50 protein-coding genes (2 of these 50 cut by a window edge) are annotated in these 57,671 nt (G+C 71.7%); 32 read left to right on the plus strand and 18 right to left on the minus strand.

Annotated features, from left to right (window positions below):
• On the minus strand, positions 1-2,530 hold the 5' portion of the coding sequence (locus tag ACFQGU_RS08765) for an ATP-dependent helicase (RefSeq protein ID WP_386768215.1). Its footprint begins 2,066 nt before the window's first position; 2,530 of the gene's 4,596 nt are visible here — the first part of the coding sequence; it begins with the start codon at positions 2,528-2,530; its stop codon lies off the left edge, out of view.
• A gap of 196 nt (positions 2,531-2,726) precedes the next feature.
• Here ACFQGU_RS08765 and ACFQGU_RS08770 point away from each other — a divergent pair, with 196 nt between their 5' ends.
• Positions 2,727-2,915: a hypothetical protein gene (locus ACFQGU_RS08770; RefSeq protein WP_386765749.1), complete on the plus strand. Its 189-nt coding sequence runs from the start codon at positions 2,727-2,729 to the stop codon at positions 2,913-2,915.
• 69 nt (positions 2,916-2,984) lie between these two features.
• Here ACFQGU_RS08770 and ACFQGU_RS08775 read toward each other — a convergent pair whose 3' ends face one another.
• Together ACFQGU_RS08775 and ACFQGU_RS08780 are read right to left on the minus strand one after the other, a co-directional pair.
• The gene (locus ACFQGU_RS08775; protein WP_386765751.1) at positions 2,985-4,571 is read right to left on the minus strand and encodes an MDR family MFS transporter; all 1,587 of its coding nucleotides are present in this window, start codon (positions 4,569-4,571) and stop codon (positions 2,985-2,987) included.
• Positions 4,568-5,029 carry a MarR family winged helix-turn-helix transcriptional regulator gene (locus ACFQGU_RS08780; RefSeq protein WP_386765753.1) on the minus strand — a complete coding sequence of 154 codons (462 nt, stop codon included), beginning with the start codon at positions 5,027-5,029 and terminating at the stop codon, positions 4,568-4,570. The genes ACFQGU_RS08775 and ACFQGU_RS08780 overlap by 4 nt, the downstream gene beginning before the upstream one ends.
• A 97-nt stretch (positions 5,030-5,126) precedes the next feature.
• On the opposite strand from ACFQGU_RS08780, the gene ACFQGU_RS08785 reads away from it, so the two are divergent.
• The 4 genes from ACFQGU_RS08785 (at position 5,127) to ACFQGU_RS08800 (ending at position 7,963) form a co-directional block, all read left to right on the plus strand.
• On the plus strand, positions 5,127-5,795 hold the full coding sequence (locus ACFQGU_RS08785) for a class II aldolase/adducin family protein (protein WP_386765755.1): 669 nt from the start codon (positions 5,127-5,129) through the stop codon (positions 5,793-5,795).
• 33 nt (positions 5,796-5,828) lie between these two features.
• Positions 5,829-6,023 carry a DUF3046 domain-containing protein gene (locus tag ACFQGU_RS08790; protein WP_386765757.1) on the plus strand — a complete coding sequence of 65 codons (195 nt, stop codon included), beginning with the start codon at positions 5,829-5,831 and terminating at the stop codon, positions 6,021-6,023.
• A gap of 242 nt (positions 6,024-6,265) precedes the next feature.
• Positions 6,266-7,345 carry a recombinase RecA gene (gene recA / locus ACFQGU_RS08795; RefSeq protein WP_386765759.1) on the plus strand — a complete coding sequence of 360 codons (1,080 nt, stop codon included), beginning with the start codon at positions 6,266-6,268 and terminating at the stop codon, positions 7,343-7,345.
• A gap of 6 nt (positions 7,346-7,351) precedes the next feature.
• Positions 7,352-7,963 (plus strand): regulatory protein RecX, encoded by a 612-nt coding sequence (locus tag ACFQGU_RS08800; RefSeq protein ID WP_386765761.1) that lies wholly within the window; start codon positions 7,352-7,354, stop codon positions 7,961-7,963.
• A gap of 3 nt (positions 7,964-7,966) precedes the next feature.
• Here ACFQGU_RS08800 and ACFQGU_RS08805 read toward each other — a convergent pair whose 3' ends face one another.
• Entirely contained in the window at positions 7,967-8,656 is a 690-nt protein-coding gene (locus tag ACFQGU_RS08805) for a MarR family winged helix-turn-helix transcriptional regulator (protein ID WP_386765763.1), read from the minus strand.
• A 139-nt stretch (positions 8,657-8,795) separates the two neighbouring features.
• Here ACFQGU_RS08805 and ACFQGU_RS08810 point away from each other — a divergent pair, with 139 nt between their 5' ends.
• Both ACFQGU_RS08810 and ACFQGU_RS08815 read left to right on the plus strand, forming a co-directional pair.
• Positions 8,796-11,366, plus strand: a complete 2,571-nt coding sequence (locus ACFQGU_RS08810) for an MMPL family transporter (protein WP_386765765.1) — start codon at positions 8,796-8,798, stop codon at positions 11,364-11,366.
• A gap of 248 nt (positions 11,367-11,614) precedes the next feature.
• A complete protein-coding gene (locus tag ACFQGU_RS08815; protein ID WP_386765767.1) occupies positions 11,615-12,025 on the plus strand; it encodes a VOC family protein in 411 nt (136 codons plus the stop codon).
• A 93-nt stretch (positions 12,026-12,118) separates the two neighbouring features.
• On the opposite strand, the gene ACFQGU_RS08820 is transcribed toward ACFQGU_RS08815, so the two are convergent.
• Positions 12,119-14,176 carry an acyltransferase family protein gene (locus tag ACFQGU_RS08820; RefSeq protein WP_386765769.1) on the minus strand — a complete coding sequence of 686 codons (2,058 nt, stop codon included), beginning with the start codon at positions 14,174-14,176 and terminating at the stop codon, positions 12,119-12,121.
• A gap of 527 nt (positions 14,177-14,703) precedes the next feature.
• Between ACFQGU_RS08820 and rny the strand changes: the two genes are divergently transcribed.
• Entirely contained in the window at positions 14,704-16,422 is a 1,719-nt protein-coding gene (gene rny, locus ACFQGU_RS08825) for a ribonuclease Y (RefSeq protein ID WP_386765771.1), read from the plus strand.
• Between the two features lie 205 nt (positions 16,423-16,627).
• Entirely contained in the window at positions 16,628-17,341 is a 714-nt protein-coding gene (locus ACFQGU_RS08830; protein ID WP_386765773.1) for a phosphatase PAP2 family protein, read from the plus strand.
• Positions 17,342-17,383: 42 nt separating this feature from the next.
• Here the strand turns inward: ACFQGU_RS08830 and ACFQGU_RS08835 are convergent, their stop codons facing one another.
• Positions 17,384-17,758: a hypothetical protein gene (locus ACFQGU_RS08835; RefSeq protein ID WP_386765775.1), complete on the minus strand. Its 375-nt coding sequence runs from the start codon at positions 17,756-17,758 to the stop codon at positions 17,384-17,386.
• Between ACFQGU_RS08835 and ACFQGU_RS08840 the strand changes: the two genes are divergently transcribed.
• The gene (locus tag ACFQGU_RS08840) at positions 17,751-18,365 is read left to right on the plus strand and encodes a polysaccharide deacetylase family protein (RefSeq protein WP_386765777.1); all 615 of its coding nucleotides are present in this window, start codon (positions 17,751-17,753) and stop codon (positions 18,363-18,365) included. The genes ACFQGU_RS08835 and ACFQGU_RS08840 overlap by 8 nt on opposite strands.
• A gap of 6 nt (positions 18,366-18,371) precedes the next feature.
• Here the strand turns inward: ACFQGU_RS08840 and ACFQGU_RS08845 are convergent, their stop codons facing one another.
• Positions 18,372-18,701, minus strand: a complete 330-nt coding sequence (locus ACFQGU_RS08845; RefSeq protein ID WP_386765779.1) for a hypothetical protein — start codon at positions 18,699-18,701, stop codon at positions 18,372-18,374.
• 220 nt (positions 18,702-18,921) lie between these two features.
• Here ACFQGU_RS08845 and ACFQGU_RS08850 point away from each other — a divergent pair, with 220 nt between their 5' ends.
• From ACFQGU_RS08850 to ACFQGU_RS08865, 4 genes are all read left to right on the plus strand, one after another.
• The gene (locus ACFQGU_RS08850; RefSeq protein WP_386765781.1) at positions 18,922-20,370 is read left to right on the plus strand and encodes an ATP-grasp domain-containing protein; all 1,449 of its coding nucleotides are present in this window, start codon (positions 18,922-18,924) and stop codon (positions 20,368-20,370) included.
• Positions 20,364-21,299, plus strand: a complete 936-nt coding sequence (locus ACFQGU_RS08855) for a proline dehydrogenase family protein (protein ID WP_386765783.1) — start codon at positions 20,364-20,366, stop codon at positions 21,297-21,299. Before ACFQGU_RS08850 ends, ACFQGU_RS08855 begins: the two co-directional genes overlap by 7 nt.
• A gap of 47 nt (positions 21,300-21,346) precedes the next feature.
• Complete coding sequence (miaB, locus tag ACFQGU_RS08860) at positions 21,347-22,813, plus strand: tRNA (N6-isopentenyl adenosine(37)-C2)-methylthiotransferase MiaB (RefSeq protein ID WP_386765785.1); 1,467 nt, start codon at positions 21,347-21,349, stop codon at positions 22,811-22,813.
• Positions 22,814-23,058: 245 nt separating this feature from the next.
• Entirely contained in the window at positions 23,059-23,757 is a 699-nt protein-coding gene (locus ACFQGU_RS08865; protein WP_386765787.1) for a hypothetical protein, read from the plus strand.
• Between the two features lie 27 nt (positions 23,758-23,784).
• Here the strand turns inward: ACFQGU_RS08865 and ACFQGU_RS08870 are convergent, their stop codons facing one another.
• Both ACFQGU_RS08870 and ACFQGU_RS08875 read right to left on the minus strand, forming a co-directional pair.
• Positions 23,785-24,165, minus strand: coding sequence for a nuclear transport factor 2 family protein (locus tag ACFQGU_RS08870; RefSeq protein ID WP_386765789.1), 381 nt, complete (start codon positions 24,163-24,165; stop codon positions 23,785-23,787).
• A gap of 193 nt (positions 24,166-24,358) precedes the next feature.
• Positions 24,359-24,790 (minus strand): hypothetical protein, encoded by a 432-nt coding sequence (locus tag ACFQGU_RS08875; protein ID WP_386765791.1) that lies wholly within the window; start codon positions 24,788-24,790, stop codon positions 24,359-24,361.
• A 62-nt stretch (positions 24,791-24,852) separates the two neighbouring features.
• Here ACFQGU_RS08875 and miaA point away from each other — a divergent pair, with 62 nt between their 5' ends.
• The gene (miaA, locus tag ACFQGU_RS08880) at positions 24,853-25,803 is read left to right on the plus strand and encodes a tRNA (adenosine(37)-N6)-dimethylallyltransferase MiaA (RefSeq protein WP_386765793.1); all 951 of its coding nucleotides are present in this window, start codon (positions 24,853-24,855) and stop codon (positions 25,801-25,803) included.
• A 193-nt stretch (positions 25,804-25,996) separates the two neighbouring features.
• On the opposite strand, the gene ACFQGU_RS08885 is transcribed toward miaA, so the two are convergent.
• Positions 25,997-26,773, minus strand: a complete 777-nt coding sequence (locus ACFQGU_RS08885) for a PIG-L deacetylase family protein (protein WP_386765795.1) — start codon at positions 26,771-26,773, stop codon at positions 25,997-25,999.
• 109 nt (positions 26,774-26,882) lie between these two features.
• Between ACFQGU_RS08885 and ACFQGU_RS08890 the strand changes: the two genes are divergently transcribed.
• The 4 genes from ACFQGU_RS08890 (at position 26,883) to ACFQGU_RS08905 (ending at position 31,241) form a co-directional block, all read left to right on the plus strand.
• Entirely contained in the window at positions 26,883-28,034 is a 1,152-nt protein-coding gene (locus tag ACFQGU_RS08890) for a glycosyltransferase family 4 protein (protein WP_386765797.1), read from the plus strand.
• A gap of 335 nt (positions 28,035-28,369) precedes the next feature.
• The gene (gene dapF / locus ACFQGU_RS08895) at positions 28,370-29,254 is read left to right on the plus strand and encodes a diaminopimelate epimerase (protein WP_386765799.1); all 885 of its coding nucleotides are present in this window, start codon (positions 28,370-28,372) and stop codon (positions 29,252-29,254) included.
• Positions 29,251-30,021 carry an SCO6745 family protein gene (locus ACFQGU_RS08900; RefSeq protein ID WP_386765801.1) on the plus strand — a complete coding sequence of 257 codons (771 nt, stop codon included), beginning with the start codon at positions 29,251-29,253 and terminating at the stop codon, positions 30,019-30,021. The genes dapF and ACFQGU_RS08900 overlap by 4 nt, the downstream gene beginning before the upstream one ends.
• A gap of 2 nt (positions 30,022-30,023) precedes the next feature.
• Positions 30,024-31,241, plus strand: a complete 1,218-nt coding sequence (locus ACFQGU_RS08905) for a heparan-alpha-glucosaminide N-acetyltransferase domain-containing protein (RefSeq protein WP_386765803.1) — start codon at positions 30,024-30,026, stop codon at positions 31,239-31,241.
• Positions 31,242-31,263: 22 nt separating this feature from the next.
• On the opposite strand, the gene ACFQGU_RS08910 is transcribed toward ACFQGU_RS08905, so the two are convergent.
• A complete protein-coding gene (locus ACFQGU_RS08910; protein WP_386765805.1) occupies positions 31,264-31,398 on the minus strand; it encodes a hypothetical protein in 135 nt (44 codons plus the stop codon).
• A 145-nt stretch (positions 31,399-31,543) separates the two neighbouring features.
• On the opposite strand from ACFQGU_RS08910, the gene hflX reads away from it, so the two are divergent.
• Together hflX and ACFQGU_RS08920 are read left to right on the plus strand one after the other, a co-directional pair.
• Positions 31,544-32,947, plus strand: coding sequence for a GTPase HflX (gene hflX, locus ACFQGU_RS08915; protein WP_386765807.1), 1,404 nt, complete (start codon positions 31,544-31,546; stop codon positions 32,945-32,947).
• A gap of 103 nt (positions 32,948-33,050) precedes the next feature.
• Positions 33,051-33,389: an FG-GAP repeat domain-containing protein gene (locus ACFQGU_RS08920; RefSeq protein WP_386765809.1), complete on the plus strand. Its 339-nt coding sequence runs from the start codon at positions 33,051-33,053 to the stop codon at positions 33,387-33,389.
• Between the two features lie 79 nt (positions 33,390-33,468).
• Here the strand turns inward: ACFQGU_RS08920 and ACFQGU_RS08925 are convergent, their stop codons facing one another.
• Positions 33,469-34,494 (minus strand): GGDEF domain-containing protein, encoded by a 1,026-nt coding sequence (locus ACFQGU_RS08925; RefSeq protein ID WP_386765811.1) that lies wholly within the window; start codon positions 34,492-34,494, stop codon positions 33,469-33,471.
• 75 nt (positions 34,495-34,569) lie between these two features.
• Here ACFQGU_RS08925 and ACFQGU_RS08930 point away from each other — a divergent pair, with 75 nt between their 5' ends.
• The gene (locus ACFQGU_RS08930; protein ID WP_386765813.1) at positions 34,570-35,283 is read left to right on the plus strand and encodes an endonuclease/exonuclease/phosphatase family protein; all 714 of its coding nucleotides are present in this window, start codon (positions 34,570-34,572) and stop codon (positions 35,281-35,283) included.
• Position 35,284: 1 nt separating this feature from the next.
• Here ACFQGU_RS08930 and ACFQGU_RS08935 read toward each other — a convergent pair whose 3' ends face one another.
• Entirely contained in the window at positions 35,285-35,737 is a 453-nt protein-coding gene (locus ACFQGU_RS08935; protein ID WP_386765815.1) for a diguanylate cyclase domain-containing protein, read from the minus strand.
• A gap of 403 nt (positions 35,738-36,140) precedes the next feature.
• A complete protein-coding gene (locus ACFQGU_RS08940) occupies positions 36,141-37,139 on the minus strand; it encodes a GGDEF domain-containing protein (protein WP_386765817.1) in 999 nt (332 codons plus the stop codon).
• Positions 37,140-37,248: 109 nt separating this feature from the next.
• On the opposite strand from ACFQGU_RS08940, the gene ACFQGU_RS08945 reads away from it, so the two are divergent.
• Together ACFQGU_RS08945 and ACFQGU_RS08950 are read left to right on the plus strand one after the other, a co-directional pair.
• A complete protein-coding gene (locus tag ACFQGU_RS08945) occupies positions 37,249-39,369 on the plus strand; it encodes an ATP-dependent DNA helicase (protein WP_386765819.1) in 2,121 nt (706 codons plus the stop codon).
• 351 nt (positions 39,370-39,720) lie between these two features.
• Positions 39,721-40,599: a hypothetical protein gene (locus ACFQGU_RS08950; protein ID WP_386765821.1), complete on the plus strand. Its 879-nt coding sequence runs from the start codon at positions 39,721-39,723 to the stop codon at positions 40,597-40,599.
• Between the two features lie 263 nt (positions 40,600-40,862).
• Here ACFQGU_RS08950 and ACFQGU_RS08955 read toward each other — a convergent pair whose 3' ends face one another.
• From ACFQGU_RS08955 to lexA, 4 genes are all read right to left on the minus strand, one after another.
• Complete coding sequence (locus ACFQGU_RS08955; protein ID WP_386765823.1) at positions 40,863-41,612, minus strand: CPBP family intramembrane glutamic endopeptidase; 750 nt, start codon at positions 41,610-41,612, stop codon at positions 40,863-40,865.
• 224 nt (positions 41,613-41,836) lie between these two features.
• Positions 41,837-42,298, minus strand: a complete 462-nt coding sequence (locus tag ACFQGU_RS08960; protein WP_386768217.1) for an Hsp20/alpha crystallin family protein — start codon at positions 42,296-42,298, stop codon at positions 41,837-41,839.
• A 582-nt stretch (positions 42,299-42,880) separates the two neighbouring features.
• Positions 42,881-43,648 carry a hypothetical protein gene (locus ACFQGU_RS08965; RefSeq protein WP_386765825.1) on the minus strand — a complete coding sequence of 256 codons (768 nt, stop codon included), beginning with the start codon at positions 43,646-43,648 and terminating at the stop codon, positions 42,881-42,883.
• A 260-nt stretch (positions 43,649-43,908) separates the two neighbouring features.
• Positions 43,909-44,625, minus strand: coding sequence for a transcriptional repressor LexA (gene lexA / locus ACFQGU_RS08970; protein ID WP_386765827.1), 717 nt, complete (start codon positions 44,623-44,625; stop codon positions 43,909-43,911).
• Positions 44,626-44,925: 300 nt separating this feature from the next.
• On the opposite strand from lexA, the gene ACFQGU_RS08975 reads away from it, so the two are divergent.
• The 8 genes from ACFQGU_RS08975 to ACFQGU_RS09010 form a co-directional block, all read left to right on the plus strand.
• Positions 44,926-45,291: a LysM peptidoglycan-binding domain-containing protein gene (locus tag ACFQGU_RS08975; RefSeq protein ID WP_386765829.1), complete on the plus strand. Its 366-nt coding sequence runs from the start codon at positions 44,926-44,928 to the stop codon at positions 45,289-45,291.
• Between the two features lie 5 nt (positions 45,292-45,296).
• Positions 45,297-45,464, plus strand: coding sequence for a hypothetical protein (locus ACFQGU_RS08980; RefSeq protein ID WP_386765831.1), 168 nt, complete (start codon positions 45,297-45,299; stop codon positions 45,462-45,464).
• Positions 45,465-45,642: 178 nt separating this feature from the next.
• Positions 45,643-46,800 carry a glycosyltransferase family 4 protein gene (locus ACFQGU_RS08985; RefSeq protein ID WP_386765833.1) on the plus strand — a complete coding sequence of 386 codons (1,158 nt, stop codon included), beginning with the start codon at positions 45,643-45,645 and terminating at the stop codon, positions 46,798-46,800.
• Positions 46,797-48,971, plus strand: a complete 2,175-nt coding sequence (locus ACFQGU_RS08990) for an amylo-alpha-1,6-glucosidase (protein WP_386765835.1) — start codon at positions 46,797-46,799, stop codon at positions 48,969-48,971. Before ACFQGU_RS08985 ends, ACFQGU_RS08990 begins: the two co-directional genes overlap by 4 nt.
• Before the next feature lie 475 nt (positions 48,972-49,446).
• Positions 49,447-49,980, plus strand: coding sequence for a transcriptional regulator NrdR (nrdR, locus tag ACFQGU_RS08995; RefSeq protein WP_386765837.1), 534 nt, complete (start codon positions 49,447-49,449; stop codon positions 49,978-49,980).
• A gap of 205 nt (positions 49,981-50,185) precedes the next feature.
• Positions 50,186-53,056, plus strand: a complete 2,871-nt coding sequence (locus ACFQGU_RS09000) for a vitamin B12-dependent ribonucleotide reductase (protein WP_386765839.1) — start codon at positions 50,186-50,188, stop codon at positions 53,054-53,056.
• A 227-nt stretch (positions 53,057-53,283) separates the two neighbouring features.
• Positions 53,284-56,853: a helicase-related protein gene (locus ACFQGU_RS09005; protein WP_386765841.1), complete on the plus strand. Its 3,570-nt coding sequence runs from the start codon at positions 53,284-53,286 to the stop codon at positions 56,851-56,853.
• Positions 56,854-56,869: 16 nt separating this feature from the next.
• Positions 56,870-57,671, plus strand: partial view of a DUF1156 domain-containing protein gene (locus ACFQGU_RS09010; RefSeq protein WP_386765843.1) — the beginning only. Its footprint extends 2,003 nt past the window's final position; only the first 802 of its 2,805 coding nucleotides appear in the window; the start codon lies at positions 56,870-56,872; its stop codon lies off the right edge, out of view.

Genomic DNA, 57,671 nt, shown 5'->3' on the forward strand with positions numbered 1-57,671 from the left:
ACTGCACCGAGCGCATGAGCGAGACGAGGCCGGGCACGTCGTAGACGTCCTGCAGCACCTCGCGCATCGTCTCGAGCACGATCGGGAACGAGCCGTACTGAGACGCGACCGAGAGCAGCTGCGCCGACCGCTGGCGCTGCTGCCAGAGCGGCGAGCGCTTGCCCGGGTTGCGGCGCGGCAGCAGCAGCGCGCGAGCCGCCGACTCGCGGAAGCGCGAGGCGAACAGCGCGGATCCGCCGGCCTCGGCGGTGACGAGCGCCTCGACCTCGTCGGGGTCGAGCAGCGTCGACTCGAGCACGCCGCGCATGACCTCGTCGTCCTCGACGTCGGGCAGGCGCAGCACGATGCCGTCGTCGGCATGCATCACCTGCGCGTCGACTCCGTGCCGTTCGCGCACACGTGCGCCGATGGCGAGCGCCCACGGCGCGTGCACGCGGGCGCCGAACGGCGAGTGCACCACGATCCGCCAGTCGCCGAGCTCGTCGCGCACCTTCTCGACCACGATCGTGCGGTCGTCGGGCAGGTGGACCGTGGCGGCCTTCTGGTCGTCGAGGTAGGCGAGCAGGTTGGTGACGGCGTTGTCGTCGAGACCGCTGTCGGACAGGCGCTTCTCGGCCTTGCCGCGCGCGAGCGCCCCGACCTCGCGGACGTAGGCGCCCATCGCGCGGCCGAGCTCGTAGGGTCGCCCGATCGAGTCGCCGTGCCAGAACGGAAGGCGGCCGGCGAGCCCGGGGGCGGGGGAGACGAGCACGCGGTCGTGGGTGATGTCCTCGATCCGCCAGCTCGACGCGCCGAGCGCGAACACGTCGCCCACGCGCGACTCGTAGACCATCTCCTCGTCGAGCTCGCCGACCCGCGAGACCTTCTCGCCCACGAGGAAGACGCCGAACAGTCCGCGGTCGGGGATCGTGCCGCCGCTGGTGACCGCGAGCCGCTGCGCACCCGGGCGCCCTGTGAGCACGCCGCTCGTCCTGTCCCACACGAGGCGCGGTCGCAGCTCGGCGAACTCGTCGCTCGGGTAGCGGCCGGCGAGCATGTCGAGCACCGCGTCGTACGCCGACTGCGGCAGCGTGGCGAACGGTGCGGCCCGGCGTACGAGCGCGAGGACGTCGTCGACGTGCCACTCGTCGAGCGCGCACATCGCCACGACCTGCTGGGCCAGGACGTCGAGGGGGTTGCGCGGCATGCCCATCTCCTCGATGAGCCCGTCGCGCATGCGTTCGACGACGACCGCCGTCTGCACGAGGTCGCCGCGGTACTTCGGGAACACCACGCCCGTGGACACCGCGCCCACCTGGTGACCGGCACGGCCCACGCGCTGCAGGCCGCTCGCGACCGAGGGCGGCGACTCGACCTGCACGACGAGGTCGACCGCACCCATGTCGATGCCGAGCTCGAGGCTGCTGGTCGCGACGACAGCCGGGAGACGGCCGGACTTCAGGTCGTCCTCGATGAGGGCGCGCTGCTCCTTGCTCACCGAGCCGTGGTGGGCGCGCGCGAGCACCTGCGGCGCGCCGCCCGTCGAGCCGGCCTGGCCCATGGACGCCGCAGGCGCGCCGCCGGTCTCGAGCTCCTCGCCGGTGGTGCGCTCGACCCAGATCTCGTTGAGCCGTGCGGTGAGGCGCTCGGCGAGGCGGCGCGAGTTGGCGAACACGATGGTCGACCGGTGCGACGCGACGAGGTCGACGACGCGCTCCTCGAGGTGCGGCCAGATCGACGTGCGCCGCTCGTCGCCGGCAGCCGAGCCGTCGACCTCGCCGGTCGAGGCCCCGAGCTCGGCCATGTCGTCGACGGGCACGACCACCGAGAGGTCGACCGTCTTCTGCGACGGCGGCTGCACGACCGTGACCGGACGGGAGCCCCCGAGGAACGTCGCGACCTCGTCGACCGGCCGCACCGTGGCCGACAGGCCGATGCGCTGCGCCGGCTGCTCGAGCAGGGCGTCGAGGCGCTCGAGCGAGATGGCGAGGTGCGCACCGCGCTTGGTGCCCGCCATCGCGTGCACCTCGTCGAGGATCACGGTGCGGACGCCGCGCAGCGACTCGCGCGCCTGCGAGGTGAGCAGCAGGAACAGCGACTCGGGCGTGGTGATGAGGACGTCGGGCGGGCGCGTGGTGAACCGGCGCCGCTCGTCCGCCGGGGTGTCGCCGGAGCGCACGCCCACCGTGACGTCGGGCTCGGGCAGCCCCAGCCGCACGGCCTCGCGCCGGATGCCCGTGAGCGGGCTGCGCAGGTTGCGCTCGACGTCGGCCGCGAGCGCCTTCAACGGCGAGACGTAGAGGACCCGGCACCGGGCCTTCGGATCGTCGGGCAGGGGTTCTGCGGCGAGCCCGTCGAGCGCCCAGAGGAACGCCGCGAGGGTCTTGCCCGAGCCGGTCGGCGCGACGACCAGGGCGTGCTGGCCCGAGGAGATCGCGTCCCACGCGCCCACCTGCGCGGGTGTCGCGGCCTCGAAGGCCGAGCCGAACCACGCCTGCGTGGCGGGGGAGAACCGGCCGAGGACGTCGCTCGCCGCGGGCTGCGCTGCCACCCCGTGCGCCGCAGGCGGCGCGGGCACGGCGTCCTTCCTGCGGGTCACCGCCCCATCCTGGCCCCTGCCCCCGACACCCGCGCCCCCCGGTCCCGGACGCGAGTTACTGCCCGAAGTGGGGCGATGGCCGCTGCCAACACCCCGCTTCGGGCAGTAACTCGGAGAACGGCGTGGACGGGTGGGGCAGGATCGGGGCATGACCGCACAGCTCCTCGCCGCCGACGGGCCGGGCGTCCTCGGCTGGGTCGTCGTGATCGTGATCCTGCTCGTGCTGGCCGCGGTGCTCATGGCCGTCGTACGCCGGGGCCGCGCAGGCGGTGCGATCAGCCCGATCGACCAGCCCCGGACGCCGCCGCCCGGCGACGACCCGCCGCCCGCCGCCTGACGCTGCGCTGCCGTACGACGAAGGCCGCCGTCCCTCGCGGGGAGGCGGCCTTCGTCGTACGCGCCAGGATCAGTCGAGCGACATCGGCAGGGGCACGGCTGCGTCGTCGGCGAGCTCGTTCTCGACGTCGCGCTTGGTCTTGAGGCGCACCTCCGGCAGCAGCCACGCGAGCAGGAACGCCACCACCATGAACGGCACCGCGACGAGGAACGTGGTGTCGATCGCGTCGGCGAAGGCCTGGAGCACGGTCGCCTGGATGTCCGGCGGGAGCGCCTGGATGCTGCCGATGGACGACGTGGCGTCGCCGATCTGGCCGCTGCCGCCCGGGAAGGCTGCGTTGAGCTCGGCGGCCAGGCGAGCGGTCCACACCGCGCCGAAGAACGCCGTGCCGAACGAGCCTCCGATGGATCGGAAGAACGTGGATCCGGAGGTGGCCGCGCCCATCTGCTGCGGCGCCACCGTGTTCTGCACCGCGAGCACGAGCGTCTGCATCACGTTGCCGAGGCCGGCACCGAGGATGAACATCGCGAGCGCGTTGTACCAGTACGGCGAGTCGACGCCGAGCTTGCTCATCATGTAGATGCCGACGGCGGCGAGGCCCGTCCCGATGATCGGGAACATCTTGTAGCGGCCCATGCGGGCGATGAGCTGCCCCGACAGGATCGAGGTGATGAGGATGCCGAGCATGAGCGGCAGCAGCATCAGACCTGCCTGCGTCGGCGTCGCTCCGCGCACGACCTGGAAGTAGATGGACAGGTAGACGATCGACCCGAACATCGCGAAGCCCACGATGAAGCCGACCATCGAGCTGACGCGGAACACCCTGTTGGAGAACAGCGACATCGGGACGATCGGCTCCTCGGTGCGCAGCTCGTGCCACACGAAGAGCGCGAGGGCGGCGACGCCGCCGAGAGCCAGGCCGATGATGGTGGGGCTGGTCCAGTCGTACTCCTGACCGCCCCAGACCGTGACGAGCAGAACCATCGTGACGCCCGCGACGAGCAGCGCCGAGCCCAGCCAGTCGATCGGCTTCTTCTCGTGCAGCACCGGCAGGTGCAGGAAGATCGCGAGCGCGGCGAAGGCGGCGATGCCCAGCGGGACGTTGATGTAGAAGATCCAGCGCCACGACAGCTGCTCGGTGAAGAAGCCGCCGAGCAGCGGGCCGATCACCGAGGAGAGGCCGAACACGGCGCCGAACAGACCGGCGTAGCGGCCGCGGTCGCGCGGCGGGATGAGGTCGGCGATGACCGCCATGACCAGCACCATGATGCCGCCGCCGCCGATGCCCTGGAGCGCGCGCGTCCCGATGAGCTGGGCCATGTTCTGCGACAGGCCGGCGAGCATCGAGGCCGCGACGAAGACGGCCACGGCCGACTGCAGCATGACCTTGCGGCCGTAGAGGTCCGAGAGCTTGCCCCAGATGGGGGTGGACGCCGTCGAGGCGAGCAGGTACGCCGTGATCACCCACGACAGCTCCTGCAGGCCGCCGAGGTCGGACGTGATCGTCGGGAGCGCGGTCGAGACGATGGTCTGGTCGAGCGCCGCGAGGAGCATCGTGAGCATGAGCGCGGACAGGATCCAGCGCAGGTGCTTGCGGCTCTCGGCCACCTCGGGGTCGAAGACGAATTCCGCGCGTGCGGAGTCGGGCGTGCTCATGCGGTGGGCTCCAGGTCGTGGGCGAGACGGGTCATGAGGTGCGCGAGCGTGGCGCGGTCCGCGTCGGACCAGCCCGCCGTCGCGGTGGCGATCAGCTCGGTGCGGGCGCGTACGGCGCGGTCGAGCACGTCGCGTCCGGCGTCGGAGAGGTCGAGCAGGGTGGCCCGGCCGTCGGCGGGGTCGGGGGAGCGGGTGACGAGACCCTGCTCCTCGAGGCCGCGCAGGTGCCGGCTGACCGTGGACAGGTCGAGGCAGGCGTACGAGGCGAGGTCGCTCATCCGCACCGGCGCGTGCCGGTCGACATGGCTGAGCAGGAAGGTGCGGGCCGAGGTGTCGGCGTCGCCCGAGCGGCGTCGCAGCTGGGTGATCACCGCGGTGAACGACCGGAAGAACGCATCGTCCGGAGCGTCCGCGTCGGCCCGGGACGCCCGATCGGACTCAGTGGTTGCTTGCACCATGCAAGTAAAGGTAGCCGAGGTCGAAGGATTCGCCAAACGAGCCCGTGCCTCGAGGCTCCGGTGGGACAGTCGCGTCGACGCGAGGTGGGGTGAGGACGTGGACCGCGACCTGGTCGACCAGGTGATCGAGACCGCGAACCGGGTGGCGGGGTCGGGCGCCATCGGGCCGAACATGCACGGCAACGTGAGCGTGCGCGTCCCGGGGGAGGACGAGTTCTACTTCACGGGCGGGCCGTCGATGCGCGATCACCCGCGCGACCTCGTCGTACGCGTGGGCCTCGACGGGACGCTGCGCGAGGGGACGCTGGCGCCGGTCCAGGGCGCGGTCGTGGACATGCACGCCTCGCGGTACCTCGACGAACGGGCAGTCGGGTGCGTGCTCCACACGCACTCGCCGTTCGCCACCGCATACGCCGTGGCGCAGAGGCCCATCGGGTGCTGGATCGAGGCGCTCGCGATGTTCGGCCTCCCGTCCGGGGTGCCGCTGGCCGGCTACGGGCCGCGCGGCTCCGCTGAGGCGATCGCCCACATCCGCGCCGCGGTGGTGCCGGGGGTCCCCGCAGTCCTCCTGGCCAACCACGGCGTGCTCGTGTTCCACCGCACCACCGACCTCGCAGTGCTCGTGGGCGGCGTCGTCGAGGAGGCGGCTGCGGCCGCCTACCGCGCCCAGGCGCTCGGCGGCCCGGTCGAGATCCCGGAGACCCAGCGTGCCGCCGCGCTCCAGCGGGCGATGTCCTTCGCTGCCGAGGGCGACCGGACCGCCTGAGCCGGTCCGAGGGTCAGCAGCCACAATGGTCGCGTGCGGCTGACCGAGCTCTGGCGACGCCTCGACGAGGCGCTCGGGGAGGGCTATGCCCGCTCCTGGGCCGCGGACTTCCACATCAGCGCCCTCGGCGGCCGCACGGTGCTCGAGGCGATCGACGCGGGCATCGAGACCGTCGACATCTGGCGCGCCGTCCACGCCGCGCTCGCCCTGCCGGCCAACCAGCGCTGATCCGCCGTACGCCGCCCCGCGCGCACCGGCTGCCCTGGACAGATGTTCGAACTTCCCGGCGTGTCGCTCTAGGATCGAACAGGCGTTCGACCTAGTCTGGGCGCACGCACTCGAGCTCGTCCCCAGGTCGCCCGGCTCGGCCGGTCGTCCACAGGAACGGGGGAGCAGTGCCGGAGCCGCTGTCGGACCTCGTCCGTAGCGTCACCGCCATCGTCATCCGCAGCACACGAAGGCAGGTCCTCATGGCCCCCTCCAAGACCCCCGGCGGCTCCGGCAGCTCCGACCGCGAGAAGGCGCTCGACACCGCCCTCGCCCAGATCGAGCGCCAGTTCGGCAAGGGCTCGGTCATGCGGCTCGGCCAGGAGGGCCGCGCCCCGATCGAGGTCATCCCCACCGGCTCCGTCGCGCTCGACGTCGCGCTCGGCATCGGCGGCCTCCCGCGCGGCCGTGTGATCGAGATCTACGGCCCCGAGTCCAGCGGGAAGACCACGCTGGCCCTGCACGCGATCGCCAACGCGCAGAAGGCCGGCGGCATCGCCGCGATCATCGACGCCGAGCACGCGCTCGACCCCGAGTACGCCAAGGCCCTCGGCGTCGACATCGACGCGCTGCTCGTGAGCCAGCCCGACAACGGCGAGCAGGCGCTCGAGATCACCGACATGCTCATCCGCTCCGGCGCCGTCAGCATCATCGTCATCGACTCCGTGGCCGCGCTCGTGCCGCGTGCGGAGATCGAGGGCGAGATGGGCGACAGCCACGTCGGCCTGCAGGCCCGCCTCATGAGCCAGGCCCTGCGCAAGCTCGCCGGCGCGCTCTCCAACTCCAACACCACCGCGATCTTCATCAACCAGCTGCGCGAGAAGATCGGCGTGATGTTCGGCTCGCCGGAGACCACCACCGGTGGCAAGGCGCTGAAGTTCTACGCATCGGTCCGCCTCGACGTCCGTCGCATCGAGACGCTGAAGGACGGCACCGAGGCGGTGGGCAACCGCACCCGCGTCAAGGTCGTGAAGAACAAGATGGCCCCGCCCTTCAAGCAGGCCGAGTTCGACATGATCTACGGCGAGGGCATCTCCCGCGAGGGCAGCCTCATCGACATGGGTGTCGAGCACGGCTTCGTCCGCAAGTCCGGTGCCTGGTACACCTACGAGGGCGACCAGCTCGGTCAGGGCAAGGAGAACGCCCGCACGTTCCTCAAGGACAACCCCGACCTCGCCGACGAGCTCGAGCGCAAGATCCTGGCCAAGCTCGGCATCGGCGTCCCGCTCGAGTCCGAGATCGACGACATCGTCATCCCCGACGTCGTCCCGATCGACCTCTAGGACGCCGTGTCCCTCTCACGACGTGCGTCGGCCGACGGCCCCACCGCGGGGTCGTCGGCCGACGACGTCCCGGACGCCGACCCCGTCGACGTCGCCCGCTCGGTCTGCCTGTCCCAGCTCGCGATGGGGCCGCGCACCCGCGGCCAGCTCGCGACGGTGCTGCGACGCCGGGGGATCGAGGACGACGTCGCCGCGCAGGTGCTCGACCGGTTCGAGGAGGTCGCCCTCGTCGACGACGCGGCGTTCTCGGAGAACTACGTGCAGCGCCGGCACGCGTCCTCGGGCCTCGCCCGACGCGCCCTCGGGCACGAGCTGCGGGGCAAGGGCGTCAGCGAGGCCGTGGTGTCCGAGGCGCTCGAGACCCTCGACCCGGACGACGAGCTCGCCACGGCGCGGGCGCTGGTGGCCAAGAAGCTGCCCTCGACCAAGCGGCTCGACGTCGAGTCCCGCACCCGGCGCCTCGTCGGCATGCTGGCCCGCAAGGGCTACTCCGGCGGGATGGCGATGCGGGTGGTGCGCGAGGCGCTCGCGGCGGAGAAGGAGCTCGACGACCTCGAGCGCGCCTTCCTCGAGGGGCTCGACGGCGAGCTCTCGGACGCCGCGCGCGTGGGGGAGTAGGCGCTAGCTCGAGGCACTGGGCGGGGCGTCGTCCGCGCACCCGCCGTGGCCGGCCGCGAACTTCGCTGCCACCAGCTGTGCCATCTCCGGGTTCGCCCGGGCGAACTCCCTGATGGCCAGGCCCGGCAGGTCGTCGAGCCGCTTCTGCACCGTGTCGGCCAGCCGCCGCATGAGCACCGCGAGCTGCTCGACGTCCTCGCGCTCCCACTCCGAGAGCAGGATGCGGGTGAAGAAGCGCGAGATCGCCGTGGTGTCGGCCACCACGGCCCGGCCGAGCTCGGTGAGCTCCACCGTCGTGCGCCGACGGTCGGCCGGGTCCACGCCGCGCAGCACGAGCCCGTCGTGCTCGACGTCGCCGAGCAGGCGGCTCACGGTCGAGTGCTCGAGGTCGAGCTCCTCGGCCACGTCCTTCACCGAGACCACGCCGTTGCGCTCGAAGAGCTCGGACACGGCGTCGCAGGCGAACACCTTGGCCATGTCGACCTGGCGGCCGAGCGCCGGCACCGGCACCTGGCCGGCCGGCGGGCGGATCATCGACTTGCGGAGCTTGCGGAAGGACCGGTCGAGCGCGTCGACGAGGTCGTCCGGCAGGTGCGCCCCGGCCATATCGGGTGACGGCTCGGGCACGCGCGGTAGCGCCTCGAGGGCGGCCGCGGCCGCCTCCTCGGGGGACCTCCCGCGTGCGCTGCTCATGTCCTCACCCTCGTGGAAACTCAGTTTGCGTGTGTCGCACACATACTTTACCGTACGAGATACGTGTGTAGCACATGCTTGTGTGCTGACGCCTCTCGGCCACCGGGCCGTGGGGACCTCGTTCGAAGGAACTGCAGTCATGGGTGGTCTGTCCCGCTGGGCAGTGCGCAAGCCGTGGTGGGCGCTCCTCGCGTTCATCGTGCTGGCCGGAGTCATCGGATTCCTCGGCAGCGTCAAGGGCGGTGAGCTCAAGGACTCCTTCGAGCTCCCCGACACCGAGTCGCTGCAGGCGCAGCAGCTGCTCGAGCAGCTGCCCGCCGGCACCGGCGGCGACGTCAACGCGATCACCGCCACGGTCGTGTGGTCGCCCGACACCGACGGCGCGCCCGCGGTCGACCCGGCCACCGCCGAGGCGATCACCGGGATGCTCACGACCATCTCCAAGGTCGAGGGCGTCTCCTGCGTGACCAACCCGTTCGACCAGACCGGCGCCGGCCTCGGTGTCGACTGCCCGGCCCCGCAGGGTCCGCCGGACCTCTCCCAGGTGCCCGCCGAGCAGCAGGAGGCCTTCAAGGCTGCGCTGCTCGCCTCCCAGCAGGCGCTCTCGCCGATCTCGCCCGACGGTCACGTGGCCAAGGCCACCATCACCTTCGACGGCGGCGAGGCCGGCGACGAGGTCTCCACCGAGACCGCCAAGGCCGTCATCGACGCAGTCAAGGCCGCCAACGCCGAGGACGGCATCACCGTCGGCGCCAGCGGCCAGGTGCTCGCGTTCGCCGGTCAGGAGCCCCCGAGCTCCGAGGCCGTGGGCATGCTCGTGGCGCTGGTGATCCTGCTCATCGCGTTCGGCTCGTTCCTCGCGGCCGGCCTGCCGCTGCTCACCGCCGGCATCGGCGTCGGCCTCGGTGCCAGCCTGCTGCTCTACGTCGCGAACTTCTACGACGTCGCCACCTTCGCCCCCACGCTCGCGGCCATGATCGGTCTCGGCGTCGGCATCGACTACTCGCTGTTCGTCATCAACCGCTACCGCCAGGCGATCCTCGCCGGGCATGAGCCGAAGAAGGCCGCGCTCGAGGCGGTCAACACCTCCGGCCGTGCCGTCGTCTTCGCGGCGTCCACGGTGATCATCGGCCTGCTCGGCCTGCTGTTCATGGGCATCGGCTTCTTCACCGGTCTCGCCTTCGCGGCCACCGGCACGGTGGTGCTCGTCATGCTGTCGGCCGTCTGGCTGCTGCCCGCGATCCTGTCGCTGCTCGGCAACAGGGCGGTCGATCCCGTGTCGCTGCTCATCAGCCGCGGCCTGCGCACCCCCGGTCGTCCGCGCCTGGTCACCCTGGCGACCCTGCTCGTGGTGACCGCCCTGATCTCGCTGGGCGTCCTCGCCAATGCGACGGCCGAGATCGGGCAGAAGGCCGTCGGCGTCGGCGTCGTGGTCGGTGCTGTGGCGCTCGTCGTGCTGCTCTCGCCGTTCTTCTACAAGATCACCCGGCACGCGCGGCACGACGGCGAGCCGTGGCACCCCGAGGGCGGCCGCTGGGCCCACTACGCCCGGCTCATCCAGAAGCGCCCGATCATCCCCGCGATCCTGTCGCTCGCCGCGGTCCTGATGCTCGCCGTCCCGGCGCTCAGCCTGCGGCTCGGCTTCCCCGACGACTCGGGCACGCCCGAGGGCAGCATCAGCCGCATCGCGTACGACCTGCAGACCGAGGGCTTCGGCGCCGGCTCCAACGGCCCGTTCCTCGTCGCGGTGCAGCTGCCGCAGAACGGCGACGTCGCCGGCCTCGGCGCCATCGTCGGGGCCCTCGAGCAGACCGAGGGCGTCGCCGCCGTCGTCCCGAGCACCGCGATGCTGCCGATCATGGGCGCCCAGCTGCAGGACTCGGACGTCACCGCGATCCAGGTCGTGCCCACGACCGGCCCGCAGGACGTCAAGACCGACGAGCTGCTCGACCGCCTGCGCGAGGAGACCCTCCCGCCCGTGCGCGAGTCCACCTCGGCCGAGGCGTACGTCGGCGGGGCCACCGCCATCGTCGCGGACTTCAGCACGGTCCTGACCGACGCCATGCCGCTTTTCCTCAGCGTGGTGGTGGGCCTGGGCTTCATCATGCTGCTGATCCTGTTCCGCTCGGCCGTCGTGTCGCTGACCGCCGTCGTGACGTCGCTGCTCAGCTTCGCGGCGTCCACCGGCATCACCGTCGCGGTGTTCCAGTGGGGCTGGCTCAACGACATCCTCGGGGTCACCGGGACGGGGCCGATCTTCCCGTTCCTGCCCGTCATGGTGTTCGCGATCCTGTTCGGCCTCTCGATGGACTACCACGTCTTCCTCGTGAGCCGCATGCAGGAGGAGTGGTCGCGCACGCACGACAACGCGGTCGCCGTACGCCGTGGCCTCGCCGGATCCGGCAAGGTCGTGCTGATGGCCGCGCTCATCATGTTCAGCGTGTTCGCGGCGTTCATCCCGACCCCGGACAACACGATCAAGCTGTTCGGCGTGGCGCTCGCCTCGGCGGTCCTCGTGGACGCGTTCCTGATCCGCCTGATCTTCGTGCCGGCGTTCATGTCGATGCTCGGCAAGGCCAACTGGTGGCTGCCCGCATGGCTCGCCAACCGGCTGCCTCACTTCGACGTCGAGGGCGGCGCGGACGAGATCGCCGACGACCAGGAGCCCGATTCGGTCGGCGGCGAGAAGGAACCCGCGAACGTGCACTGACGTCATACTGGTGGTGGCCGAGCGAGAGCCCGGCCGCCCGCACGCAGAGACCCGGGGGAAGTGCGACATCGTCGGTCGCACGGCAACGGGGGAGTCGTGCGACAGGCGACATGAAGGCCCGGGACGCACGCATCCGCGAGGGTGGGCGTCCCGGGCCTCCGTGCGTCGTCACCGCGATCGCCTCGCCCCGCCGGTGTGTCCGACCCCGCGTATGCCGCTGGGCGCCGACCTCGGGGGACCATGGGCGCATGAGCCGCCGCGGGACGCTGCACCACCTCGAGATCTGGGTGCCCGACCTGGCGCGGGCCGAGGCCTCGTGGGGCTGGCTGCTCGAGCGGCTCGGCTACACCCTCGACGCCAGCTGGCCCGCGGGGCGCACCTGGCTGCTGGGCACGGCGTACCTCTCGATCGAGGCGGGCCCGGACGTCGTCGAGGGGCCGCACGAGCGCCTGCGGCCCGGCATGAACCATGTGGCGTTCTGGGCCGGCTCCCGTACGGAGGTCGACGCCCTCGTGGTCGAGTCGGGGCATCACGGGTGGACGCTGCTGTTCGCCGAGCGGCATCCGTACGCCGGCGGTCCCGAGCACTATGCGGCGTACCTCGCAGACCCGGACGGCTACGAGGTCGAGCTGGTCGCCGACCCCCTCGGCATCGCCTGAGGCACGACCACCCGCCCCCGTCACCCTGATCGATCCGTCGCTTCCCGGCCCCGGAAACGACGGATCGATCAGTCTGAGCGACAGGGGCGTCGACTAGTTCGAGAGGGCGGCCTTCTTCACGAAGTTGCCGAAGTACGGCTTGCCCTTCTCGGTGAGGTGCAGGCCGTCCTTGAACCAGCCGTCCTTGTCGGTGGAGTAGGTGCGCCAGTCGGCGAGCACGACGTTGTCGTGCCGCGAGGCGACCGCGGCCATCACCTGGTTGCTCGGCTTCACCCACGCGAACCGCGCCGTCGAGGTGACGAGCACGATGCGGGTGCGGTCGCCGAGCTGGGCGATGGTGGCCTCGAGCCGGTCCTCGGACACCGGGCCCGCCGTGCCCATGTGCATCACGACGATCGGGCGCAGGGTGCCGCGGGCCAGGCTCGCGAGCACGGCGTCCTGCATGTTCGCGGGCGACCGGTTGATCGCGGCATCGAGCTTCACGCCCGGCAGGATCGCGCGGAGCGCGTCGGCCGACCACAGGGTGACGGAGTCGCCGTACCAGCTGATGTCGCCGGTACCGAGGCCCTCGGTCGAGCGCTTCTCGCCCGGGGGGAGGACGACCGGGGGCTTCGAGCTCGCGCTCGGCTTCGGCGTGGGCGTGGTCGACGGCTTGCTCGAGGGCGTGGTCGACGGCTTCGTGGACGGCGACATGCTCGGCGCAGCGGTCGGTGAGGCGTCGTCCGAGATGGCCTCGGTGGAGCCGTACTCGCCGTACGCGGCCGCCACGGGATCGGTCTTGGGCAGCGTCGCGAACGACGCCACGAGGGCCGCGGCCACGGCGGTCGTCACGAGCAGCGTGCCGATGGTGGCGCCGCGGCGCGGGACCACGGCGTCCACCGGTCCGACGGTGCGCGCGCGCTCGCGCATCGATGCCACGGCCTTCCCGATCGCGCCGTGGCGGATGGGCACCTCGACGTACCGGTACGACAGCGCGGCGACGCCGAGGGTCAGGGCGACCCGGCCGACGTCGACGAGCGGGCCCTCCCATGGGATGTCCACGCCCGGCCGTGTCACCAGGAGGATCGGCCAGTGCCAGAGGTAGATGCCGTACGACCGCTCGCCGACCCACCGCATCGGGGCGACGTCGAGCAGGCGCCCGATCGGTGCGCCGGGGTGGGTTGCCGAGGCGATGACCAGCGCGAAGACCGCTGCGGCGAGGAGGAACCCGCCGCGGTAGAGCCACGGGGTGTACTCCGTGATGGTGACGAACAGCCACGCCGTCATCGCGAGCCCGACGACGCCGGCGCCGATCATGGCCGTGCGGGCGCCGGCGGGGATGGTGGTGCGGAAATGGGCGGGGCGCCACACCGTGGCCAGCGCCGCCCCGAGCAGCACCGACATCGCGTGCGTGTCGGTGCCGAAGTAGACGCGGGTCGGGTCGGCGTCGAGGGGCATGCCGCGCGAGATCGACAGCCACGACATCCAGAGCGTGGAGGCGACCGCGCCGCCGAGCGCAACGATCAGCACGAGGCGCCGCCGCGACAGCCCGCGCCGGTTGGCGAACCAGCAGAGCCCGCCCAGGATCACCGGCCACAGCAGGTAGAACTGCTCCTCGACCGCGAGCGACCACAGGTGCGCGAGCACGTTTCCGCGCCCGATCAGCTCGAAGTAGGACTGCTCCTGCCCGAGCGCCCACCAGTTGCTGATGTAGAGCGCGGCGCCGGGGAGGTCGCGCAGGAACTGCTCGGCCACGTCGTTCGCGACCGTCGACACGAGGATCGCCGTGCCGACGAGCATGAGCACGAGCGCGGGGAGCAGGCGCCGGGCGCGCCGGAGGTAGAAGCCCGTGAAGTCGATGCGACCGCGGACACCGACCTCGGCGAGCAGCAGGGTCGTGATGAGGAAGCCGCTGATGACGAAGAACAGGTCGACGCCGAGGAAGCCCCCGGGCAGCCACTCGATGCCCAGGTGGTAGATCACGACCGCGGTGACCGCGATCGCGCGCAGGCCGTCGAGGCCGCCGATCCGGCTGCCGGCGCCCGGCACGCCGGCGTGCTTGCGCCTGCGAGGGGCGCGCACGGCGTCGCCCGAGACCCCGCCCGAGGCGAGGCGCGGCTGATCCGCGGAGAACGGCACGGGGGTCCGCGCGGTGGTCGGGGACGACGTCATGCGCGCACCACCGCGGGGGTGGGCGCGGAGCAGGTGCCGGGCCGTGGGTCACGGCGCGGCGCCACACGCTGGGGCATGGGAGTCCCTCCGGGGCAAGCGTAGGCCGCAGGGGCCTCGGTCCCCGCCTCCCGGGGCCGGCCGGGCCTGGGACGTGTCGGCGGCCCGACGGTTCGACCCCGCGCGACCGCATCAGGTTCCCGCCCGAGGGGCTCGGTGCAGGTGTCGCCCGCCACCCCCCGGGCCGGGCGGAGCCCATCGCCCTGTCTCCGGTGTGGACCGGGCGGTCGGGGCGTAGCCTCGGGTCAGCCGCCCCGGGGGACGGCGTACTGCGCGACAGCACGACCCGACTGCTCGACCTGATGCACCACTGACTGCACCACTGACCGCACACCTGACCGCACCACCCGACTCCGCCCTTCCTGCCGGCGCACGCGCGCCTCGTCCGCCGCCCCTGACCGGGTGCTGCGGGCATCCGTGCAGGTCAGGGCGTTGCGGCGGTGTCGGCGTCGGCGTGCTTGGGAGGACCGATGGACCTCGCCCGAGGTGTCGGCCCGGGGGACACCCCCGCGCTCGGCAGCCCGCTCGTGATCACCCTGCTCGTCGCCGTCCTGGCCCTCGTGGGCGTGCTCGTCTGGCTGGTGCTCCGGAGCCGTCGGCACGACGCCGAGGCCCTGCGCGACCGCGACGCCGCCGTCGCGGCGGCCGTGGACGCCGAGCTCGGACGCCGTCAGCGCGACCTCGACGACCGCGCGGAGAAGGTGCGGGCCGACGCCGCGGCCGAGGCCGGCCGCACCCGTGCCCTGGCCGAGCAGGCGCTCGCCTCGGCCGAGCAGGCGCGCGCCGAGGCCGCGGACGACGTCCGACGGGCCGAGGAGCGGCGCACGCAGGCGGAGTCCGACGTGGCCGCCGCCCGGGCCGAGCTGACCGCGCTGCGCGAGGAGGCCCAGCGCCGCGAGGAGCGGCTCGCCGAGCGCGAGTCGCGCCTCGACGCCGAGCTGGCCGACCTCGTCGCCCGGCTCGACGCCGTCACCGCCGCGGAGGCCGCACTGGTCGCCCGCCAGGCGGTCGTGGCGGAGGCGGAGTCCCGGCTCGCCGCCGAGCGCGCCGTCGCGCTCGAGCGCGTGGCCGAGATGACCGCGGCCGACGCCAAGACCGAGCTCGTCGCCACGATCGAGGCGCAGGCCAAGCGCGAGGCAGCCCTCACCGTCCGCGAGATCGAGCGCGAGGCGAAGGAGGAGGGGGAGGACCGCGCCCGGCGCATCGTCACCCTCGCCGCCCAGCGCATCGCGACCGAGCAGACGGCGGAGTCGACGGTGTCGGTGCTGCACCTGCCCGACGACTCGATGAAGGGCCGCATCATCGGCCGCGAGGGCCGCAACATCCGCACCTTCGAGGCCGTGACCGGCGTCAACCTGCTCATCGACGACACCCCCGAGGCCGTGCTGCTGTCGAGCTTCGACCCGGTGCGGCGCGAGGTCGCCCGGGTCACGCTCGAGGCGCTCGTCGCCGACGGCCGCATCCAGCCCAGCCGGATCGAGGACGAGTACGAGCGGGCCCGGCTCGAGGTCGATGCGCGCTGCATCCGCGCCGCCGAGGACGCCCTCGTCGACCTCTCGATCGGCGACATGCACCCGGATCTCATCGCCCTGCTGGGCCGGCTGCGGTTCCGGACGTCGTACGGCCAGAACGTCCTCGGCCACCTCGTCGAGGCCGCGCACCTGGCGGGGATCATGGCCGCCGAGCTCGGCCTGCCCGTCGAGCACTCGAAGCGGTGCGCGCTGCTGCACGACATCGGCAAGGCGCTCACGCACGAGGTCGAGGGCTCGCACGCGCTCATCGGCGCCGAGGTCGCGCGCCGGTACGGCGAGCACGAGGACGTCGTCCACGCGATCGAGGCGCACCACAACGAGGTCGAGGTGCGCACCCTCGAGGCCGTGCTCACCCAGACCGCGGACGGCATGAGCGGCGGACGTCCCGGAGCCCGGCGCGAGTCGCTCGAGCACTACGTCGAGCGGCTCGAACGTCTCGAGTCGATCGCGTCGGGATACGCCGGCGTCGAGAAGGTCTTCGCCATGCAGGCCGGTCGCGAGGTGCGCGTGGTCGTCGTCCCCGAGCAGGTCGACGACATCAGCATGCAGGTGCTCGCCCGCGACATCGCCGCCGAGATCGAGCACGAGCTCACCTATCCCGGCCAGATCCGCGTCACCGTCGTCCGCGAGTCGAGAGCCACCGGCCTCGCCCGCTGACGTGTGCGATGACGTGTGCGATGAAGGGTTGGGCCCCCGCCGGGCGACGATGGCGAAGCCTCGCCCGGTAGGGGACTTCGTTGCTAAGAGGGCAACATCCCCGGCCTTCATGGACACGGCGAGGCCCAGCGGGCGTGGCAGCGTGCGCGGGCTCGGCGCCGCGCCGTAGCCTCGCGCGCATGGCCCGGCGTACGGCGGTGAGCGCGTGAGCACCACCGTGCCCCGCCCCGCGGTGTCGAAGCAGGACCTGCCGCTCGTCACGCGCCGCGGCGGCGCCTGGGGCGCGTTCTGGGCGACGCTCGCGGTCATCGCCCTCGCGGTGCTCGTCGAGCGCGACTGGGCGCCGCTCGTCGACATCGACACCGGGGTGCTCGAGACGGTGCGGCGCTGGGCCCTGCGCAACGACTGGGCCGTCGAGGTGTCGCTGTGGCTGCAGTCGGCGGGCTCGTTCCGCGTCGCCGCCTGGGTGGGTGTGGCCGGTGTCCTGCTGCTGCTCGCGCGACGCCGCTACTGGCAGGCGCTGACCCTCGCCCTGCTCGCCTCGCTCGCGCCTCTCGTCGCCAACCTGATCAAGCCGCTCGTCGCGCGCGAGCGCCCGATCTGGGACGTCTACCTCGCCACCGAGGACTCGTTCTCCTACCCCTCCGGCCACGCCACGTGCGGGATCGCGGTCTACCTCGCGGTCGGCGTCGCGCTCGGCGCGCTGCTGCGCAACCGCGTCGCCGGGGCGTTCGTCGTGCTCGCGTTCTCGCTGGTCGGGATCGCCATCGGCCTCTCGCGCATCGTGCTCGGCGTGCACTACCCGAGCGACGTCGTCGGCGGCTGGTGCGTCGCGATCGCGTTCGCCGGGCTGCTCGGCGCGCTCTTCGTGCTGCCGCCGTACGAGCCGCACCTGAAGGCCGCCCGCCTCCGGCACTGATCGCCCCGTACGCCGCCGGCGCGACTGCGCCACGCCCGCGGACTAGCGTGGAGGCGTCAGGAGGTGCGCCGTGCGAGCCGCCTCGCGGCCCCGGAACACCCGGACCCTCGCCCGGGCGGCTGTCGCGCTCGCCCTGGTGAGCCTCGTCGCTGCGTGCACGACGTCGCCGGCGCCCGAGCCCAGCGTCCCCACGTCGACCACCTCCCCGCCGACGAGCCCAGCACCGACCACCTCCGCGCCGACGAGCCCAGCACCGACCACCTCGGCGCCCACGACGCCGACGCCGACGACCACCACGCCGACCACGCCGGCCCCGACCAGCAGCAAGCCGTCGACGCCTGCACCGACCACGCCGTCACCCACGGCGACTGCCGTGCCTGCCTGGCTCGTGGGCGAGGACGTGCGCCGCGTGCCCACCTCCCGCAAGGTCGTGGTCCTCACCTTCGACGGCGGCGGCAACGCGGCCGGTCTCGCGAGCATCCTCGCCACGCTGGAGGCCGAGAAGGTGCCCGGCACGTTCTTCCTCACCGGGCGCTGGGTGCAGGTGTATCCCCGTGAGGCGCAGGCGATCGCCGACGCCGGCCATGTGATCGGCAACCACACGATGACCCATCTGCACAGCACGGCGGTCCCCGATTCCGTTCTGCTGAAAGAGATCCGGGACGCCGCCCTCACGATCCGCGCGGCGACCGGCGTCGACCCACGTCCATGGTTCCGCTTCCCGTACGGCGAACGCACGGAAGCCGACGTCCGGCTCGTCAACGCGCACGGCTACGTCTGCGTGAGCTGGGGCCTCGACACACTCGGCTGGCTCGGCAGCTCGCGCGGCACGGCCGCGGACGTCACCAGGCGGGTCGTCGCCGCGCTCCAGCCCGGGCTCATCGTGCTCATGCACGTCGGGGCCAACCCGGACGACGGCACCACGTACGACGCCGACTCGCTCGCGGCCACGATCGCGGCGCTGCGGGCGCGCGGCTACACGTTCGCGACGGTGACCGCCCTGCTCGACCGGCCGCAGCGCTGAGCGCGGTCAGCCAGCGGCGGCAGACACCGCGACGCGCGCCCACGGGAGCCAGCGGGCCGACGACTCGACAGGGACGACGACCCAGTCGGGCAGCGCGGCGTTCATGGTGCTCGGCGCCCAGGTGTGCGCGCCCTCGACGGCGAGCGCCTCGGCGTGCTCGGGAGAGGCGACGGGCAGCCGGAACACCATGCTGTCGCCGGCGAGGCAGGCGACGCCGAGCCCCGAGTGCTTGAGCGCGCGGTGCCCGAAGGCCATCCCGATGGAGACCCCGTCGCCGCGCAGCTCGGTCGCCAGGCCGTCGAACAGGAGCCGGGCGGCCGCGCTGGGAGGGGTCATACCTGCAACCGTACGGGGGTACCGGCCGCGCAGCGACACGGGCGCTGACGCTGCGTGATCCGCTGGGACGGCGCGAGTCGGCAGGAGTTCGTCCGATCGGGTGGTCGACGAGCACCGCACGTGCCCGACGCGGAAGACTGGACGCGCGATCGTGCGAGCCATCGGTCCGGCTCGGTCTCGGGGGCCGCGCCTCCGCGCGACGCGGATGGAGGAGCGCGTCATGGCACGGCCGGTCGTCGTCCTGCTGGATCCGCATCACCCGTACGCCGGGAGGTTCTCGGCCATCGCCGACCGGCGCTGGGGCCTCGACACCGTCTGCCTCTGGAGCCGCACGACCGCCTGGGACCGCGCCCTGGCCACCGACTATCTCGACCGGTCCGACGCCGTGGTCGCGCACTACTCGTTGCCTCTCGACTCGATCGAGGCAGCGGCGGTCGCGCTCGGGCGGAGGCACGAGGTCGTCGGCGTCCTGCCGCACTTCGAGGACAGCCTCGAGGCGGCGGTGACCGTCGCCGAGACGCTGGGTGTCGCCTGGGCCGACCCGACCGATCTGCGTCGCTTCCGCAACAAGTCGGGGCTCAAGGCGCACCTGCGTGCGGTGCCCGGGGGCCCGCGCATCAATGCGACGGCGGCTGTGCGCACGCGGCAGGAGATCCGGGCAGCGCGCGAGACCGGGCCGTTCGAGCGCTTCGTGCTCAAGCCCAACGACGGCATGAGCAACAGCCGTATCGGCTTCTTCGACGGCGACGTCACCGACGAGCAGCTCGACACGTACCTCGCGTCGTCGGGCGGGGGCCTGCTCGCGATGGAGGAGTTCCTCGACGGCGCGGAGTACTGCGTCAACGGCCAGGTCGACGAGCACGGCGTCGTCACCACGCTCAGCGTCTACCGCACCCACCACACCGCAGCCAACGGGCGCACGCAGCTCGCCGAGCGGTTCGAGCTGCTGCGTCACGACTCGCCGTTGTTCGACCGGCTCGCGACGTACGCCTCCGACGTGCTCACCGCCGCACGGCTGCGGCGCAGCCCGTTCCACATGGAGGTGATGGTCGACGACGACGGTCCATGCCTCATCGAGGTCGGCGCGCGCCTCGGCGGTGTCTCGATGGCGTTCGACGTCGGCGTCGTGCACGGCGGCGCCGTCGACGCGTTCGAGCTGGCCGTCCAGCACTACCTCGGCCGACCGTCCGAGCGGCCGCTCCAGCCTGACTGGGCCGCGTACGACGCCCGCGCTCTGCGCATCGTCTGCGGGATCAGCGACGAGGACGTGCGCGCGGCGTCCTGGGACGGCATCCGGGAGGTCGAGGCGATGCCGGAGTTCGTGCACTGGGTCAGCAGGCCGCGCGCCGGACAGCGGGTCCGGCCCACGCGCGACCTGGCTACGAGCCCGTGGCAGGTCACCATCGCCGCGGCCTCGACCGAGCAGGCGGACGCCGCGGAGGCGCGCGTGCGCGCGCTCGTCGGGTGGAACCGCGCCACCGTCGACCGGTCGAAGGTCGGGCTGAAGGCGCATGCCACCGTGGTGCGCGCCGGCCACCGGCTGCGGCTCGTGCCCGGTGCCGTCCGCACGCGACCCGTTCCGCTCCCCACCACGGTCCCCGTGGACATGACCGGACGTGCGGCGCGGCTGCCGTCGACGAACGACTCCCGGGGGGCAGGCACATGCTGAAGCGCGTCGTGCGCCGGGTCGGCTATGCCGGGCCGGTCCGTCGCACCATCACGAGCTCATCCGGTCTCGGGCGCGTCACCGGCCGCTTCGTGGGCGGCCTCGACGAGGTGTCCGCCGTCGCCGTGGCGCAGCGTCTGCGCGCGCAGGGGATGCTCACCACTCTGCATGTGCGCCAGGGGAATCCGGTCGACGAGGCCGGTGCTGACGCGCACGTGGAGCTCTATCGCCGCCTGGTGGCCCAGCACGTCGAGGCCGGCTTGCGGGAGGGGTCGGAGATCTCGCTCAAGATGGCGCAGTTCGGCCTGCTCGCCCCGGGTGGTCTCGACGGCGCGGTCGAGCGGATGCGTGCGACCGTGGCCGACGCCTATGCGGCCGGCATCGGCGTCACGGTCGACATGGAGGGCATCGAGGAGGTCGACGTCACCCTCGACGCCGTGTGCCGCCTGCGTGCCGATCAGCCCGACGTGGGCATCGCGATCCAGGCCTACCTGCTCCGCAGCGAGGCCGACTGCCACGCTCTCGCGTCGACGGGTGCACGGGTGAGGCTCGTGAAGGGCGCGTACGGCGCCGGCCCCGACGTCGCGCACACCACGCGGGCCACGGTCGACTCGGCGTACGAGCGCTGCCTCGAGATCCTGTTCGCCGGCGGCGCCTACCCGATGGTCGCGAGCCACGACCTGCGCATGGTCGAGGCCGCCCGCGCGATGGCCCGCGAGGCGGGGAAGGGCCGCGACGCCTACGAGATCCAGATGCTCATGGGGGTGCGCACGCAGGACCAGGTGCGGCTTGCGGCCGCGGGCGAGCGGCTGCGCGTCTACGTGCCGTACGGCCCCGACTGGTACGGCTGGTTCGTCAACCGCATCGTCGAGAAGCCGAGCAACGTGCGGCTGCTGGCGCACGCGCTGGTGAGCCCCGGTCCGCGGGTCTGACCTGCGATTCGGCCGGTGCCGCGGGGTCGCCGTACCCTGTGACCACCATGCGCACGTACGAGGTCCGCACCTACGGGTGCCAGATGAACGTCCACGACTCCGAGCGTCTCTCCGGCTTGCTCGAGGGCGCCGGCTACGTGCGCCCCGGCGAGGGCGAGCAGGCCGACGTCGTCGTGTTCAACACCTGCGCCGTGCGCGAGAACGCCGACAACCGCCTCTACGGCAACCTCGGCCACCTCAAGCCGATCAAGGACGCGCACCCCGGCATGCAGATCGCCGTCGGCGGCTGCATGGCGCAGAAGGACCGCGGCGAGGTCGTGCGCCGTGCTCCGTGGGTCGACGTCGTCTTCGGCACCCACAACATCGGCTCGCTCCCGGTGCTGCTCGAGCGCGCCCGGTCGCTCGAGGAGGCTCAGGTCGAGATCCTCGAGTCGCTCGAGGTGTTCCCGTCGACCCTGCCGACGCGACGCGAGTCGGCGTACGCCGCCTGGGTGTCGATCAGCGTCGGCTGCAACAACACCTGCACGTTCTGCATCGTGCCGTCGCTGCGCGGCAAGGAGAAGGACCGGCGACCGGGCGACATCCTCGCCGAGATCGAGGCGCTCGTGGCCGAGGGCGTGTGCGAGGTGACGCTGCTCGGGCAGAACGTGAACGCGTACGGCGTCGAGTTCGGCGACCGCGCCGCATTCGCCAAGCTGCTGCGCGCGTGCGGCTCGATCGACGGGCTCGACCGCGTGCGGTTCACCTCGCCGCACCCCGCCGACTTCACGGACGACGTGATCGCCGCGATGGCCGAGACGCCGAACGTCATGCCGCAGCTGCACATGCCGCTGCAGAGCGGCAGCGACCGCCTGCTCAAGGCGATGCGCCGGTCGTACCGCAGCGAGAAGTACCTCGGCATCATCGAGCGCGTGCGCGCGGCGATGCCCGACGCCGCGATCACCACCGACATCATCGTCGGCTTCCCCGGCGAGACCGACGAGGACCACGAGGCCACCCTCGAGGTCGCGCGTGCCGCGCGGTTCGCCTCCGCGTTCACGTTCCAGTACTCGCCGCGCCCGGGCACTCCGGCCGCGACGTACGACGACCAGGTGCCGCCCGAGGTCGTGAAGGAGCGCTACGCCTCGCTCGCGGCGCTCGTCGACGAGATCGCGTGGGACGAGAACAAGCAGCTCGTGGGCCGCTCGGTCGAGCTGCTCGTGGCCGAGGGGGAGGGGCGCAAGGACGGCGCGACCCTGCGCCTGTCGGGCCGCGCACCCGACAACCGCCTCGTGCACTTCGTGCCGGGCGCCGACCTGCCGCGCCCGGGCGACATGGTGACCGCGCAGATCACCTACGCCGCGCCGCACCACCTGGTGAGCGACCTGCCCGCCACCGGCCTGCGCCGCACCCGCAGCGGCGACGCCTGGGCCGACCGCCAGAGCGCCGACTCCTGCGCCCCGCCGTCCACCCCCGGCACCCCGGGAGCCGGCGCCCCCGTCCTCCTCGGCCTCCCCACCCTCCCCCCAGCCTGAGTTCTCGGCCCTGAGGGTCGATCACGGCAGTTGAACCGCAGTCGTTGACCCGTGCTCGTGATCGTGACCGAGCGGGGAGGCCGCCTCAGACCCGCGCAGATCGGTACGGCGTGTCGCGGAACCGGGGCGTCGTCGTCGTACGTCGTAGGGGCACGGTCCGCCGGTGGTGCTGGGCGCAGCCCACCGGCGGGACCGGCCAACCTCGTCGCGTCGCCGCTCCGGACGCGTCCGCATAGGGTCGTCCAGTGATCACCGGCGCCGCCTTCGTCCCGAGCGCGCCGATGCTCGTGCCCGTCGTCGCGCAGGGCGCGGCTGCGGACCTCGACGACATCCGCGCTGCCTCGCTCGACGCCGTACGCCGTGCCCTCGCCGCGCCGGCGCAGCGCGTCGTGATCGTCGGCGCGGGCACCGCCACGCGCACCCACTCCGCCGGCACGGCCTCGTTCCGCGGCTTCGGCGTGCCGTACGACGTACCCCTCGACCCGGCCGCGCCCGGCGGTGATCCGCTCCCGCTCGCGCTGTCGGTCGGCGCGTGGCTGCTCGCGCAGGTCGGGTGGCCGGGGGAGCGGCTCGCGCTGGAGGTGGCGGCGACGGCCGACGACGACGAGCTCGACGACGCCGGTATCGCGCTCGCCCAGGGCGGCATCGCGACCGCGCTGCTCGTGGTGGCCGACGGCTCGGCCGCGCGCAGCGAGAGGGCGCCCGCCCACCTGCACCCGGGGGCTGAAGCGTTCGACGCATCCGTGGCCGCGGCGCTCAGCATCGGCGACCCCGGGCTGCTCGCCGCGATCGACCGGGCCGTGGCGCGCGAGGTGGCCGCGGCCGGACGCCCCGCCTGGCGTACGGCGGCCACCGCGCTGCATGGTCTGCGCTGGGATGCCGCGCTCCTCGCCGACACCGCACCGCTCGGCGTCGGCTACGTCGCTGCAGCCTGGACCCGTTGAGCCGTCAGGGTTCTCGCGCTCAGGGCGTCACGGCGTTGGACTGGCGTGGGCGGCGATCACCCGCCAGCCCGAGTCGGGCGAGTGGATCCACGTCCGGGTGAAGCTGAGCCGGGCGGAGAACTCTGTGCCGTCGAAGGTGCCCTCCAGCGTGCCGCGGAACCACGTGACGCCCGTGCATCCCTCGACGAGGACGGTCAGGTCCTCCTCCGCGACCTTCGTCAGCACCTGTCGGCGCGTTCGTTGGAGCTCGAGGTCGTCGCTCTTGGAGTACCGGCCGCCGTTCGGCCCGCCCGTGTAGATGAGGCGGTCGTCGAGCAGGTCGTCGAGCGCGTCGGCGTCGCCGGCGAGCTGAGCGGCTTGCAGCCGACGCTCCGCACCGCGCAGCGCCTCGGCCATGTCGTCGGTCATGTCGTCCTCACCCCCACATCGCCGCCACGGTCGACGGCAGAGCACCAGATGCCGATGATGCGCGACGGCGTCGGTCGCGCACCGGTGCTCCGCTTTCGGCGTACGACGCGACGACGCCGCAGCGTCCCGAGATCGCTGCGGCGTCGTCGTCCCCCCTGAGGAGACCTGTGCTCGGCGGGTGACCGCCCGTGGATCAGGTGGCGGCGGGCGGGTCGGACTTCAGGGCGTCGACGGCCTTCTCGGCCACGCCCTCGACCGCACCCGTGACGGAGTCGAGCTTGCCGCCGGTCTTGTCGCTGACGAACGCCGTCGCCGACGACACCGCGCCGGTGACCTTGTCGCCGTGCTGGTCGGCGAGGCCGGTGACGGCCTCCTTGGCCTGGCCGGCGAGCTCGCCCGCCTTGACCGCTGCGGTGCCGGCGGCGGCCTTGGCCTGCTCGGCGGCGGGGCCTGCCGCGGCCTTGGCCTGCTCGGCGACGCCCGAGGCCTTCTCCGCGATGGGGGCCGCGGCAGCTGTGGCCTTCTCGGCGAGCGGCGCGGCAGCCGCAGCCGCCGTGCTCGCGACGCCGGCGGCCTGGTCCTTGGCCTGGCCGAAGAGTCCCTTGAGGGTGTCCAGAAGTCCCATGTCGATCCTCCAGTGGTGTGGACGAGGGGAGGTCCGTCGACCTCCTCCGACCGTAAGGGAGGATGCGGGGCATGGCCCCCGCTTCCGGCAATCCCGTCACGGTCGTGGCGGTGGTGGGGCCGACGGCGTCGGGGAAGTCCGACCTCGGGGTGGCGCTCGCGCAGTCCCTCGGGGGCGAGGTGGTCAACGCCGACTCCATGCAGGTCTACCGCGGCATGGATGTCGGTACGGCGAAGCTCACGCCGGCCGAGCGGCACGGCGTTCCGCACCACATGCTCGACCTCTGGGAGGTCACCGAGGTCGTGTCGGTGGCGGAGTACCAGAAGCTGGCGCGCTCGGTGGTCGACGGCCTGCTCGCGGCGTCGACCGTGCCCGTGGTGGTCGGCGGCTCCGGGCTCTACGTGCGCGCGCTGCTCGACGACCTCGAGTTCCCCGGCACCGATCCGGAGGTGCGGGCGCGGCTCGAGGCAGAGCTCGAGGCGGTCGGCCCGGACGCGCTGCACCAGCGGCTGGCCGAGGCCGACCCCGCGGCGGCGATGGCGATCCTCCCGACGAACGGGCGCCGCATCGTGCGCGCGCTCGAGGTCGTCGAGATCACCGGTCGTCCGTTCACGGCGTCCCTCCCGGAGGTGCGCGACGTCTACCCGAACGTGCAGATCGGCCTCGATGTGCCGCGCCCGGTGCTCGATGAGCGCATCGACGAGCGCGTCACGCGCATGTGGGCGGCCGGTCTCGTCGACGAGGTACGCCGGCTGCTCGACGTCGGCCTGCGCGACGGGCATACGGCGTCGCGCGCGCTCGGCTACGCGCAGGTGATCCGGTTCCTCGACGGCGAGTGCAGCGAGGAGGAGGCGCTGATCGAGACCCAGCGCGCCACCCGCCGCTTCGCCCGCCGCCAGGACACCTGGTTCCGCCGCGACGAGCGCGTGCACTGGCTGCCCTACGACGCCGACGACCTCCTGCCCCGCGCCCTCGCGGCCGCCCGCCCCCACGCGCACGACACCACCCGCTGAGGGCAGAGCGCGCCAGTCACGGGCGCGTTCCGTCCTCTACTGCTCGTCCCCTTGGGTCGATCCAGGCAGTTCAACTGCACTCGTTGACCCGTACTCGTGATCGTGCTGCTGGTTTCGTGGCGGCGTCCGCCGGCGTCGGAGAAGCGGACAGGGCTCGCCCCTCACGGGACGTTCCCGTCCTTCGCAGACGAACTCAGCCGCGGGGGCGGTGCACGTAGTACTCGGTGCCGAAGACCCTCGCGTAGACCGGTCGCGGCAGCTTGAGGAACACCGACAGCGTGCGCGGGCCGTCGTCGGCGGTGGCCTGCGACGCGTGCGCGGCCATCGACGCGCGCTTGACGTCGAGGAACCGGCGTACGTCGACGCGGTGCGTGATGTCGGCCGACGCCGTGAACGCGCGGTCGAACGACGTCGGGTCGAACTCGGGAGGGAACGGGTAGACCTTCGCCGCGGCCTTCACCGCGCGAGCCATGAGGTCGCGGGGCGCCGTCGCCTCGAAGAGCGACGCCGTGCCCGCGAGATCGGCCGCGAGCGCCCCGGCATCGTGCACGCGGATGTGGTCGGGGTGGCCGTAGCCGCCGTTGGCGTCGTACGTGACCAGCACGTCGGCGCCCTCCTCGCGCAGCACCTCCGCAACAGCGGACGCCGCCTCCTCCAGCGGCGCCGCGCACCACGGCACCGCGCCCCCCGGCTGCTGCACCGCGTCGCCGTGCAGCCCGGAGTCGGCGTACGGCAGGCGCACCACCCGGTGCACGCCGAGCGCGGCGGCGGACCGGTCGAGCTCCGCCGAGCGCCGCGCGGCGAGACCGCCTGCCGCCATGTCGGACGACGCGAGCCCCTCCGCGCCATCGGTCGCGACGACCAGCACCACGCGCTGCCCCTCGGCCACGGCGCGCGCCATCGTCCCTGCGGTCAGCAGCGCCTCGTCATCGGGGTGCGCGTGCAGGAACACCAGCGTCTTCGCCCTCACGCGCCCGATCCTCCCAGATCCGCCGTACCCCGTTCGCGCCCGCCGTACGCCGCTCGCGCACCAGCACGCCGTCCGTCGACCGGCGCACGGCGCGGGTAGGGTCGCGCACGTGCGGATCGTCCACATCTCCGACTGCTACCCGCCTCGGCTCGGTGGCATCGAGACCCAGGTGCGGGCGCTCGCCGTGCGCCAGGCGGCCGCCGGCCACGACGTCCACGTCATCACCGCGACGCCCGGCGAGACGATCCGCAACGGCACCGAGATCCTCGACGGTGTCACGGTGCACCGCACCACGTTCAAGCTCCCCGCCGACCTCCCCGTGCACCCGCGCGTCACGAGCGTCATCGGCGACCTCCTGAAGCCCGGGGGAGCGGCGGCGGACGCCGATGCGGTGCACGTGCACGGCGGCGTCGTCTCGCCGTTCGCCTATCCGGGCATGCGCGTGGCCCGCAAGCTCGGGCTGCCCACGGTGCTCACGATCCACGGCGTCTGGGGCGGCGTGTTCCAGCCGACCGCGAGGCTCACCGAGGGCCTGCTCAAGTGGGCGCAGTGGGGCGTCGTCCTCAGCGCTGTGTCCGACGCCGCCGCCGACCCGATGCGCAGCGTCGTCGGCGCCGGTGTGCCTGTGAGCCTCATGCCCAACGGCATCGACGTCGACCACTGGCGCGTCCAGCCCGTCGCGGGCGACCCGAACGAGACGCGCCTCATCGCCGTCATGCGCCTCGCCCCGCGCAAGCGCGCGATGGCGCTCGTGCAGATGGCGCACGGCGCGAGCCGCATGCTGCCGAGCGGCAGGCGTCTGCGCCTCACGATCGTCGGCAGCGGCCCCATCACCGCGCAGGTGCAGAGGTACGTCGCCAAGCACGGGCTCACCGCCGGCCGGTTCGTCGTCGACCTGCCCGGACGCCTCGCGCCCGACCAGGTGAAGGCCGCGCTCGCGGCGTCCGACGCGTTCGTCGCACCGGCCAAGCTCGAGTCGTTCGGGATCGCGGCCCTCGAGGCGCGTACGGCGGGGCTTCCCGTCCTGGCGTACGCCTCCACCGGCATCCGCACGTTCGTGCACCACGAGGTCGAGGGCCTCCTCGCGCGCGACGACCGGCAGATGGTCGACAACATCTGCCGCATCGCGTCCGACGTCGCCCTGCGCGAGGCCATCACCGCGCACAACCGCAGCACCGAGCCGGCGCAGTCGTGGCCGCACGTGCTCGAGACCGCCGAGGCGCTGTACGCCGAGGCCGCGCAGCAGACCGCCCGCCCCTGACCGCGCCGTCCAGGTAGGTGCGCGGCGATTCCGTCGCAGAGCGCACGCTCGTTACCCGGGTAAGGAGGCACCCGCCTAGCTGAGCGGCGATTCCGTCGCAGAGCGCACGCTCGTTACCCAGGTAAGGAGGCACCCGCCTAGCTGAGCGGCGATTCCGTCGCAGAGCGCACGCTCGTTACCCAGCTTCGCGGTCCGACCCCTGACCGGGCCGTCCAGGTCTCCGAGTTACTGCCCACATGGTCGCTGAAGACGACCTCTCCGCGACCATTCGGGCAGTAACTCGCGGAACACCAGCGGGAGCGGACGGCGGGCGCGGCTCGACTACCATCGGCGGCGTGACCAGCCATGCCGCCGCGCTCGGCGAGCTCGAGGGCCTGGCTGTGCTCAAGGGGCACGGCACGGGCAACGACTTCGTGCTCGTGCCCGACGCCGACGGCGCCCACCCCCTCACGCCCGCGCAGGTGCGCGCGCTCGCCGACCGCCGCTTCGGCCTCGGAGCCGACGGCGTCCTGCGCGTCGCGCGCACGAAGGACAGCCCCGAGGTCGCCGACCAGGCCGCCGACGCAGAGTGGTTCATGGACTACCGCAACGGCGACGGCACCACCGCCGAGATGTGCGGCAACGGCGCGCGGGTGTTCGCCCGCTACCTCGTCGACTCCGGTCTCGAGAGCGGTACGTCGTTCAGCATCGCGACCAGAGGCGGCGCGCGAGCAGTCCGCATCGAGGGCGACGGCGACGTCACGATCGACATGGGCGTGGCGACCGGACCGCTGCTCCGCGCGATGCCGGTGGTCAGCGTCGGCCCGGAGTCGTGGAACGCCACCGCGGTCAACGTGCCCAACCCGCACGCCGTGGTCTTCCTCGAGGAGCCGGACGACCTCGACGCCCTCGACCTCACCCAGCCGCCGCAGGCCGGGCCGCCCGCGATGTTCCCCGACGGCGTCAACGTCGAGTTCGTCGTGCGCGTCGGCGCGCCGGACGAGCGGCACGTGCGGATGCGCGTGCACGAGCGCGGCGTCGGTGAGACTCTCAGCTGCGGCACCGGGGCGTGCGCCGTGATGGTCGCGGCCGCAGGCCGTGACCAGGCTCCGGCTGAGGTCGCCTACACCGTCGACGTGCCCGGAGGAACAGTGGTCGTGACCCGTCGAGCCGACGAGCACATCGAGCTGCGCGGCCCTGCCGAGATCGTGGCCATCGCGACCATCACGTCCGCGCCGTGAGCCGCCCCGACGTCGACGTCGACGACGGCCCCGAGTTCGCCGCAGCCGTCGGATCGTTCGTCAGCGACCTGGGCGGCGGGTTCATGATCTCCAGCCAGGCCAAGGCGTTCGGCAAGGACAACGGCCTGCGCGGTCGCCAGGCCTACGTGCTCGGCCGCGGCAGCGTGCTCGGCGACGTCGATGCCGACGTCATCACGAGCGCCTTCGGCTTCTGGCCCGCCGACGTCGTCCGCGAGGCGTGGGACGCCGGCCGCGAGGTGATGCCGGTGGCCGCTGCGCGCGAGGCGTACACCGCCGCCTGCCACGCGTGGGGCGTCGAGCACTACGACCGCCTCGAGGGCGCCGAGCGCCTCTGCGAGCTCATCGAGTGGATCGTCGACGGCACCGACGTCGCCGGCCTGCCCCTGTACGCCGGCTGGCGTGCCGTGCCGCTGCCCGACGACCCGCGCGCGCGCCTCGCCCAGCTCATGCACCTGCTGCGCGAGCACCGCGGCAGCCTGCACATCGTCGCCGTCGTCGCATGCGGCCTCTCGCCGCTGCAGGCGATCCTCGCCGGCAAGGGCGGCCACGGGAACGCCACCTTCTTCGGCTGGGAGGAGCCGTTCGAGGACTTCAGCGGCCACCTCGTCGCGCGGTCCGAGGCCGAGGCGCTCACCGACCGGCTCGTGGCCCCGGCGTACGACGTGCTCGGTCACGACGAGCGCATCGAGCTGCTCGAGCTGCTGCAGGCCGCGGCCGACGCCGCCTACGGCCCCGAGGTCGCGTAGCCGTGGCGGGCACCGAGGCTCTGGAGAAGCCGGCGCCGCGGGGGATCCGCGGCAAGGCCGGCCGCATCGTCGGCATCGACGTGGCGCGAGGCATCGCGCTCATCACGATGGCCGCGACGCACATGCTTCCCGTGCACGGTCCCGACGGGCACCTCACGCTGAGCGGGTTCCTGTTCGGCGGCCGCGCCTCGGCGCTGTTCGCGCTGCTCGCCGGCGTGAGCCTGGCGATCGTCACGGGTGGTGCCACGCCGAAGGCGGGTCGCGACATGACCCGCGCCCGCGCCATCATCGCCGTGCGTGCCCTGGTCATCGGGCTCATCGGCCTGATGCTCGCGATGACGGACACGATCGTGGCGGTGATCCTCGCCTACTACGCCGTCTACTTCCTGATCGCGCTGCCGTTCCTGCGGCTGCGGGCCTCGACCCTGATGTCGCTGGCCGTGCTGTGGGGTGTGGTGAGCCCGCAGATCAGCTTCTGGCTGCGCGGGATGCTGCCCGACCCTCCGCGCGGCCAGGTCGACCTGATCATGATCTTCACCGATCCCGCGTCCGCGCTGAACGCGTTGCTGTTCACCGGCTACTACCCGGCCTTCACCTGGCTCACGTTCATCCTGGCGGGCCTCGCCGTCGGCCGGATGGACCTGCGCGCCAAGGGAACCGCGATCGCGCTCGCCGTGGGCGGGCTCGTCGTGGCGGCGGCCGCCTGGCTCACCTCGGGCCTGCTCCTCGAGCTGTTCGGCGTCACCACGCCGTGGTCGACCGAGAACGGCCCGGTCGTGTTCAGCGGCTGGGAGATCAACAACATCGGGTGGTACGGCACCACGCCCGCCGGCGACTCGGTCTGGCTGCTGGTCGCCGGGCCGCACGCCGGTACGACGTTCGACCTCATCGGCGTCACCGGCTCGGCTCTCGCGGTGCTCGGGGTGTGCCTGCTCGCAATGCGGACCGACCTGCTGCGGAAGATCGCCTACCCCGTCGCCGCCGCCGGCGCCATGACGCTGACCCTCTACACCATCCACGTGCTCGTGCTGTCGTTCGACGTCGGCGACCTCGGGTCCAAGACCTACTACCTGACCCATGTGATCATCGGGCTGTCGATCGCGCCGATCTGGCTGTCGTTCTTCGCCAAGGGGCCCCTGGAGTGGGTGGTGCACGAGATCGCCACCGGCATCGGCACCGCGGCCGTGCCGCGTGAGCCGAAGCGGCCGGTCGGCGGCTGAACCGCGCGCCCGGCGCGGCGTGTCAGGCGGACGGGCGCGGCTCGGTCGACGCCCAGGTGTAGAGGCCGGCGACCACCAGCCACACCGCGGTCGGAGCGATGAGCAGCGCCGCCTGCCACGAGACCGACGCCACGACGGCGAGGACGTCGAGCCGCATCGGCCCACCTCCTCTCTGCCCAGTCTCGGTCATGCAGGACGCAGACCGACGCACCCGCCCGTCCGATGCTGCGGCCGCAGCGCGATGACGCTGAGCGAGAACCGGGTACGCACGCCCGCTCAGGCCGTGCGACCCTGGAGCCAACATGACTGACTCCTTCATCGACGCCGACGAGCTCACCACCGGCGAGTTCGAGCTCTCCGACCGTGCGGCGCTGCGCCGTGTCGGCGGCCTGTCGACCGAGCTCACCGACGTCACCGAGGTCGAGTACCGGCAGATCCGGCTCGAGCGCGTGGTGCTGGTCGGCGTCTGGACCGAGGGCACCGTGCTCGACGCCGAGCGCAGCCTCGCCGAGCTCGCACGTCTCGCGGAGACCGCCGGCTCGGTCATCGTCGACGGCCTGATCCAGCGCCGCGACCGGCCGGACCCGGCGACGTACATCGGCTCGGGCAAGGCCAAGGAGCTGCGCGACGTCGTCATCGAGCACGGCGCCGACACCGTCATCGCCGACGGCGAGCTCACGCCCGGCCAGCTGCGCCAGCTCGAGGACGTCGTGAAGGTGAAGGTCGTCGACCGCACCTGGCTGATCCTCGACATCTTCGCCCAGCACGCACGCAGCCGGGAGGGCAAGGCGCAGGTCTCGCTCGCACAGATGCAGTACCTCCTTCCGCGCCTGCGCGGCTGGGGCGAGTCGCTCTCCCGCCAGGGCGGTGGCGCCGGAGGCTCCGGCGGCGGCGTCGGCACGCGCGGCCCCGGTGAGACCAAGATCGAGACCGACCGCCGTCGCATCAACACCTCGATGGCCAAGCTGCGCCGCGACATCAAGGAGATGAAGACCGCACGCGACACCCAGCGCGCGGACCGTCGTCGCCACGGTGTGCCGAGCGTCGCGATCGCCGGCTACACCAACGCCGGCAAGTCCAGTCTCCTCAACTGCGTCACGGGCGCGGGTGTCCTCGTCGAGGACTCGCTGTTCGCCACGCTCGACCCGACCGTACGACGTACCCACACGCCGACCGGTCGCGAGTACACGGTCACCGACACGGTCGGCTTCGTCCGCCACCTGCCGCACCAGCTCGTCGAGGCGTTCCGCTCGACGCTCGAGGAGGTGTCGGAGAGCGACCTGATCCTGCACGTGGTCGACGGCAGCGACGACGACCCCGAGGGCCAGATCACCGCCGTGCGCGAGGTGCTCGCGGAGATCGGCGCGCAGCACGTGCCCGAGATCATCGTGATCAACAAGGCCGATGCAGCCGACCCCGAGACCATCGCGCGGCTGCAGCGGCGCGAGCCGCACTCGATCGTCGTCAGCGCCAAGACGGGCGCGGGGATCGAGCAGCTGCTCGGCATGATCGAGCACGACCTGCCGCGCAGCGCCGTCGAGGTCGACGTCGTCGTCCCGTACGAGCGCGGAGACCTCGTGGCCCGCGCGCACAAGGACGGCGAGGTTCTCGGCGTCGACCACACCGAGTCCGGCACCCGGCTGAAGGCGCGCGTGCCGCAGAGCCTGGCCACCGAGCTCGAGGCCGCGGCAGCCTCCGCGTCGTAGCCCGTCCGGGCACCCGGCCGTCGGACGACTCCGGCACCTGCTCTACGGTCGCCCCTGCATCCGCCCCGCGCTCGCGGGGTCACCCGAGCGAGAGGCGCGCACCATGAGCGAGAGCAACGAGACCGCGGCCGAGGCCCAGGTCGAGACCGTCGTCCTGGTCGACGTGGACGGCGACGGCACCGTCGACGCGGTCGTCGTCGTCGAGGACAACGGCGACTCCGTCACCGCGGTCGACCTCGACGGCGACGGGACGATCGACGCCGTCATCACCACGACCGAGGGTGGCGCCACCGTCATCTCGATCGACGAGGACGGCGACGGCACCCCCGACGTCCTGCTCGTCGACGTCGACGGCGACGGCACCATCGATGCGGTCGCGACCCTGGACGAGAACGGCGAGATCGACGAGATCGCCGAGGTCGAGAAGGCCCCGGAGGCCTGATCCACGAACGCCCTGTGGGCCCTGGAACCAGCCGGTTCCAGGGCCCACAGGTCTGTCCGGCGCCGTCGTCGTACGACGGCTACGCGCGGTTCGCGCCGCGTGAGCGCTTCGCGTCGAGGAGCGCCTCGTCCGCGCGGCCCAGGGCCGCGTACAGCTCCTCGCCCGAGCCCATCTCGGCCCATCCTGCGGTCCATCCCCCGCTCGCCGGCAGTGCCGCCGCTGGCCGCTGCCCGCGTACGCGCGCCTCGAGGCTCCGAGCGTCGGCGAGCCGCGAGCCCACCAGCACCAGGGCGAACTCGTCCCCGCCGAAGCGACCGGCGAGATCGCTCTCGCGCAGCGCGCGCTGCCACGCGGCCGAGACGTCCCGCAGCCGCTGGTCGCCGGCGAGGTGCCCGTGCGTGTCGTTGTAGAGCTTGAACTGGTCGAGGTCGACGAGCCCGACGGTCACCGGCACCCCCGAGCGCGCACAGGCCGCGACGAGCGTGGGCGCCATGAGGTCGAGACCGCGGCGGTTGAGCAGCCCGGTGAGGTCGTCGTGCAGCGCCAGATCACGCAGCCGCCGCACGAGTCCCGACACGAGGATCGCGAGGCCCGTGATGACGGCGACGATCATCCAGTAGACCGCGGGCGACGACATCTGGGGGTTGCTGCGCTCGGCCAGCCCGAGCAGCAGGAACGCCAGGGCGAGCGACACCAGGAGCCGGCCGCTGGTCAGGAAGTACGCCGCGAACACGACGTAGCTGGCGAGGCCGAGCCCGATGAGCACCTGCCCCTCGGCGGTCGGGCTCAGCACCACCGCCCCGGCGGCGAGGAGGTACCCCAGGCCGAGGGAGACATCGACGCCGGTGCCGTGGGGGAGCAGGGGCAGCACCCACAGGGTGACGGCGACGAGCAGCAGGAGGACCCCGGCGAGGATCGCCAACGACGCGTCGCTGACCGATGCCTGCACCTCGGCGACGGTGAACCCGAGGCAGAGCACCGCGGCGAGCGCCTGGATCCCGGCGAGGATGCGGAAGGGCGTGCGACGCCGCGTGAGGTGATGGTCGTCGCGTTGGGCGGGACGCCTCGTCCGGATGGAGGGGACACCCGCCCCCTCGGTGGTCATGCGCTCAGGCTACGGAGCGCGCCCGTCTCGTTGCACGCTGCGCAGAGCAGCACTCACCCACGCTTGGATGTGCCCATGCTCACCCTCGCGACGTGGAACGTGCTCGCCCCGGCGTACGCGCTGCCCACCCGGTACGAGGGGGTCCCGTCGGACCTGCTGGAGGCGCCGCACCGCACGCCGCGCGTGCACGCGCGCCTGGAGGCGCTGCTCGACCGGTGCGACGTCGTCGCGGTGCAGGAGGCCGACCTCGACCTGGTCGGGTGGCTGCGCGAGGTCGCGGGCGCGAGCGTGCTGCACGCGCCCCGGCCCTCGTCGGTGGACGGCGTGCTGCTCGCGTCGCGACGGCACCGGCTCGACGGGCTGACCGGTGGCTCGGCCGATCAGCGCCGTACCTGGGCAGCGGCAGAGGTGTCGGGCGTGCTGGTGGTGTCGGTCCACCTCGATCCGGAGTGGCCAGCCAAGCGGCTGCGTGGCGCGGTGCAGGCGGCGCAGCTGGTCACGTGGCTCGACGAGGAGGCCGACGCCCGTGCGGTCGTCATCGCCGGCGACATCAACGCGTCGTGGGACCGGCAGACCGGCGATGCGTTGCGCTGGGGCAGGTTCGACGCTCAGCGGGTAGGTGCCACTGCGGCCACGAACGGGAAGTGCCGTGAGCTGGACGTGATCGCGACCCGGGGGTGCGCGGCGGCCGTGGAGCCGACCGGGCTCCCGCCCGTGGGGACGGCGTACCGGCTGCCCGATCTCGACGTGCCGAGCGACCACGCGCCGCTGCTGGCGACGATCCGGTAGGTCAGCTCAGGGAGGGGGAGCGGTTCGTGGCGAGGAGGTAGTCGTCGTGCGCGGCGCCGACGACGCCCATCGTGCTGAGGTCGGAGGTCCACAGCGCGTAGCCCGGCCACCATCCGCTGGAGGTCAGCGTGCGCACGCGCTCGTTGAGCGCGACCGCGGCGTCGACGTCGAGCCCCGGGAGAACGGCGATGAACTCGTCCCGGCCGGAGCGGGCCATGATCGCCCCGAACGGCAGGGCCGACTGCCAGGCGATGACGGCGCCGTCGATCGCCTCGTCGCCGGCGCGCACGGAGTCGTCGTCGCGCATGTGCTTGACGGGCCGCACCTCGAAGAAGACCACCGCGACGGGTCGGTCGGCGCTCCACGCGCTCTCGGCGACGGCTCGGCCGTCCTGGCGGAGCTTCCTGCCGGACCACACCCCGGTCACCGGGTCGACCTCGTGCACGGGGCTCACCACCATCGAAGAGTAGGCGCTAGGGCATGGACGCCCCAAGGCCTGACGGGGACGTCCCTCGTACGAGTGACCAGCGTCCCGCACGGATCGACGGGGTCGCGCGGCACGGAAGGTGAACGTGAGGAGAACAAGAACCTCGGCAATGGTGACGCAGCAGAATCACTCGACCACGCAGCGTCAGGCCTTGGGACGGAGGCGGCTGCGCTGGGCGTCGACGAGGGCCTCGTCGGCGCGGTCGAGGGCGTCGTACAGGTCCTCGCCGAGGACCGGCGGCGAGGCCGACGCTGAACGCGGCGCTCGTGCGGGCTCGCACCCGGGCGATCACGTCCTCGACCTGCGGGGGAGGACGCTCACGGCGCGATCGGCATGGTTCCTGCCCAGCGGACGCCGGCGACCGGTCAGGTCACTCCGGGTGCGACTCGAGGGCCCGTTCGGCTGCGAAGAGCGACGCGTCGGCTCGCGCGAGGGCGGCGTACAGGTCCTCGCCCGCGTCCCAGGTCTCCAGCCCGATGCTCCACCCCGAGGCGCAGCGCTGGCGGACCCGTTCGACGAGCTCCTGCGCCTGGGCCGGCGTCGAGCCGGGGAGAACCACCGCGAACTCGTCCCCGCCGAACCGCGCCAGCACGTCGCCATGGCGGAGCTCGGCGTTCCAGCAGGCGGCGACGCACCGGAGCTCGTCGTCGCCGGCGAGGTGTCCGTAGAGGTCGTTGAAGCCCTTGAAGTCGTCGAGGTCGAGGATGCCGACGGTGACGCAGCCGCCGCTGCGGCGTGCCGAGGCGCTGACGGCCGGTGCCAGGAGGTCGAGGCCGCGCCGGTTGAAGGCGCCGGTGAGCGAGTCGTGCAGGGCCTGGTCGCGCAGCCTCACCGCGAGCCGCGACACCATCATCGACACGCCCACGAGCGCGAGGCAGATGACGACGTAGTCGACCGCGGTGTCGAGCAGCGGGTTCACGAGCAGGGCGGCGCCGTAGCCCACGACGATCACGACGAGGTGGAGTGCGAGCAGCCGCGGCGGTCGATAGCTCGCCGCGAACACGCCCAGCAGGACCAGCCCGACGCCGATGAGCACCTGGTCCTGGGCCGTCGGCACCACGAGCGCGCCCCCGCTCGCGACCACCGCGCCGAACACGATGCCGACGTCCAGGCCGACGCCCTCCCGGAACCGCGGGGCGACCCAGCGGCTGAGCGCGGAGGCCACCAGCAGGAGCACCCCGGCGGCGACGTCGTACGGGCGCAGGGCGTCATCGGTGCCAGGGATGATGCTGAACAGCAGCGAGACGATCCCGCCGATGAGCCAGATGAGCGAGAGCACGCGGTAGGGGGCCAGCCGCTCGGCCGCCGAGCTCGCTGACGGGTGCGTTGTCTCGAGCGCACGGCCAGGGCCGTCGCCCCGTACCGACATGCCTCCACGTTAGGGCGATGCCCTGGGGGAGTCGCGGCGACGGGGCGTTGTCCATCGTCCTGTGGACGCGCTGCGCGGCGCGTGCCGCCAGGGCTGGTTGGATCAGGGGGTGAGCACCCCCGACGACGCCGACGAGCCCTCCGGCGTCGAGCGTGGCCCGACGGTGACGCGCCCCAAGAAGTCGTCGTCTGCGAACAAGAAGAGCGCCCCCGAAGCCTCGGTGGCCGAGGCGCTGGCAGCGGCCGTGGGCGGGCTCGACGGCGAGGGCGAGGACCGCCCGGGGCAGCTGCAGATGGCCGAGGCGGTCGCCTCCGCGCTCGGTGGCTCCGGTCACCTGCTCGTCCAGGCCGGCACCGGCACCGGCAAGTCGCTCGCCTACCTCGTGCCGGCGATCCTGCACGCGACGTCGCCCGAGCGCCGCGTGGTCGTCGCCACCGCCACCCTGGCGCTGCAGCACCAGCTCGTGAGCCGCGACCTCCCACGCTTGGCGGACGCTCTCGAGCCCGTGCTGGGGCGGCGTCCGACGTACGCCGTGCTCAAGGGACGGCACAACTACCTCTGCCTCGACCGGCTGCACCGCGGGGTGCCGGACGACTCCGACGACGATGCGCTGTTCGCCGCGCCCACCACCGTGCTGGGCAAGCAGGCCAAGGAGCTGCGCGAGTGGTCGGACGACACCGAGACCGGAGACCGCGACGACCTCCCCTTCGCCGTCGACGGGCGCGTGTGGCGCGCGGTGTCGGTGAACGGCCGCGAGTGCGTGGGCGCTGCCAAGTGCTCCTACGGCCAGGAGTGCTTCGCCGAGGCCGCTCGTGCCAAGGCGGTGCAGTCGCAGGTGGTGATCACCAACCACGCGATGCTTGCGATCCACACGCTCGACAACGTGCCCGTGCTGCCCGAGCACGACGCCGTCGTGATCGACGAGGGGCACGAGCTCGTCGACCGCGCGACGGCCGCGGTGTCGTCCGAGCTGTCGGGCCCGCTCGTCGAGCGCGCGGTGCAGCGCTCGCGCCGGCTCATCGAGGCCGACCTCGCCGACCGGCTCGACTTCGCCGCCGAGGCGCTCGGGATCGAGCTCGCGCTCCGCGCCGAGGGGTCGACGTCGTCGATCAGGCTCGAGGAGATCACGGGCTCGCTGCTGCTCGCGCTCGCCTCGGTGCGCGACACCACGCACGCGGCGATCACGGCGTTGAACGGCGCGATGAGCTCGGCGAAGGACGACCCCGAGGCGCTCGCGACCTCCACCCGCGCGCGCGGGCTGCTCACCGAGATCCACGACGTCGCCGGCGCGCTGCTCGAGATGGACGACGAGGACGTCGTGTGGATCGACACCGGCGACCGCCGCGCGCCCGTGCTCAAGCTCGCGCCGCTCTCGGTCGCGGGGCTGCTGCGCACGCAGCTGTTCGACACCTCGCGCGTGGTCGTCACGTCGGCCACGCTGCAGCTCGGCGGCTCGTTCGAGCCCGTCGCACGGTCGTTCGGCCTGCCGCTCGACGGCACGTCGTCCGCCGAGGGTGCCTGGACCGGCCTCGACGTCGGATCGCCGTTCGACCATGCGCGCCAAGGGATCCTGTACGTCGCCACTCGCGTGCCGCCGCCGGGGCGCGGCGGCACCGACGACGCCGCGATGGAGGAGCTGGCCGACCTGATCGGTGCGGCGGGTGGTCGGACCCTGGCGCTGTTCTCGTCGTGGCGCGGCGTCGAGAAGGCCGAGGAGGCGCTCGGCGAGCTGCTGCCCGACCGTCTCCTCGACCGCAAGATCGTGCCGCTCGACGTGCCGGTCTACGTGCAGAGGCGCGGCGACTCCGTGGCCGACCTCGTGTCTCGCTTCTCGGCTCACCCGCGGTCGGTGCTGCTGGGCACGCTCTCGCTCTGGCAGGGCGTCGACGTGCCGGGGGAGGCGTGCCACCTCGTGGTGATCGACCGCATCCCGTTCCCGCGGCCGGACGATCCGCTGGTCGCCGCGCGATCGCGCTTCGCCGAGGAGCACGGGTCGAACGGGTTCACCGCGGTCTCGGTGCCGCGCGCGGCCCTGCTGCTCGCCCAGGGCGTCGGGCGGCTCATCCGTACCTCGTCCGACCGCGGGGTCGTGGCCGTGCTCGACCCGCGGCTCGCGACGTCCGGCTATGGGCCGTACCTGCGCAAGAGCCTGCCGCCGTTCTGGTTCACCACCGACGGTGCGCTCGTCCGCCAGAGCCTGACGCGCCTCGACGAGCTCGCCTCCGGCTGAGCGTCCACCGACCTCTCGCCCGCAGCCGGGTAACCAGGGTGCTCTCTACGACGGATTCGCCACTCAGCCACCGCGCGGGCCCCGAAGCTGGGTAACCAGGGTGCGCTCTACGACGGATTCTCCACTCAGCTATCGCGCGGGCCCCGCAGCCGGGTAGCCAGGGTGCGTTCTACGACGGATTCGCCACTCAGCCAGCACACCCGCGCGCCGGTCGTACGGGGTGCGGGGTACGCCGTCCGGTGGGCGGTCGATCCGAGGCTCGTGCGCGTCAGGTGGTTTGCGCGCTCCGCGACCGGGGAGCACAGGGTCATGCGGTGACGCGTGCTGTCGCCCCGATGAGCAGGAGCAGCCATGACCTACCAGCCCGAGCGCGACGGATTCAGCGTCGCCCGTTCGAACGCCGACACCCAGGACGACCGCCCCGTCGTCGTCGACGACGACGGCACCACCCGCACCGCCGACGACGCGCACCTGGTCGACGACACGCGCACCGATCACGTCGCCAGCGAAAGGCTGGAGACCGACCGCGACGCTGGCCGGCACACTAGGGCGACGGACGCCGAGGATGCCCACACCGTGGTCGCCGGCGACCCGCGCGCCGTCCGTGGCCGCCGTGTCGACACCGTCGCGACGACGATGATGGCGCCCTCTGCCGTCGTCGCCCGCGAGCGTGCAGCGTTCGGCGGCATCAAGTGGGGCTCGGCGTTCTTCGGCTGGCTCAGCGCGATGGGCCTCGCCGTCATCCTCACCGGCCTCGTCGCCGGCGCTGGCACGGCACTCGGCATCGCCAACGACGTGAACGGCTCGGATGTCGTGGGCGACGTGACCCGCGGGAACGCCTCGACCATCGGCGTCGCCGGTGCGATCGCCGTACTTCTGATCATCCTGGTCTCGTACTACGCGGGCGGCTACGTCGCCGGCCGCATGGCCCGCTTCGACGGTGCCCGCCAGGGCCTCGCCGTCTGGCTGTGGTCGATCGTGATCGCCGTCATCGTCGGCGTCGTCGCCCTCGTGGCCGGGAGCCAGTACGACGTGCTCGGCAACCTCAACGTGTTCCCGCGCCTGCCGTTCGGCGACTCCGAGCTGAGCACAGCAGGCGTCATCGCGCTGCTCGCGACGGTCGTGGTCAGCCTGCTCGGCGCCATCCTCGGCGGACTCGCGGGGATGGGCTTCCACCGCAAGGTCGACGCCGTGGCGTTCGACCCCGAGCCCGTGACCGTCTCCGCCTGATCTCGACCGTCGGCTGAGGAGCCGACGGGTCTGGCGACGCGCACGTGGTGGAGGCACCCACTCTCCCGCCGTCCCGTGCAAGCGCCGGATATCCGGACGAGGGCCGTGACCCCGCTCGAGTCACGGTTCTCGTCATGTTTGGCGTCAGCGATTGCGGGCATTGAGCGTCTGCGATTCCGTCGTCTCCCGGGCCGGATTGGGGCCGGGAGACGGCGGGTCCGCAGCTGGTACGCCGCCCGCCGCCGGATCACCAGAGCGCCGGATCACCAGAGCGCGTAGATGGGCCCGACGAGGAAGTACGCCGTCATCCCGATCGTGTTGTTGAAGCCGTGGGCCAGGACCGCCGCCCAGAGGCTGCGGTAGTGCAGGCGGAGCACGGCGAAGAACAGGGCGTCGAGGAAGGTCAGGACGACACCGACCGTGCCCTGCTCGGTGTGGATCAGCGCGAAGAGCGCGGACGACACAAGAACAGCCACCACCACGCCAAGCGCGCCCGGACCGATCGCGTCCGCGATCCGGGTGAGGACGAAGCCGCGGAACGCGAGCTCCTCGCCGACGGCCGCGAGGGTCCACGAGAGCGCGAGCAGCACAGCAAGGCGGGCGACGTCGCCCTCCAGGCTGACGAAGGCCGACACGTCCTGCTGCTCGCCGATCAGGTGCTCGAGCACCGGCATGAACAGCGCGATCACCGCGACCGTCCAGCCGACCGAGAGCGCGAGAACGATCCCGGCAGTCCGCCAGGGATGGTCGAGTCGTCGCATCCCCAGCGTGCTCAGGTGCTCGCGACGTACGAGCAGCGAGACCACCATGACCAGCAGGATCACCAGCGACGGCAGGGCCAGATCCAGGACGACCGCCACCGCGCAGGCCACCACCTCGACGGCAGCGACCCAGCGCCACAGCGTCGAGCACCGTCGCGGCGGATCCGAGGTGAATGCTCCGATGTCGGCGCGCGCAGCGCTCGTGAGTGCGGCCACCGTCCACCCCCAGGCGAGATCCGTTCGGGCCGTCATCGAGGTTAGGACCGTGAGGCGCGCGGTCGCAGCCGAGCGGGCGGGGTGTCAGGCGGCTCACCGACGTGCGGCGCCTGACTGCCCGTGGCGACGGCCGGGCTGCCTCGACGTGCGGTGCGGGTCACGGCCCCGGCAGGCGGCGTACGGGCTGCGAATCCGTCGTCTCCCGGGCCGGTCAGGACCTGGGAGACGACGGATCCACAGATGGTGCGCCGTGCCGACGGTCAGGTGGCGGTGACCTGCGGCGCGTCGACGTGGCCGGCGACAACCTTGGCGTCGTTCGTCACCGCGATGTCGATGCGGCGCGGCTTGGCCTTCTCCGCCACGGGGATCGACACGGTGAGCACGCCATTCTCATAGGTCGCCGAGATGCCGTCGGTGTCGACGCCCTCGCCGAGGGAGAGCTGGCGCATGTAGCTGCCGGTGAAGCGCTCGCTCGCGAGCCACTCGACCGACTCCTCGGTGCGGCCGCTGCGCTCGGCGCGGATGGTGAGCGTGCCGTTGTCCACGTGGACGTCGACGGAGCCCGGGTCGACGCCCGGGAGGTCGGCGTGCAGCACGTAGTGGTCGCCGGACTTGTAGAGGTCCATCGGCATGAAGCGCGGTGCGCGCGGGGAGCCTGCCGGGACTCCGAGCATCTGCTCGGTCAGCCGGTCCAGGTCACGGAACGGGTCGAAACGAAGCACGGCCATGGTGACCTCCTTGGGCGCTGTTCGTGCCACCCCACCACCGCGGTGAGGCGGCTCCGTGCACGGCTCAGATTAGCAGTCGGCACCGGAGAGTGCCAAGTGGTACGACGCCCGCGATCCGATGCGGCACACCAGGTATGGGTCACCGTCTGCCCGATCAGGGGGCCGAGTCGACGCGTTCCGTGCGGCCGTCCGCGTGGTGCCGCATGAGGGGGCCGGCGTCGTCGTTCGGCGCCGTCGTACAGATCTGCTGCCACGAGGATCGATCCCCGGTCGGGCGACCTCGCCGACCTCCTCGTGCTCGGGCGTGAACCAGAACCGAGCATGGCCGGACACCACGAGGCGGGAGGCCTCGTGGTGTCCGGTCCGGGGTGGAGAACTAGAGGCGGCGCAGCACCGCGACGAGCGTGCCGACGCACGGCGACCGGTGAGCGGCTCACGAGGCGGTGGTCGGATCGGCGGCGCGTCCGACCCCTGCGCCCCGCCGGCCGGGGACGGGTCCGCGGTCGTGCGCAGGGGGCGGCGCCGCATCGCGTAGAGGGGGAGATGCGGCGCCGCGTCGGGGACGTCCGAGGACGTCTACATGCTGGCCAGGATGGCCCGCTCGGCCACGTCGGGGCCGCCGGACATCCAGTAGGCGATGCCGGCCCGCTCGGCCACGTCGGGACCGCCGGACAGCACCGGGACGAGCCCTGCGCGCTCGGCCACGTCGGGGCCACCGGACTTCCAGTAGCCCGGCACCGAGGTCTTCGCGAGGATCGCGCGCTCGGCCACGTCGGGGCCGCCGGACAGCACCGGGACGAGCCCTGCGCGCTCGGCCACGTCGGGGCCGCCGGACATCCAGTAGCCCGGCACCGAGGTCTTCGCGAGGATCGCGCGCTCGGCCACGTCGGGACCGCCGGACATGCCGTCATCGAGGGCGGCCGCCAGGGCCATGCGCTCGAGACCGGCGCGCTCCGCGACGTCGACACCGCCGGGGAGCAGGTACTCGATGCCCGCGCGCTCGGCCACGTCGGGTCCGCCCGACATGTCCGTGACGACGGGGATGAGCGTGACAGGCGCCGGCGCCGGAGGCGCGGGCGGCTGGGTCTGGGTCGTCGACATCAGCTGGATCACGATCGCCGCGACCACCATGCCGACGAGGACGACGATGATGAGCCCGACCAGGATCGGGGAGGGACGCGCCGCCGGGGCGGGCGTCGGAGTCGTGCCGACGGGCGGAATCGTCGGGGACACCTCCACCTTGGGGGTGTCCGTGAGCGCGTGCAGCGACGAGATGTCGTCCGGGACGACGGGCTGCTCGTGCAGGGTGTCGAACTCATGCGGGTTCTGCGTGGGAGTACTCATGACGACCTCCCAGGTCGCGACGCCGATTCCCTGGCGTCCAGCTCAAGGATAGATCGCGGCCGAGGTCGTAGCGCGCCGGGCGAGCCCGGGCGCCGGGTGCTGCTGGGGCCCGCCCGACCCGCACGCGCCGAGGGCCGAGAACCAGATCGGTTCACGGCCCTCGGGGTACGAAGCGGGAGGCTTCGTGATCTGTGGACGCCCTGGATGGCGGATGTCGTCGGCGGGACAGGCGTCCGCCATCCGGAGCGGGGAGGTGGGAGCTAGAGGCGGCGCAGCACCGCGACGACCTTGCCGACGATGCGGGCGTGGTCGCCGTCGATGGGGGAGAAGTCCTTGTTGGCCGGCAGCAGCTTCACGTGCCCGTTCTTCTTCTGGAACGTCTTCACGGTGGCCTCGTCGTCGAGCATCGCGGCGACGATGTCGCCGTTGACGGCGTCGGGCTGCGAGCGCACGACCACCCAGTCGCCGTCGCAGATCGCGGCCTCGATCATCGACTCGCCGACGACCTTGAGCAGGAACAGCTCGCCGTCGCCCACGAGCGACTTCGGCAGCGGGAAGACCTCCTCGATCGCCTGCTCGGCGAGGATCGGCCCACCGGCGGCGATGCGGCCGATGACGGGCACGTACGACGCCTCCGGCATCGAGTCGCCGATGCCGGTGACGTCGTGGCTCTCGCTCGGGTCGACGACCTCCATCGCGCGGGGGAGCCGCGGGTCGCGCCGGATGTAGCCCTTCTTCTCCAGCGCCGCGAGCTGATGCGCCACGGACGACGGCGACGTGAGCCCGACCGCCTCGCCGATCTCGCGCATCGACGGCGGGTAGCCGCGCGTCTCGATGGCGGTACGGATCATGTCGAGCACGATCCGCTGGCGGACGGTGAGCCCGTCGGCGTCGGGAAGGCCCTCGGGCACGGGGATCTCGACGACCTTGGGCCGTCCGGCCTTGCGCCGGGGTGCCGGAGTGTCGCTGACTGCCATGGGATTCCCCTTCAGTAGCGGTGGAGCGTGTGGGCCGTGGCCTGGCCCGGCGCCCACCAGCGCCGTCCTGACCGGACTGTCGGACCCCCTCAGCAGACTGCGGAAGCACGGGGAAACGAGCTTCCGAAGCCCCATCGGGCGTCCGGGAGACACGCTAGCCCGTTCGAACACGCGTATCAAACATCTGTACGGAAATGCTCGACACGGCGTGTCTCGGATGCTAGAAATCATACAGACGTTCCGAACACCCGTTCGACCGCTCGACCACCGCTCAGCTCGGTTTCGCACCAGGAGGCAGACATGGCCACGATCTCGATCTCGGCTCCGGCGCTCTACAGCCGCCCGGCATCCCGTACGTCGTCCCCTGTCCGCCTCACCGACCGCGGCCGCCGCCTGGCGCGCACTGCGGTCGTGCTCCTGGCACTGCTCACGGTGCTCGCGTTCGGCCTCGCCGGCCGGATGCCCGCCAGCGCAGGGGATTCCGCGCCTGTCGCGGCCACGACCACGGTCGTCGTGCAGCCCGGCCAGACGCTGTGGGGGATCGCGCAGACCGTCGCGCCGAACGACGACGTCCGCGCCACGATCGAGCGCCTGGTGTCCCTGAACAACCTCGAGGGCACCACGGTCGTCCCCGGCCAGAAGCTCGTCGTCCCCGCGGCCGGCTGATCCCCGTGCGCATCGCCACGGACGACCTCGGCGTGGTCGCGTTCGTGCTGCCGCAGCACGCGAACCGCGAGTTCGACCTGCACGAGTGGCCCGATGGCTCGTTCAGCCTCGAGCTGGTCGACGATTCGGCCGACCAGGCCGCGGAGGCGACGTACGACCTGCGCTCCGCCTGACCCCGATGCCCCGAGACCAGGCGGGCGCAAGCGCCGGCGTTCGGGGCTCTCGCGGGTCGCCGGCCGACGGCTTCCGTGCCTGCCGGCCAGGACGAGCACCAGCCTCTGCGGCTACCGTGGTCGTGAGTGCGTTCCTCCGGGTCCCGCGCTGGGCGGGCTGGACGCATGGGGGTGCTCCATGGTCATCGAACCGTCCATCGCCCCTGCTCCGCAGATCCGTGTCGAGCAGGCACCTCGCGCCGAGCGGCCCACGGCGCCCAACGGGCCGCAGGCGGCATCGGGCACGGGTGGCCGCCGCCTGCGCATCGGCATCATCGCCCCTCCGTGGGTGCCCGTGCCGCCTGTCGGCTACGGAGGCACCGAGCTCGTGGTCGACACCCTCGCGCGCGGCCTCACCGACGACGGCCACCACGTCACCCTCGTGGCCACCGCCGACTCGCAGTGCCCCGTCCACCGGCTGTGGGTGTTCGAGACCGCCCCCACACCGATGAACACCACGGCCGAGGAGCTGCGCCACGTGCAGGGTGCCTACGACGCGCTCGCCGGCGAGGTCGACGTCATCCATGACCACACGGCTGTCGGCCCGCTGTGGGCACGGGCGGCCGGGGTCGGGACCCCCGTCGTCTCGACCGCGCACGGCCCCATCACCGACCTCAACCGGGGCCTCTACGCGCTCACCGGGAAGAGCGCCCGGCTGACAGCCATCTCGCGCCGCCAGCAGGAGCTCGCGTGCGGCCTGCCCTTCCGCGACGTCATCCACCACGGCCTCGACCCCGCCCGCTTCGACCCGGGCCCCGGCGACGGCGGCTACCTCATGTTCGTCGGCCGGATGTCGGCGACGAAGGGCGTGCGCGACGCGGTGCTGATCGCGAAGGGCGCCGGGCTGCCGATCGTCGTGGCGTGCAAGATGCGCGAGGAGGTCGAGCTCGCGTACTTCGACGAGCACGTGCGTCCCCTCGTCGACCGCGACGTCATCCTGCTCGGGGAGCTCGCACCGACCGAGCGCGACGCGCTGCTGAGGAGGGCGGTCGCGCTGGTCAACCCGATCGCATGGGAGGAGCCGTTCGGCCTCGTCATGACCGAGGCGCTCGCCCTCGGCACGCCGGCCATCGTCACCCCGCGCGGCGCGGCGCCCGAGATCATCACCGACGGCGTCACCGGCTTCGTCGTCGACGACGTCGAGCAGGGGATCGCGGCGGTGGCACGCATCGGGGAGATCGACCGGGGGAAGTGCCGGGCAGCGGTCGAGGGCTACTTCTCGATGCGCCGCATGGTGTCGGAGTACGAAGCCCTGTACGCCGACGTCATCGCGAAGCACGCGGTGGCGGTGCCGTGAGCGCGGGCTGGTTCGAGCCGCTCAGCACGCCGGCGGCCGCGACCGACCAGTCGTCGAACGTGACGCTGGTCGAGGGCTCGAGCTTCAGCCTGAGCACCGGCGTCGGCAACATCGTGCCCGGTGGCACGTTCGGCCTCTACGTCCGCGACCTGCGGGTGCTGTCGCAGTGGATCCTCGAGGTCGACGGCGAACGGCTGGAGCCCTTGTCGCACATCCAGTCCGACCTGTTCCAGGCCTCGTTCGTCACGATGGTGAAGCCCTCGACCGGTGCCACCGAGAGCACGCTCGTCCTGGTGCGCGAGCGCGAGGTCGGCGACGGGATGCGCGAGAGGATCACCCTGCGCAGCTTCAACCCCGAGGCCACCGCGGTCGCGCTCGAGCTGCACGTCGGCGTCGACTTCGCGGGCCTCTTCGAGGTCAAGCTGGGTCGGGCGCTCACCCGTCACCACCACCTCCAGGCCTCCTGCGACGCCACGTCGCTGCAGTTCCGCGCCGACCGCTCCGAGCAGGCGACCACCGTGAACGTCGTCGTCGACGACGACCCCGGCCCAGCCGCGGCGACGAGGAGGCTGTCGCCCGGACGGATCCTCTGGAACGTCGTCATCCCGGCGCGCGGCGAGTGGAGCACCACGCTGTCGGTCGAGCCGGTGATCCGCGGCGTCCGGCTGGCGCCGGCGGTGCACGACGAGTCGAGCACCGAGTCGCTGGCGGCGTCGCGCGCTCGGATGTGGCGCGAGTCGTCGCCCGACCTCGAGACGCCCGACGACGACCTCGAGCGCACGCTGCGCACGAGCGTCGCCGACCTCGGCTCGCTGCGGATCTTCGACGTCGACCACCCCACCCGCGCGATCCCGGCCGCAGGCGCCCCGTGGTTCATGGCGCTGTTCGGCCGCGACAGCCTGCTCACCTCGTGGATGGCGCTGCCGCTCGACCCGTCGCTCGCGCTGGGCACCGTCCAGGCGCTCGCCGAGGCGCAGGGGGAGGCGGTGAACCCGCTGACCGACGAGCAGCCCGGCCGGATCCTGCACGAGCGCCGCTACGGCACGTCGGTCACCGACGTCCACGGCGACGGCGAGCACCTCTACTACGGCACCGCCGACGCCACCCCGCTGTTCGTGATGCTCGTGGGCGAGATGCTCCGCTGGGGCATCCCGGAGCGGAAGCTGGCCGACGTGCTCCCGGCTGTCGACCGCGCGCTCGACTGGGTCGCGACGTACGGCGACGCCGACGGTGACGGCTTCGTCGAGTACCGCCGCGGCACCGACCACGGGCTGCGCAACCAGGGCTGGAAGGACTCCTTCGACGGCATCAACTTCGCCGGCGGGCGCCTGGCCGAGCCGCCGATCGCGCTCTGCGAGGTGCAGGCCTACGTCTACGGCGCCTACCTCGCGCGTGCCCACATCGCCCGCGAGCAGGGCGACGACGCCACCCGGGAGCGCTACTCCGACCTGGCCGGCGCCCTCAAGCGCCGGTTCAACGACACCTACTGGCTGCCCGAGCGGGGCTGGTACGCCGTGGCCCTCGACGGTGACAAGGCGCCCGTCGACTCCCTCGCCTCCAACATGGGCCACTGCCTCTGGACCGGCATCGTCGACGAGGACAAGGCGGCATCGGTGGTCGGGCACCTGATGAGCCCGGAGATGTTCACCGGCTGGGGCGTGCGCACCCTCGCGACCACGATGGGCGCCTACAACCCGCTCGGCTACCACAACGGCAGCGTGTGGCCGCACGACAACGCGATCATCGCCGCCGGCATGGCCCGCTACGGCTTCGTCGAGGAGGCGCAGGCGGTCGCCATCGGCATCCTCGACGCCGCAGCGAGCTTCGGGGGCCGGCTGCCCGAGCTCTTCTGCGGCTTCGACCGCACCGAGTACGCCGCCCCGGTGCCGTTCCCGACGTCCTGCTCCCCGCAGGCCTGGGCCGCGGCCTCGCCGCTGATGCTCATGCGGTCGCTGTTCCGGCTCGAGCCGTCGGTGTCCAAGGGGCAGGTGCGGGTCGCTCCGATCCTGCCCGCGCGCTACCTGCCCATGTCGCTGCGCAACATCATCATCGGCGGCTCCCGCGTGACCCTCTCGACCGACGGCTCGACCGTGGCGCTCGACGGCCTCCCGGAGGGCGTGAGGGCCACCGAGGTGCCGAGGGCCCCCCTCTCCTCGCTGCACGAGCACTGACCCGTGCCCGGGGGTGCGCGACCACCGGATCTAGGGGCACGGCGTACGGCGCGGCACCAGATGGTGGGGTCGCGACACGCCGACGACACGCCGACCCCGGCCCCGATTTCGACCGGGCCAACGGCACGCGAACGGGTCGAAAACCCAGCAATCTCAGGCGTGTCGCGCACCCGCCCACGACGACCAAGATCACGCCCGGAAACCGGCCGCGGCGAGCCTTGCGGACTGTCGGAGGTGGGGTCTACGGTTCCCCTACATCTAGTAGTTACACCGCTGTAAGTCATCCACAGGTAGTGGTTGCCGGGTCAACAGGTTGCGAACACCTTGCCCCCAGCTTCTCCACAGATCCGTGCACAGGCAGCCAGCAAACCGGGTCAAACCGGACACGAAGAACCCCCGAACATCCGCACCACGGCACCGCTGCGCACAGCCCGAGAAGACCGGGCCCACGACGAGAGGGAAGGAGGCGGCCACGATGCACTGCCCGTTCTGCCGCCACACCGACTCCCGCGTCGTCGACTCCCGCAGCGACGGCGACGGCACGAGCATCCGCCGTCGCCGGCAGTGCCCGGAATGCGGCAAGCGCTTCACCACGGCCGAGACGGTCACGCTCACGGTCGTGAAGCGCAACGGCGTCACCGAGCCGTTCAGCCGCGCCAAGGTCGCCAGCGGCGTCCGCAAGGCGTGCCAGGGCCGTCCGGTGAGCGAGGACGACCTCGCGCTGCTGGCCCAGGCGGTGGAGGAGGCCGTCCGCGCGAGCGGGTGCGCCGAGATCGGCAGCCACGACGTCGGCCTCGCGATCCTCGGCCCGCTGCGCGACCTCGACGAGATCGCCTACCTGCGGTTCGCGAGCGTCTACCGGGCGTACGAGGGCCTCGAGGACTTCGAGGCCGAGATCGCCCTCCTGCGCGCCGAGCGAGAGCTCGGGCCCGATCTTCGCACCGGCCGCCGAGAGGCCGCCGGACGCGAGCGCGACCGTGCTGACGAGCTCAGCACCACCTCGCCCTGATCCGCGTTTCAGGGCCCCCACCAGAACCACGGCTCCTTCCCCTGCCGGTACGACCGCGCACGACCTGAAAGACCAGCAGGACCGCATACAGGAAGACCGCGAGAACACAGCAGTTCCAGGGCATATGGGCACTGCACCAGACGTTGAACAAGCAGGACTCGAACAAGCTCCCCACGGGGGATCGAGCCGGTCAGTGGAGGAACGCATGACGGAGACGACGGGCGCCAAGGCGTCGAAGAAGGCAGCAACCCCCAGGGTCGCGGGCCTCACCATCGACCGGATCTACACGACGCCGGGCGTGCACCCGTACGACGAGGTCACCTGGGAGCACCGCGACGTGGTGCAGACCAACTGGAAGACCGGCGAGACCGTCTTCGAGCAGCGCGCGGTGGAGTTCCCCGACTTCTGGTCGGTCAACGCCTCCACGATCGTCACCACGAAGTACTTCCGCGGCGCGGTCGGCACCGACCAGCGCGAGCGGAGCCTGCGCCAGCTCATCGACCGCGTCGTGCTCACCTACACCAAGGCGGGCAAGGACTACGGCTACTTCCTCACCGAGGAGGACGCCACCGTCTTCGAGCACGAGCTCACCTGGATGCTGCTGCACCAGGTCTTCAGCTTCAACAGCCCGGTGTGGTTCAACGTCGGTACGACGAGCCCGCAGCAGGTCAGCGCCTGCTTCATCCTGAGCGTCGACGACACGATGGACTCGATCCTCAACTGGTACCGCGAGGAGGGCCTGATCTTCAAGGGCGGCTCCGGCGCCGGCCTCAACCTCTCCCGCATCCGCTCGAGCAAGGAGCTGCTGCACTCCGGCGGCACCGCGAGCGGCCCGGTCTCCTTCATGCGCGGCGCCGACGCCAGCGCCGGCACCATCAAGAGCGGCGGCGCCACGCGTCGTGCGGCCAAGATGGTCGTGCTCGACGTGGACCACCCCGACATCGAGGAGTTCATCGAGACCAAGGCGAGCGAGGAGCGCAAGATCCGCGTGCTCCGCGACGCCGGCTTCGACATGGACCTCGGCGGCAAGGACATCACCTCCGTCCAGTACCAGAACGCCAACAACTCGGTCCGCGTGACCGACGAGTTCATGCGCGCGGTCGAGGAGGGCACCGAGTTCGGCCTGCGTGCCCGCTCCACCGGCGAGATCATCGAGACCGTCGACGCGAAGTCGCTGTTCGAGAAGATCTGCAAGGCCGCGTGGGAGTGCGCCGACCCGGGCATCCAGTACGACGGCACCATCAACGACTGGCACACCAACCCCGAGACGGGCCGCATCACCGCGAGCAACCCATGCTCGGAGTACATGAGCCTCGACAACAGCTCGTGCAACCTCGCGAGCCTCAACCTGCTGAAGTTCCTCAAGGACGACGACACCTTCGACGCCGTCACCTTCGGCAAGGCCGTCGACCTCATCATCACGGCGATGGACATCTCGATCTGCTTCGCGGACTTCCCGACCGAGCCGATCGGCGACACCACCCGCAAGTACCGCCAGCTCGGCATCGGCTTCGCCAACCTCGGCGCGCTGCTCATGGCGACCGGCCTGCCCTACGACAGCGACGGCGGCCGCGCGCTCGCCGGCGCGATCACGAGCCTCATGACGGGCCGCGCCTACAAGCGCTCCGCCGAGCTCGCGGGCATCGTCGGCGCGTACGAGGGCTACGCCCGCAACGCCGACGCCCACAAGCGCGTCATGCGCAAGCACGCCGCGGCCACCGACGGCGTCCGCAACGTGACGAGCCTGGACGCCGACGTCCTCAAGATCGCGCAGAAGGCGTGGGAGGACGGCATCAAGATCGGCGAGAAGAACGGCTGGCGCAACGCGCAGGCCTCGGTGCTCGCGCCCACCGGCACCATCGGCTTCATGATGGACTGCGACACCACCGGCATCGAGCCCGACTTCTCGCTGGTGAAGTTCAAGAAGCTCGTCGGCGGCGGCTCGATGCAGATCGTCAACCAGACGATCCCGCGGGCGCTGCGCAAGCTCGGCTACACCGAGGAGACGGTCGAGGCGATCGTCGAGTACATCGCCGACAAGGGCCACGTCGTCGACGCGCCCGGCCTCAAGACCGAGCACTACCCGGTGTTCGACTGCGCGATGGGCGAGCGCTCGATCACGCCCATGGGCCACGTGCGGATGATGGCGGCCTGCCAGCCGTTCCTCTCGGGCGCGATCTCCAAGACGGTGAACATGCCGGAGGAGGCCACGGTCGAGGAGATCGAGGAGGTCTACTTCCAGAGCTGGAAGATGGGCATCAAGGCCCTCGCGATCTACCGCGACAACTGCAAGGTCGGCCAGCCGCTCTCGGACGGCAAGTCGACCAAGGCCGACAACGGCGTGGCCGCCTCGGCCGCTCCTGCGACGGTCGTCGAGTACCGCCCCGTCCGCAAGCGGCTCCCCAAGAAGCGCCCGTCCTCGACGGTCTCCTTCTCGGTCGGCGGTGCCGAGGGCTACATGACCGCCGGCTCCTACCCGGACGACGGCCTGGGCGAGGTCTTCCTCAAGCTCGGCAAGCAGGGCTCGACGCTCGCCGGCGTGATGGACGCCTTCTCGATCGCGATCTCGATCGCGCTGCAGTACGGCGTGCCGCTCGAGGCCTACGTCTCGAAGTTCGTCAACATGCGCTTCGAGCCGGCCGGTCTCACCGACGACCCCGACATCCGCATGGCGCAGTCGATGATGGACTACATCTTCCGCCGCCTCGCGCTGGACTACCTGCCCTACGAGAAGCGCTCGGCCCTCGGCATCTTCACAGCCGACGAGCGTGCCGAGCAGGTCGCCGGCTCGTACAACACCCCGGCCCCGGCCGCCGAGATCGCCGCGGCCGTGACCGAGGAGCTCGAGACCCTCGCGCAGTCGGCGCCGACCTCGGCCCCGTCGGTGTCGTCGGACGACGCCGCTCTCGGTGCGATCGCAGCACCGAAGGAGGCCCACTCCTCGGCCGAGCTGCTCGAGGTCATCACCGGCAAGGCCTCGGACGCGCCGCTCTGCATGACCTGCGGAATCAAGATGCGCCCGGCCGGCAGCTGCTACGTCTGCGAGGGCTGCGGCTCGACCAGCGGCTGCAGCTGATGTCGTCGGTCATTCGATGTCCCGCTCACGCGGGCGCTGAATGACCACCCTCCGGTCAGCAATGTCCCGGAAACGGTCAATGTGACATTGCGACCATCAGGTCGGTAAGTGGGAGGCCTCCGCGAAGGAGGCCTCCCACTTGCTTTCGTGGCTGTCAGACGGCGCGGGGATGATCACTGGGAGCGGATCCTGGATAGCCTGGCCGCGACGGTGACAAGGGGGTCGAGGTGGACGACGGGACGCTTCCGGGCGCTTCGCAGGCAGAGGCGATTCTTCGGACCCGTCTGGAGGACATCACGCCTGGAGCCCGTATCGATGGAGTGACCGGGAGGGGCTCCGTCGAGGTCGTGTCGATCCGCTGGCACGGCTCGAACTTCATCACGCTGACCTACCGCGACGACCATGGTGCGACGAACCAGCAGGTCCTCGGCCGCGACCATGAACCCGGCCTCCGGCTGGCGTCCTCGGGACCCAGTCACGCCTTCGACGGAGATGCCGACTCGTGGAGGTTGGCCGCGGAAGCTCTCCGCATCCGGTACGCCGCTTTGTTCGACCCCATGCTGGCTGTCGTCACGAGCGACCTGGAGCCGCTGCCGCACCAGCTTCGGGCTGTCTACGGCGAGCTGCTCCCGAGGACGCCCCTTCGGTTCCTGCTCGCTGACGACCCCGGAGCAGGCAAGACGATCATGGCCGGGCTCTACATCAAGGAACTGATCCTCCGAGGGGATCTCGCTCGCTGCTTGATCGTGGCGCCGGGGTCGCTCGTTGAGCAGTGGCAGGACGAGCTGTACGAGAAGTTCGGCCTGCGCTTCGAGCTCCTCACCCGGTCGCTCATCGACGAGGCCGTCGAGCGCAGCCCGTTCGATCAGCACCCCCTGCTGATCGCACGGATGGACCAGCTCTCCCGGAGCGACGACCTCGTCGCCCAGCTGGAACGCAGCGACTGGGACCTTGTCGTCGTCGATGAGGCGCACCGCATGTCGGCGCACTACTTCGGCCAGGAACTGAAGACGACCAAGCGATACCAGCTCGGGCTCGTGCTCGGTCGGGTCACCCGCCACCTGCTGCTGATGACCGCCACCCCGCACGCCGGCAAGCAGGAGGACTTCCAGCTCTTCCTCGCGCTGCTCGACGGAGATCGGTTCGAGGGCCGCTTCCGCGACGGCGTCCACACGGTGGAGCCGGGCGACCTCATGCGCCGCATGGTCAAGGAGGAGCTCCTCACCATGGACGGCAAGCCGCTGTTCCCTGAGCGCCGCGCTTACACCGTCCCGTATGACCTCTCCGACTCCGAGAAGGACCTGTACGAAGCCGTCACCCAGTACGTGCGCGAGGAGATGAACCGAGCGGAACGCCTCAAGGCCGAAGGTGAGGGTCGCCGCGGCAACCAGGTCGGCTTCGCACTCACGGTTCTGCAGCGCCGCCTTGCCTCGAGCCCCGAGGCGATCTTGCGCAGCCTCGAGCGCCGCAAGGCACGTCTCGAGGGCCGCCGACGCGAGATGGACGCGGCCGCCGCGCACGCCGAGGAGATCTCGCTGCGGCAACGCCTCGACGAGATCCTGGGCAGGGGCACCGACGAAGATCTAGAAGCCCGCCTCGATGACCTCCCGGGTGAGGAGCTCGAGGAGCTGGAGGAGAACGTCGTCGACGCCGCGACGGCCGCCCGCACGGTCGCCGAGCTCGATGTTGAGATCGCCATGCTCGACGACCTTGTCGAGTTGGCTCGCCGAGTCCGCTGGTCCGGCACGGACAAGAAGTGGTCGGAGCTGCGCACCATCCTCACGGACTCAGACTTGACCGTCGACGAGTCCGGGAACCTGCGCAAGATCATCATCTTCACCGAGCATCGCGACACACTGAACTACCTGGTCGACCAGATCCGCAGCCTGGTGGGGCGCGAGGAGGCTGTCCTCGCGATTCACGGAGGGATCCGCCGCGAAGAACGCCGCAAGGTTCAAGAGCTCTTCACGCAGGACAAGGACACCCTCGTCCTGGTGGCGACCGACGCGGCTGGCGAGGGACTGAACCTTCAGCGAGCGCACCTGATGGTCAACTATGACCTGCCGTGGAACCCCAACCGAATCGAGCAGCGCTTCGGCCGCATCCACCGCATCGGACAGACCGAGGTGTGCCACCTCTGGAACCTCTTGGCGGCCAACACACGTGAGGGCGAAGTGTTCCTCCGCCTCCTGGAGAAGATCGAGGAGCAGCGCCAGGCCTACCAGGGGCGCGTGTTCGATGTCCTAGGCGACGCTTTCGAGGATCGGCCGTTGCGCCAGCTGCTCATCGACGCGATCCGCTACGGCGACCAGCCGGAGGTCCGAGAGCGCCTCAACATGGTGATCGACGAGACAGTGAGCAAGGGCCTGGACGAGCTCATCGCCGAACGTGCGCTCTATCGCGAGGTGTTGGCCGAGGCGGACATCGAGGAGCTTCGACGTCGCGTCGAGGAGGCGCAGGCCAGGCGCCTGCAGCCCCACTACGTCCAGGCCTTCTTCCTCGCCGCGTTCACGCGATTGGGAGGACGAATCACCGCCCGCGAGACCGGGCGCTACGAGATCACGCACGTGCCGGCTGACATCCGTGATCGGGATCGGCAGATTGGCGTAGGCGCTCCTGTCCTCAACCGGTACGAGCGTGTTGCTTTCGACAAGCCCTACGTCCGGCTGGGCCACGCCCCCCGCGCGGACCTCATCGCACCCGGACACCCCCTTGTCGACGCCGTCGTCGACCTCACCATCGAACGCAACAACAACGCTCTCAAGCAAGGCGCTGTGCTTGTCGATCGTGACGACCCGGCTGAGTCGCCGCGTCTGCTCGTGGCCATGACGCAGGAGATCTCGGATGGCCATGTGCCGGCGCGGGTGGTGTCCAAGCAGTTTCAGTTCGTCGAGATCGCGCCCGACGGAGATGCACGATCCGCTGGTCCTGCTCCGTACCTCGACTACGAGGAGCTTCGCGAGGAAGAGAGGCCGGCGGTCGCGGCGGCACTGGCCGACGCATGGCTCGCTGCGGGCGTCGAGGACGTCGCGGTGTCGTGGGCGATCGAACACGCACTCCCCGAGCACCAACGCGATGTAGAGGCTCGCGTCCTGCCACTGGTCGCACGCACCCGCGACCATGTGCGTCACCGACTGACGAGCGAGATCAACTACTGGGACACCCGCCACGCCGAGCTCCTCGACCAAGAGGCGGCCGGCCGCCAGCTTCGAATCCGGCCTGAGACCGCCTATCGTCGCGCGCGCGACCTTGAGGGGCGCTTGTCGCGTCGTCTGGTTGACCTAGATGCCGATGGGCACTTGGCCGTGGCCCCTCCGTACGTTGTAGGTGGTGCGCTCGTCTTGCCCCAGGGCTTGATCGATCGTGCGCTCGGCCGTCGATCCGCCCCCGAAGCCACCTACGCCAGAGACACCGCTGTGATCGAACGTCGGGCGGTCGACGCCGTTCTCGCCGCTGAACGAACGCTGGGGCGACGTCCCGAGGAGATGGCACACAACCACCCAGGGTGGGACATCCGGTCTCAGGCGGCTGACGGCAGTGTGGTGAAGATCGAGGTCAAAGGCCGCATCGCTGGCGCGGATGATTTCACCATCACGATGAACGAAGTGCTCACCGCCAAGAACCTCGGCGACGACTACCGCCTGGCCCTCGTCGAAGTGAGTCCTGACGGCCCCATCCATGACCGCCTGAGATACCTGACCCGTCCCTTCGAAACGACCGGTACCGACGATTTCAGTGTCAAGCGCTACGTGATGAACTGGGACGCCCGATGGTCGACGGGAACCGCACCACACTGATGCAGAGAGAAGTCACGTGAGCACCGTCAAGCGCAAGCTGATCGAGGTCGCCCTGCCGCTGGAGGCCATCAACCGCGAGTCCGCGCGCGAGAAGTCCATCCGTCACGGTCACCCTTCCACCCTTCATCTCTGGTGGGCCCGACGACCGCTTGCCGCTGCGCGGGCCGTACTATTCGCGCAACTCGTTGATGACCCCTCTGCGCGGCCGGCTGAGTTCCCCACAGACGAAGCTCAGGCCGTGGAGCGCAAACGCCTCTTCGGCATCATCGAGAGACTTGTTGACTGGGACAACATCAACGACGAATCGCTGTTCCGAGAGGCACGTCAGGAAATCCTCAGGTCAACTGGCGGTCGTCCGCCGACGATCCTTGACCCCTTCGCCGGCGGAGGTTCCATTCCCCTGGAAGCTCAGCGACTTGGCTTGGAGGCGCATGCCTCGGATCTCAATCCAGTCGCGGTGCTGATCAACCGAGCGCTTATCGAGATCCCGCCGTTGTGGTCGGGTGTGCCCCCAGTCTTCCCTGGGGCGTCCGACTCCCGCATGGGCGCGTGGACTGGCACTACCGGTCTCGCGGAGGATGTCCGGCGGTACGGCCAATGGATGCGCGACGAAGCGGAACGCCGGATCGGGCACCTGTACCCGAAGGCGAAACTCGGCGACGGCACTGAGGCGAATGTCATCGCCTGGATTTGGGCACGGACGATCACCTGCCCGAACCCTGCCTGCGGCATCGAGATGCCGCTGGCGCGGTCCTGGTGGCTGGGTAAGAAGAAGGGCAAGGAAGCCTTCGTCGTACCCGAGGTCGTGACGAAGAGCG

This window comes from Longivirga aurantiaca, assembly GCF_042660085.1.
Classification (GTDB): domain Bacteria; phylum Actinomycetota; class Actinomycetes; order S36-B12; family CAIYMF01; genus Longivirga; species Longivirga aurantiaca.

Coding starts and splice junctions, on each gene's coding strand:
- ACFQGU_RS08770 (WP_386765749.1), top strand. CDS start 2,727: ATGACCGCACAGCTCCTCGCCGCCGACGGGCCGGGCGTCCTCGGCTGG.
- ACFQGU_RS08775 (WP_386765751.1), bottom strand. CDS start 4,571: ATGAGCACGCCCGACTCCGCACGCGCGGAATTCGTCTTCGACCCCGAG.
- ACFQGU_RS08780 (WP_386765753.1), bottom strand. CDS start 5,029: ATGGTGCAAGCAACCACTGAGTCCGATCGGGCGTCCCGGGCCGACGCG.
- recA (WP_386765759.1), top strand. CDS start 6,266: ATGGCCCCCTCCAAGACCCCCGGCGGCTCCGGCAGCTCCGACCGCGAG.
- ACFQGU_RS08805 (WP_386765763.1), bottom strand. CDS start 8,656: ATGAGCAGCGCACGCGGGAGGTCCCCCGAGGAGGCGGCCGCGGCCGCC.
- ACFQGU_RS08810 (WP_386765765.1), top strand. CDS start 8,796: ATGGGTGGTCTGTCCCGCTGGGCAGTGCGCAAGCCGTGGTGGGCGCTC.
- ACFQGU_RS08815 (WP_386765767.1), top strand. CDS start 11,615: ATGAGCCGCCGCGGGACGCTGCACCACCTCGAGATCTGGGTGCCCGAC.
- ACFQGU_RS08820 (WP_386765769.1), bottom strand. CDS start 14,176: ATGACGTCGTCCCCGACCACCGCGCGGACCCCCGTGCCGTTCTCCGCG.
- rny (WP_386765771.1), top strand. CDS start 14,704: ATGGACCTCGCCCGAGGTGTCGGCCCGGGGGACACCCCCGCGCTCGGC.
- ACFQGU_RS08845 (WP_386765779.1), bottom strand. CDS start 18,701: ATGACCCCTCCCAGCGCGGCCGCCCGGCTCCTGTTCGACGGCCTGGCG.
- ACFQGU_RS08850 (WP_386765781.1), top strand. CDS start 18,922: ATGGCACGGCCGGTCGTCGTCCTGCTGGATCCGCATCACCCGTACGCC.
- ACFQGU_RS08855 (WP_386765783.1), top strand. CDS start 20,364: ATGCTGAAGCGCGTCGTGCGCCGGGTCGGCTATGCCGGGCCGGTCCGT.
- miaB (WP_386765785.1), top strand. CDS start 21,347: ATGCGCACGTACGAGGTCCGCACCTACGGGTGCCAGATGAACGTCCAC.
- ACFQGU_RS08870 (WP_386765789.1), bottom strand. CDS start 24,165: ATGACCGACGACATGGCCGAGGCGCTGCGCGGTGCGGAGCGTCGGCTG.
- ACFQGU_RS08875 (WP_386765791.1), bottom strand. CDS start 24,790: ATGGGACTTCTGGACACCCTCAAGGGACTCTTCGGCCAGGCCAAGGAC.
- miaA (WP_386765793.1), top strand. CDS start 24,853: ATGCGGGGCATGGCCCCCGCTTCCGGCAATCCCGTCACGGTCGTGGCG.
- ACFQGU_RS08910 (WP_386765805.1), bottom strand. CDS start 31,398: ATGCGGCTCGACGTCCTCGCCGTCGTGGCGTCGGTCTCGTGGCAGGCG.
- hflX (WP_386765807.1), top strand. CDS start 31,544: ATGACTGACTCCTTCATCGACGCCGACGAGCTCACCACCGGCGAGTTC.
- ACFQGU_RS08920 (WP_386765809.1), top strand. CDS start 33,051: ATGAGCGAGAGCAACGAGACCGCGGCCGAGGCCCAGGTCGAGACCGTC.
- ACFQGU_RS08925 (WP_386765811.1), bottom strand. CDS start 34,494: ATGACCACCGAGGGGGCGGGTGTCCCCTCCATCCGGACGAGGCGTCCC.
- ACFQGU_RS08930 (WP_386765813.1), top strand. CDS start 34,570: ATGCTCACCCTCGCGACGTGGAACGTGCTCGCCCCGGCGTACGCGCTG.
- ACFQGU_RS08940 (WP_386765817.1), bottom strand. CDS start 37,139: ATGTCGGTACGGGGCGACGGCCCTGGCCGTGCGCTCGAGACAACGCAC.
- ACFQGU_RS08950 (WP_386765821.1), top strand. CDS start 39,721: ATGACCTACCAGCCCGAGCGCGACGGATTCAGCGTCGCCCGTTCGAAC.
- ACFQGU_RS08955 (WP_386765823.1), bottom strand. CDS start 41,612: ATGACGGCCCGAACGGATCTCGCCTGGGGGTGGACGGTGGCCGCACTC.
- ACFQGU_RS08965 (WP_386765825.1), bottom strand. CDS start 43,648: ATGAGTACTCCCACGCAGAACCCGCATGAGTTCGACACCCTGCACGAG.
- lexA (WP_386765827.1), bottom strand. CDS start 44,625: ATGGCAGTCAGCGACACTCCGGCACCCCGGCGCAAGGCCGGACGGCCC.
- ACFQGU_RS08975 (WP_386765829.1), top strand. CDS start 44,926: ATGGCCACGATCTCGATCTCGGCTCCGGCGCTCTACAGCCGCCCGGCA.
- ACFQGU_RS08985 (WP_386765833.1), top strand. CDS start 45,643: ATGGTCATCGAACCGTCCATCGCCCCTGCTCCGCAGATCCGTGTCGAG.
- nrdR (WP_386765837.1), top strand. CDS start 49,447: ATGCACTGCCCGTTCTGCCGCCACACCGACTCCCGCGTCGTCGACTCC.
- ACFQGU_RS09000 (WP_386765839.1), top strand. CDS start 50,186: ATGACGGAGACGACGGGCGCCAAGGCGTCGAAGAAGGCAGCAACCCCC.